This is a genomic window from Acanthopleuribacter pedis (genome assembly GCF_017377855.1).
Lineage (GTDB): Bacteria > Acidobacteriota > Holophagae > Acanthopleuribacterales > Acanthopleuribacteraceae > Acanthopleuribacter > Acanthopleuribacter pedis.
The window spans coordinates 57,672-115,342 of sequence record NZ_JAFREP010000024.1; the positions used below are offsets into that span (position 1 = coordinate 57,672).

Sequence of the window (57,671 nt, forward strand, 5' to 3'; positions counted from 1 at the left end):
CCACCCGTGCGTTGGTAATATAAAAGACATCAAAAAATCCACCGCTATCTTGGTTAACTCTTGAAAAATGTCGCCATAATGATGACCCATCCAACACCAAATAAGTCACTAATGGTGCATCATTTTTTCTTGCAAAACACCGGCTAAATCACGACTTTCCCAACAAAAACCCGTTTAACGCTTAACCACTTTCTAATCCATCCGAAAACCACGCATAACCCAACCAACCCCGCGGAAAAATCCTTTCCGCGGGTTTTTCATTGGAACGCAGAAACATGAGACGTAACAGCGCGCCCCTCGCTCGGCCCCTGTAAAAGCAAACTGTTGCTTATTACGGTGTTTCGCTTGCGTCTGTTGAGTTCGTCGCGCCCGGTGCGGCAATTCGCGCCGCGGCGGTTTCGTGCAGGCTGCCGAGGTACAGGTAACCGCCGTGTTCCTCCACCGAGGTGATGTGGGCAAAAGGTTTGCCCGACGGTGCCTGCAGGTTGTGGGTCACCCGGCCGCGCCCATCCAGACCCAGAACAAAGGCGTAATGGGCGGGTTTCGGCTGGACCGCCTCCGGTAAACGCACCACCATCTTGCGCAGGAACGGGTACGGGGCCAGGCGGTCGACCAGGGTGTTGCGCGGCGAGGCCATCGCCACCCAAAAGGTGTCGCGTCCGTTGCTGGAAACACCGTCGGGAAAACCTGGCAGATTATCGATCAATATCTCGGCTTCGCCCGCCCGCGCGCCCTGCAGCCAATAGCGTTTGATGCGGTACTTCCAGGTTTCGTTCACCAGGACGAAGGACTGGTCCGGGCTGACCGCGACGCCGTTGGCGAAGTACAGTTCCTCAAGCAGCGTTCGCACCGCACCCGTCGCCGGATCGTAGGCCAGCAATCGGCCGTTGGGGCGGTGCTCCAAGCCGTCGATTTTGTACTGGTGAAAGCGGAATTTTACCGAGGCGTCCGAGAAATAGATGGTGCCGTCGGCGCCAATGTCCAGATCGTCGGTAAAACCGAGCGGGACGCCGTCGGCCTCGATGGCCAGAACGGTTACGGCACCGGCGGGATCAACTTGGAGCAAACCCTTGTAGGCGTCGGCGACGATTAAGTTGCCGGCCGCGTCGAAATGGAGACCCAGCGGCCTGCCGCCGGTGTCGGCAAAGGTGCTGTGCCCGCCGCCGTCCGCCTCGAACCGAACGATGCGCCCATCCTCCAGGCCACCGTAGAACCGCCCCTCGGCGTCCACGGCGATGTCCTCGGGGCCGAGGCCGTCGTCCAGTTCAAAACGGGTGGCGCCCCGGAGCAACTGATTCGGGGCATAGACACCCGTCATCGCGGGTGGCGCGGGCGCTTCCCACACGGCGGGATCAAGCGGAACCGGCCAAAAGCAGAGGTACGCGAGGAGGGGCAGACACAGGGCCGCAAGCACAAGGGCAATCCGTTTCTTCATCTTGTCCCCATGAAAATAATGATGATGATGCTGCCTGTATCCTAGCAGAAGCCATCCACCTGGGTGGGCCGATCCCCAAACGCCCTTGGCAGACCGAGTCGACGAAGTTTTTTCCTTGGTTCAACATACCTGGATCAACCGGGGTACCCATCCCGGCCCCTTCACTCTGTTGGTTTTTCAGAAAAACGGGGCGCGGGACAAGGATTCACCGGCCTCAACTTGGCGTGTCTTTTAAGGGAACCTGGGTTCTGTGACCCGGTTTTCTGCCGCCATTCCCTAGCGCGCCGCGCAAGGGGTTTGCGGGTGGATGTTGATAAACAGCAGGTCTCTGACATCAACGCGGCGGTTGCCGTCGGCATCATCGGCCATTCCATCGCCCCAGGTCGCGGCCAGCGCCCAAAGATCGGCGACATCGTTACAGCCGTCACCGTTAACATCCCGAAACAAGGGGTTGGCGGTGGCGAGCACCCGCACATCGCGTTCGCGGGTGAACCGCGCGTCGGTGACCGTGACGCGGTATCGGGTGGTTTCCGTGAGCACGGGAAGGGTAATCCCCGCGCTGTGACCGGCCGGGACCCCGGTCTCAGGGTTCACCCACGCGAAGGAAAGCGCGCCGGAGGAACAGGTTGCCGCCGCGGTGAGCACCAGCGGATCGCGGCCTTGGGCCAAGTGCGCGCCGGGCGTCACCCTAACGCCTAAGGTGTCGTCGACCGGAATCCCCTCGGCAAGGCGGTTGTACCCGGTCGCCGCCTCCCACACGTCGGCGTTGCTCGTATTCCGATTGGCGAAACGCACCGCGTACTCGGGCCGCTCCGCGATGGATGCAGCGGCGTCGGGCAGCCACAGGGCGAGCCGGGCCTGATCCACCCCGAGACACGCCGGCGCAACAAAACGACCGGAAAGGTGGTGGTCCCCAGGGGTCCAGGTACGAACATCGGCCTCAAGAGGATACCGCGCGAGCACGTCGCCGCCGTCTTCGCCGAGGAGGAGCAGGTACACCGGCCGCGCCTTGGAAAGCGGTGCGTAGCCTACATTTTGGAGGTGGATCGACCAGGAAAAAGGCGCGCCGCCACGAAGGCGCTCGGGCAGTTGCGCGGAAACCCATTGGAAACGGTAACCCAGACCGCGGGAAAGTTCGGCCCAGCAGGGTTCCAACGCGCGCAGCATGTCGGGATGCCAGGAATCGCTGAGGTAGACCGCGCCGAGTCGGGGTGCCTCGGAAAGGGCAACCTCACAACGGCCGAGCGTGTTTGCAACGAGACACGGCGTTTCCAAGCAGCAGGTTTCACCACCCCACGGGGAGAGCCGTGCGTCGGTTTCCATTTCGGTCAGCCAGAATTCCCGCTGTCCCGCACCATAGGTGCCCCCGTCGGTTTCATTGGCCAACCAGCAATCGTTGTGGTGGGCAATGCGGGCCGCACTGGAGCAGTTCCCCACCGCGGCCGGCGCGGTCGCTTCCAATTCACGAATGAACCCCGGCGTGCGTACTTGGATCGGCAGACAATCCGGCAGGTGTTGCAGCAGGAGTCGCCAGACGGCGGCGCGCCCCGCCGGCGTATCGTGCCCGGAGGCCGAGCTGTGCCATTCGCCCCAGGCGCCGATCATCCCAGCCTGAAAAAAAGCGATCACATCTTTGTTGGCTTCGAATATCGGGGCGAGTTGACCGAGATGCACATCCATCCATTCGAGGGAGGCATCTTCCCCGGAAAGGGCATCATTGTATGAGATACGCACGATCCCTTTGACGCCGGCCGCGCGCATCGCGCTGAAGTTGGCGCGAATGACGGCCAGGGTTTGGCTGTCGACGGCGCTGTCGCGGCAGCATGAAAGCAAAATCCGCGCGTAGGCCAAGGTGTACCCCTGATCGCGGATGCCCTGGTACCAGGTTCCGGGCGTGGTCAGTTCACCCCATACGTACAGACCGCGTTCCGGGTTGGGGAAATCCGCGGCGGACGGCTGGTAGGTATGGGTGGTTTGCCCCTTGGCCGGGCAACCCAAGACGAGTAGCAGCAAAAACCTAAAATACGGAACGCGAACCTGCATCGTCCACCTCATCCAACGTAAGTCGATTTCATTTTACGGGCGCTCCGGCAAAAAGCCATGCGGCGGCGCGCACACTCCGGCAGCTAAAGCTGCGGTCAGACAAGAGAACCACCATGCCCTTGCCCATCCGCGCGGCAGTGAAACGCTTTTGGTGCATGAACCTGAGAAGCGCGATAACTCGCGGTGGTTTTGCTAAACCTCTGGGATGCAACGGCTCGTGACAATGCATACGGCACCCAGTGGGTGCACGTCGTGCGCGACCCCGACCCACTTTTCCCAAGTCGTTTCGCTCCAGATTTTTAGCAAAACCCCCTCGCTCTTATCGCGCCTCTTCGGTTGAATCCCTGGATAGGTACCTTATCCGAAAATCGGTTGGTCCCATGGTTACCCCTGTAAAAACAGCGCCTGAGCATCGGCCTTTGTCGCCGCCAACACCCGCCCCGGCGCGGGATCAGGAAGCGAGTCCGCTAGGCCCGCATTTCTCACAAGGAATTCTGCTGCGAATCCTTGTGAGAAATGCGGGCTGGGCACCGGTTGGCTGCGTTATCTGCAGACGGCCGCCTCCAAGCAAAAGCGACCAGAAGCCGCCTACACAACCACGCTCACACCTGAGACTTTCACCGCGGCCGGACCGAGAGGTGCCGAATCTGACCAAAACCGGGCGCAAAGCCGCCGAATCCCGGAAAGCTTGGCCCCAAATGCGGGGAAACCGCGCATAATTGGGCGATGCTTATTGGGAGGCCGTCTATGAATCAAGATCTCGAACATTTGCGATTATTAACTATTTTCCACTATGTCGCCGCTATTTTGCTCGCGGTATTTGCCTGTTTCCCGTTGATCCATCTCTTCTTAGGGATTTTCATGATCAGCGGCGGATTCAACCAGCCCGGACAAGAAGCGCCGCCCGCCGCATTCGGCGTCATCTTTATTGTCGGGGCCGCGGTGTTCATTTTTTTAGGTTGGATCGGCGCGTTCCTCATTTACCTGACGGGACGGTACCTCGGTGAACGGAAACATTACACCTTCTGTTTGGTGGTCGCCGCCCTGAGCGGCATCTGCCTGATGCCCCTCGGCACCATCCTCGCCGTGTTCACCATCGTCGTGCTGATGCGACCCAGCGTGAAGGAATTATTCGAGGCGCCGGCCTCACCCGACCAAAAGGCCGCCGCTTCAGCGATGTAGTGCGTGTCCCATGGGAAGAAACTCCGTGGAGCGTTTTTATTTTTTTTGCATTTTGGGCCTTGACCCCGTACCTATGTACGGAACCTATACTCACAAACATTGGGAGGCACCGATGGCATTGGAAACCAAAAAAGGACGCACCATCGGCGCGGCGGCCAAAGCAGCCGGGCTTGGGGTTGAAACGATTCGCTTCTACGAACGCAAGGGGCTCATCGTGCAACCGCCGAAGCACGGCGGATTTCGCACCTATTCCGACAACGACATCAAGCAGTTGCGTTTCATCCGTAAAGCCAAAACCCTTGGTTTTACCTTGGATGCGATTAAGTCGTTGCTGGCGCTTGAATCCGGTACGGAAGAATCCAACGCGGTGATTCACGCCAAATCGGAAGAAACCATCCGCGAAATCCAGCAAAAAATCGCCGAGTTGGAGCAGATGCTCGCGTCCTTACAAAAGTTTTCGACCTCATGCGCCCACGGGAAAAAGACCTCGGCCAAACACTGCGGTCTGCTCGAATGTTTTGAAAAAGATTGGGACTGTTGTTAACAGTCCCCAACCTAAGGAGTCATCATGGCATCTCAAACACAATGCAAATGTCCGAAAAATAGCTGCTGCTGTGGCGGTAAAAACTGCCGCTGCACATCCTGCTGCGCCTGTCGCGACGCCTGTACCTGCCGCGCAACCTAACACCAAACCCCGCGTTTCGCGCGTATCGATCTCGGGAGGTGCGCCGCGAAACGCGGGAACAGGTCCGTACACAACCTAGAACCCACAACGCGTACACGGCCCCCGTTACGAGGTGGGTTTTTCCCCTTCACGCTCAGCCGAAAGCACCACCTCGGGCCGCGCTTCACCTGGGCCGGCGTGGCTTGTGAGAAGCGGCGGTGCTGGCGCGGGCGCCTCTAAACGCGCCGCTTCAGCAACCGTCGTCAACGCGGCATCGTGCGAAACACCCGCGGCGATCTGCTGTTGCAGGTTTTCGATAAGCGCGGTCATATGGTCCATCTTGTCGGCCATCCGGCTGATTTTTTCGTCGAGTTGGTCCACGGACGCCTGCGCCAAGGAATGGTGAAACATCGGAAGCGCCGCTTCCCAAGTCTCGGCCCGCAACCAACCCTGACGTACATAACCCTTTTGCTCCAAATACGCTTGACGCCAACGGTTGCCGTAGGCGCCAATCAAGACATGCACCCCCACGTTCAGCACACCGGTCACCGCACCAAAGTCGGTATAAATTTGCGAGAGGATGTGGAGCACCTCCACGGCGAGCAACCCGGCACCGGCGGCGGGTAGCCGTTTCACAAAAGCCCAAATAAACCCAAAAATCGCGCCCGGCCAAGAGAACCCCTGTTTCACAACCGCCGGACCCTCGGTGGGGTGGAGATAAGTTATGTAGGTCGCGGGCTGATTGCTCAAGGTTCACCTCGTCGTCGCATCGTGAAAAAACACCGGGCCTTTCCCCCGGCCAGTCTGTTCGGCGCGGCCTTCACCTGCTTAGTCCCTGCATTCCAGGCAAACAAAGATTCAGCACCAATGTTGGAACCACGCTGAGGGTCCAGTCATCGGAAGGGTTACGTGTTGCACCAACTTATCCCTTTCTCAGCACTTCCGCCAGCCAAATTCCGCTTGAATGCCCTTCAAGACAACTTCCATGGGCATCCCTTGAACCGCGCGTTTTCGCGTTTCTTAGGTTGAAGCCGCCAAAACCATTCAAAAGAAACCCCACCCGCGCGGGTGAACCACGGGGGTGGGGTGTGTCGTTACAGGGTTAGCCGGTGGTGCCGAGACCCCCGGCGATGGCGTTGATGGTGAGCAGCAGCCCTGGCAGCATGGCTTCGCTCGCGGCGGTGTCGCCGGCCGCGCGCAGTTCACGCCAACGGCGCAGTTGCTCCCGTTGCTGGTGGTGCAACAAGTGCAAACCGGCGCGGCGCCGCGCCAGCGGCCGTTCGGTTTTTTGGCGCGTTTCCGACAAGGGTCCGCCGTAAATCGCCTCAAGTACCTTCATGGTTCGGCCGTATTCCTCCTCGATCAACGCGAAGATCCGTGTTCGCACCGTTTCGTCACGCACCAAGGCGGCGTACTTTTTCATGATCTGCAGATCGGCGGTGGCGATGCTGGTCGCTACATTACTTATTAAATAGTGCAGCGGCGGCCAGAATTGGTTTTTGGCGTTTTTGAGCAGCTCAAAACCCTCGGGATCTTTGCGGCGCAACGCGTCCAGCGCGTAACCGACACCGTACCAACCGGACAGGTAAAACCGCGATTGGTTCCAGCTAAACACCCAGGGAATGGCGCGCAGATCGCCCAAGCTCCGACTACCGGTGCGTCGCGACGGGCGCGACCCGATGTGGCTCGACTCAATCGCATCAATCGGCGTGGCCTCGCGGAAGAAGGCCACAAAACCCTCGGTCTCCAGCAAGGCGCGGTAGGCCTGGAAACTCTGTTCCGCCGCCTCGTCCAAAATGCCGCGCAGACGCACCTCAACGGCGTCCTCGCGTGGCGCCTTGAAGGCGGCCTCGGTGGTGCCCGCCGCGAGGAGTTCCAGGTTCACCGCGGCCGTCATTTGGTTGGCGTACTTTTGCGCGATGGTTTCGCCCTGCTCGGTCAACCGCAGGTCCCCGGTCAGAGAACCCGGCGGCAATGCGCGCAGGAAACGGTGGGAAGGACCGGCGCCGCGGCCGATGGTACCGCCGCGACCGTGGAAAAACCGCAAGGCAACGCCGTGGCGGGCGGCCACTTGGCTCATCGCCTCCTGGGCTTGGTACAAGGTCCAAAAGCTGGCGAGGATGCCGCCGTCTTTGTTGCTGTCGCTGTAGCCGACCATGATCTGCTGGATCGGTGTGGTTTCACCGTTCCGTTCCGCCTGGCAGGCCAAGCTGCGTTGCGTGAGCGGGAACGACAGGAATGCGTCGAGGATGTCGGCACTGCGCCGCAAATCGTCGATGGTTTCGAAGAGCGGCACCACGGGCAGACGGCACACCAAACCGGCATCGCCGGCAAACACCAGCCCGGTTTCCCGCGCCAGCAAGTAAACCGCGGCGAGGTCGGTAAAATTGCGGGTCATGCTGACAATCAACGCACCCAAACCCGCTTGGCCGTGGTGATCAATCTGATCTTTTAACACCCGGAAGCAGGCCAGAACGGCGTCGGCTTCTTTGCCCAGGCCGCTGCCGGCCAAGGTAAAGGGACGCGGGGATTGCAGTTCTTCCGTGAGGAAGGCGATCCGTTTGGCAAGGTCCCAATCCGCAAAGGCGTGGTCGACAACACCCGCGGCGGCCAGTAACTGGCCCACGGCGCGGTCGTGGAAGGCACTGTTTTGGCGCACGTCCAATACCGCCAGGTGGAAACCGAAACACTGCACCGCGCGCTGCACCGGGAAAACGTCGGCCTCGGCCAAACGCCGGGCGCCGACGGCGTCGAGGGAATCGGCGAGCAGGTCTAAATCAGCGAGCAACGCTGAAGGATCGGCGTAGTCGCCGGGCTGTTGGTGCAGTTGCGCCTCGTCATTGGCCAACATGCGAATCGGCAGCTTGGCGATCATCAGATTCACCGCCTGGCGCCAGGGTTCGCCTTTGTTGCGGGCAATCGCCGCAACCCCGCGTTCACCAAGCGCCGCGGTCGTCCGGGCCAGCCATTGGACCAGCGCGCTTGGGGTTTCCTGTAGGTAGTCGGACAAGCTGATGCGCGCGGCGAGGTTGGTGAGTTGTTCGCGCAGGCACAACAACGCCTGGGTACGCTGTTCGCTCAAGGTTTCGCGGGTAACGGCTTCGGTGACAAAGGGATGGCCGTCGCGGTCGCCGCCGACCCAGGTCCCAAAGCGGAAACGCGGCAACTGATCGGCGCGCCGCAACAGGGCCGGGTCAAAACCCAGATCGCGCCAGGTGCGGCGCAGGCGTTGGTCGGCGAGGGGGACCACCTCGGGGAATACGGTGCGCAGGTAGTGCAGAATGTTGCGGCGTTCCGAGGCCAGGTCGGGTTTTTCCAAAAAGATCTCGCCCGTGCGCCACAGGCGTTCGAGCAGGTCCTTCATTTCGCCGCGAATTTGATCGCGTTCCAGCGAGGTCCACATCCCGTTTTCTTGTTTGACAAGCAACAGGTACATCTCGCGGTGATGGCCCAAAACGGTGGCGCGTTTGGCCTCGGTCGGGTGGGCGGTGAGCACCGGTTCCACGCGGACATCGGGCAAGCGGGCGGCTATCTGTTCGGCGGTCACGCCGGCTTGACGGAGCCGCTGCAACACTTGGCGCCAGCGACCCGACTCGGGTTCGGCCTCGGCGTCGGCGGCCACGGCGCGCAGCCGTTGGATGTGGGCGTTTTCTTCAACTTGGTTAAGGAAATGGAAGGCCATCGAATAGGCTTGGGCGGTGCGTTCGGGGAGCATTTCGCCTTGTAACTCGAGGCGAAACAGGTTTTTGGCGAGGTCGGGTTCGTTGAGGGAAACCAACACTTCGCGAAAGCAATCCAGCACCATGGCCAAATCCTGTTCGATTTTCTGGTCGAGGTCAAAAGTCTGGGGAAAAGACACGATTCGCCTCCTGGCATCCAAAAATGGGGGGTGCAGGCATCTTAACAAACCTGGATGGACTTAGCGTGAGTTCAACACGAATTGGCGTGCCGCACCACAACGCCGGCACCGCGTTTGCTTGACTGTGTCGTGGATTTTTGCCACAAACCCTTGATTGATTTGCGTTTCCCACGCCCTACACCCACTTTTCAGCGAGGAACCTCCATGCGCTTCACCCCGTTTTGCCCTTGTTTGCTCCTGCTTTTCGCCACCCTGTTCGCGAGTGAACCAAGCGGGGTACCCACCAAAATTACGGTTGAAAAACGGCCGGTCGCCGACATCACCCACATCTTTGATTTCCAGAAGGTGGTCGTGCTTGAAGAACACCCGGACCACCTGCTCGCGGGCGTCGATCAGGTGATCGTCGATCCCCAAACCGGCGAATTATGGGTCGGTGATTACCGCGGCGCCGAACGCATCTTCCGTTTCTCACCCGAGGGCGCGTTCCGCGCGGTTTACGGCGGGTCGGGCGAAGGGCCCGGCGAATTCATAGCTTACGGCGACTTTTTCATCAACAAGGCGGGCGAATTGGTGGTCGTGGGTCTGCAAAAAATGGCGCGTTTCCACCGCGACGGTCGTTTGCTCTCGGAGCACCTTTACCAAACCATCGCCGACCGTCCCTCGCTAAACATTCGCCAGGGCCTTTACCACAAGGGCTTTTACTACGGATTCGGCCGCAACAGTGCCGAACCCCTGGCGATTTGGGTAATTGACGACCTGTTCAGGCTGATCAAACAATTTCATCCCACCGATGCGCGCGCCAAACACTTCAATTTCCCGCCCGTCCTGTACCTCACCGAATACAAGGATCGGCTGTTGATCGCGGACTTTTTCGACACGGCCCTGTGGGAATACGATGCGCGCGGCAATTTACTGGAAAAACACCTGTTGCTGCATTCGCAAGTCGATTTTGAGGCGCTGAAGGGCCGCGATCCCCATACCCAACGGGCCGCTTTTACATCCGCCCTCGCCCAGGTGGTGCGCTGGGATATTGCCGTTGGTTTTGCCGATGCGGTGTTCCTCATGCACATGGACGCACCCAAGCGGCGTTATGTGGCGAGCTGGTACCATCCGGCCGAAAAGCGGTTGGTGGAAATGGGGAGCCACGGTTTTTTGCGCACCCAAGCCGGCCCGGGCTCGCCGGTGGTGTTTGAGGCGCTGGTCGGCCGCCACCAAAACCAACTCATCGGGTTCCAATGGGATGAGGACAACCTGACGGTGATGAAACAGCAGTTCCCGCAAATGAACGACACTGACAAACCCCATCTCTTTTTCTTTTCACCAAAAAACATGAAGCATTAGGTAACCCACCCAGCTTCAGAACAGCCACAAAAAATGACACAATGGGTAAATTTCAGACAACAACCAAACGCGCCCATCGGTTTTTGAAGAGGTGGCCCCCATGAATTCCGCAAGCAACGTGCGTCCCAATATTCTGTTGATTCTCACCGACGAAGAACGCTACCCGCCCTCCTACGAAGACGCGGTCTTGCAAGCATTCCGGGCCGACCACCTACCCGGCCGCCAAGCCCTGTGCGAGAACGCGCTGGTTTTTAACAACCATACCATTGGTTCCAGCGCCTGTGTCCCCAGCCGCGCCACCCTTTTTACCGCCCACTACCCTTCCCTCCACGGCGCCACCCAAACGGCCGGCGTCACCAAAAACAACTTTGACCGCGAGATGTTTTGGCTGCAGCCCACCATGGGCAATGGCTTTCGCGCGGGCGGCTACCGCACCTTTTACCACGTCAAATGGGACATGTAGCGGGCGAGTATTTACAACCCGGTCACCCGCGATGTCTTTGCCCACGGTCGAGGATTCCGGCCAACGGCTCCCGGCCAACGAGGCCCTCTACCGCGCGGCCGACCGGCTCGACGCCTTCGGTTTCTCCGACTGGATCGGCCTCGATCCCAACGGTCCCACCAAGTCGGAGACGGGCCTGCTGCGCGACGCGATCACGGCGCAACAAACGGTGCAACGCCTGCACCAACGCCAGGAGGATTGCAAGGCGGGCGATACCCGCCCCTGGCCGGCGACCCGACTGCCGCGGCCGACTACGCGGCCAGGGGCGGAACGCGGCACCAGCATTACAGCGCCATCAAACAGAAATTCTACGAACAAGAAGCGGTGCGTCGCGGCGCGGGTTTCTGGCAAAACCGCGTCATGAGCAAAAGACGTCCCCGACAGGAAACCGCCGTTTGGTAGGCACACGGCCGGTGGGGAAACCCTGCTACGCCTTGAATAGATGGTTGAATCCATGGCGCGCCGGTTTCACAATAGGCTGGTACTCAATCCAAAGACACCCCGAGGCACCCCGCATGCATACCCAAGTTTGCACCTTAGGCCCCGCGCCCGCGCTTTTGGTTAGCCAGGATCGCCCGGAAACCGCCGCGGCGAAAGGGACCGTTCTGTTGTTTCACGGATTTTCAGTGGATTGCAGCGTGAACCAACGGGAATTGGAAAGCCTGGCGGCGCGGGGTTTTTTGGCGGTCGGGATCGACAACGCGGGCCACGGCCGGCGTCGCGATCCCGATTGGGAGGCCAAATTTGGGCCGGGCGGCGATTGGATGCGGCATTTCCTCCAACTGGTACGGCAAACCGCGGCGGAGGTGCCCGATATTTTGGATGCGCTCGCGGGTCGGGACCTCTTGCCCAAGGAAAAAGCGGGCGTGACCGGTATTTCCATGGGTGGGCTGATCAGCTACGCGGCGATGTTACACGATTCACGCGTCGTTTCAGCCACGCCGATGATCGCGACGCCAAAAGACGTCGCCGATCAGGCGAACCGGTTTTTTCCAGCCGCGATTTTGTCGCAAACCGCGGGCCTAGACGAAGTCGTCGACTACCGCGATGCCGCCGATTTCCACGCGGCGTTGGCACCCCATTACGCGGACCAACCGGAGCGGGAAAAGCTGATCAACTACCCCGACAGCCCCCACACCATGCGCGAAAACGACTGGCACGATGCCTGGGCCAAGGTCCTGGCCTGGCATGAACGCTTTTTGCCGTAGGCCGAATGGTTTCACGTGGCGGGCCGCGACGTCGCATAGCCGCTTGGTTTGCCCGACCAGGTCATCGGTTTCAGGTGGCTAACCTCGTGATTTCCTGGTTGCGGTAGGCCTTCAGCCTACTCTTTTTTGGAGCCTTTGACCCAGGGTTGGCACCCGCCTGCTACGCGCCGGGTCCCAACCCTGGGCTTCAATCCTGCACGGCGTTGCCGTGCCACCGGTTCACACGCCGGCGTCCCATTCTCGTTGCGCCGCTTGTTGTTGCATTTCCCCGGCCTATCCCCGCGCCAGCCAAACGCCCCTCCGCCCCCCTTCACCCTCACACAGACCCGACACCCCGATCAAAGTCAACATCTTGCACATGACTGTCCCCATCGCCGTGTTCGCGTCAGACGATGGGGTTGGATGACCGACCAGGGTATGGTAAAAATCGAGCAAAGCCCGCGGAAAAAAATCGCGGAACGAGGCAAACTTTCCGAACTTAAGCCGGTCAAGGTGCGCTAAGATGAAGCAAATCAAGCGATTAGCAAAGAAAAAACTCGCGATTTGGGAGGTAAAACAGGCTGTTTTCCAGTGGATTCGCCCCCAAAAAGGCCAAAAGATCCAACAGGTTTTTCGCCATAACCCCCAGGAAAACAAGCACTTCTAAAATTTAGGACTTAGGGACCTACATCCACTACAACAAGGATTGGAACTTGGATAAAGGCGGCGCCTTATCTCGATTTGGTGACTTAGGGACCTACATCCACTACAACAAGGATTGGAACAGTGCGCGTGAAGGTTAAACGTGTTCCTCATCTCATCTTAGGGACCTACATCCACTACAACAAGGATTGGAACCTGTCCGGTCGACCCATGGCAACGCGGTAGGCCTGCTTAGGGACCTACATCCACTACAACAAGGATTGGAACCTCATGTCGGCCACAAACTCGGGAACCGGCCAGATCCTTAGGGACCTACATCCACTACAACAAGGATTGGAACGCATTGCCGTCAACGCAACGTGGTTCATTGGGATTCTTAGTGACCTACATCCACTACAACAAGGATTGGAACCGGAAAACACTGAAAATACAGACGAAAACGAATCTCTTAGTGACCTACATCCACTACAACAAGGATTGGAACTACCGTGCTGCAAACCATGGCATCAGCCACACGTTCTTAGTGACCTACATCCACTACAACAAGGATTGGAACGCTGCCGTCGTGACGGCTGTGTCTGCCTGGGTGCGACTTAGTGACCTACATCCACTACAACAAGGATTGGAACAATGGACCACTGGCGCGTTTACGCGTACATCAGAGACTTAGGGACCTACACCCACTACAACAAGGATTGGAACTCAATCAGGAATTGGTAGATATCGTTCTCGGTGACGCTTAGTGACCTACATCCACTACAACAAGGATTGGAACGTCGATGAGGCGGGCTGAGGACATTAGCCTGTTTGGCTTAGTGACCTAATACTGTTGCAACCAATATTGAAACCAATTGTAACGCCGCTAATTCACTACAGACTCAGTATTTTGTACCACTGGCTTGGATATCGTGGCTCTTATTTTCCAGCATAAATACGAACGTGGCCTCTATTTTCAAATATTCGCTGCATAATCTTTCCACCCAGTTCCCAACGCCCAACGCCTTGTTTGAAAACAGATCTTCTTCTAAAAAATTCAACTTTTAAATACACCAAAAAAATACTTCCCTCTTTGAACCTCCGGCACATCCATCCTAAGGGCAAAAAATTGCCGAGGCGAGGCAACACCAAGGATGAAGCCCGCCGTCGGTCACACAAGCGGGGCGGTTTCCGACAAGGCGTCCTGCACCAGCCCTTGCCGCCAGGCCCAGAGCGCGGCGCCGACACGGCCCGCGACCCGAAGCTTGCGGTAAATGGACTTGAGATGGTTTTTGACGGTGTTCTCGCTGATGCTCAGGCGCGCGGCCACGTTCAGGTTTTCGTATCCCAAGGACACCCATTTCAGCACCTCGCGTTCCTTGGGGGTCAGATGGTCGCTGCGCGGTTGCAGGTGCTTGGCGTTAATGATCTCCTGCACCTCGCGGCTGAACCACCAACCCTCACTTTGAACCACGGCGCGGCATCCTCGCACCACCTGTTCCAGGGATTCAGCCTTGGATTGGAAACCGTGGGCACCCGCGTCGAGCGCCGCAAACACCAGTGGCCCACGCACATAAGAACTGTAGATCAACAGTTTGGTTGCGAGGCCGGCGGTTTTGACGGCGCGCACCACGTCGATGCCGTTGCGGTCACCCGGCATGGAAATATCCAGCACGGCCACATCCGGCTGTTGTTCTGTGATCAGACGCAAACCGGCCTCGGCGTCGGCGGCCTCACCCACCAACACCACATCCTCGTGCGCGGCCAACCTGGCGCGAATGCCCTCACGCACGACCTCGTGATCGTCAACCACGACGACTCGAATCAAAAGCGCACCTCCTTGCGGCGGAACCAGGACCCAAAACGCGGGTCAAAACGAGAAAACACGGCGCCGGGAAGCGGCACGGTCACGAACAAACGGGTACCACGACCCGGCGCGGTCTCAAGCTGGAGCCGTCCCCGCACGGCCTCGACCCGATCTTGCGCGCAAATCAGGCCGAAATGTTTTTGGCGTGCGCGTTGACTGGCGGCGGGCAAGCCTTCAAAACCCACGCCGTCGTCGGTCACTTCCAAACGGACCTCGCGCGCGTGGACGGTCAACACCACACTCAGGTTTTTGGCATGGGCATGGGCCAGAACGTTTTGTAGGGCTTTTTCGAACACCGCGTAGAGCGCGAATTTAACCGAGGACGGCAAGGTCTCGTCCGCGCCGGTACAAGAAAAAGACACGGCCACATCCGGTGCCGCTTCACCCGCGGCGGTCAAGGCGTCTTCAAGGGCCACCGACAGACTGAACAGGCGTAAGGCTGGCGGAAGCAACTGGAAACACACGTCCTGAACGGAACCACGCAATTGGGTTAACCCGTCAAGCATCCCTTGTTCGGACAGGGCGTCGCGGTGTCCCTGCTCCAAACGCGCATGCAGTTTTTTGACGATCTGTAAGGGTCCATCGTGGAGCCGTTCCTCCAGCGCCGCGCGTTCCCGTTCCAAGGACTCTTGGACCCAGGCTTGGGTTCGCCGTTGATGGGCACGGACCAGGCGCGCCGCAACCATCAAAGCCATGATCACGACCAAGAGTCCCGCCAAGCGCACGGTTGGGCGTTGCCAAAACGTGGGCGGAATCGAAAAAGCCAAGGTGGTTTCTTGCCGTGAACGGCGCCCCAAGGCATCGGTTGCCCGGACCCGAAATTGGTATTCGCCGGGCGGGAGAAAGGTGTAGCGCGCGCTGCCGACGTTGCCGGTTTGGGTCTGCCAATCGGCGTCGACGCCCTCCAGAAGGTATTCGGTTTTGACCCGGTCCGGCGCCTCGTAAGCCAAACGGGCAAAGTCAAAGGTGAGGGCCTCGACCCCGGGCTGAAGTTGAACGGGACCGCGCGGCAGGCGACGCGGCGCCCGGCCTGGCATGGTCAAACGGGTAAGGGTCACGGGTACCGGGTCGTTAACCAGGGGTAAACCCATGGGATCAAACCAATTAAGCCCGGCGACCCCGCCAAAAGTGAGCACGCCGTCGGACGCGGTGAAGGCGGCACCCAGGTTAAATTCGCTGTCTTGTAGGCCGTGGATCGGGGCAAAGTTAAGCCATGCTTCGGTTTTGGGGTCAAAGCGCGACAGGCCGCGATTGGTGCTGAGCCAAATCATACCGGACCGGTCGGATTGGACGGCGTACACGGTGTTGTCGGCCAGGTCACTGTTGGCCGTGGTGAAGCGCGTGATCGCGCCGTGCCGCGCGGATTTAACCGCAAGCCCGCCACTTTTGTAACCCAGCCAAAGATTGTTCGCGGCGTCGAGGTGCAGCGCCCAAAGGCGTTGGGTGCGACGGGTGCTGCTTGCCGGATCGACGATGGGGAAGGCCTGAAAACGCTGTTGGTTTTCGTCCCAGTGAAGCAGCCCGGCCCCGTCGGTGCCCAGCCAAACCCCGCCACGTCGATCCGGGCAAAGGGCAAAAATCCCACCGGTCGGATCGAAGACGGACGCGCCGGCATAGTCCGCCAAGGAAACCACCTGTTCGTTTTTCGGATTGATGCGAAACAAGCCGGCGCGGCGGGTGCCCGCCCAGAGGAAGCGACCATCCCACACCAGGGCCATGACATTGGCGGTGCCGGTGAGGCCGGGCAGTGGGACGCGGCGGGTGGTTTCGGTCGCGACATCCAAGCGCAAAAGGCCCGCGCTGTTGGTGCTCAGCCAAAGATCGCCGGGCGCCGGCTCGGCCAAAGCCCAAACCCGAGCTCGCGGGACGCGGCCCGCTCGACTGAGGCAACGCCAGGGACCATTCGGCGCGACGCGTTGCATCAAGCCGGTTTCGCCACCGAGCCAGAGCCGTTTTTGCCGATCCTGATGCAGGGCCCAAACACCGGGCGCGACATCCCCGCCCAGCGTTTCGCGATGGGGGCGCGCAAGGGAGAAAAGCGGCGCAACCAAGCGGCCCAACCCGCGGCCGCCGGCAAAACCAAACCACATCACCCCGGTGCGATCCGGTTGGCACTGCCAAACGACGGCGGCATCAAGCGGCGCCCCATGAACATCGGTGGTGAGGGCTTGCAGTTGGGTTCGATCAGGTGAAAGCACGTGGGGACCTTTGCCGCGGGTGCCGATCCAAAGTCGGCCGGCGCGATCTTCGGCCAGGCTGGGCACTTCCCAGTCGGACAACCAGGTACCGATGGGTTCGCCGGTGACTGGGTCAAAAGCATGGGCACCCGCGGCCGTACCCAGCCACAGGCGACCGTCCCGATCCAAAACCATAGAACGGATGTGGGTCACCTGGCCGGGTAAGGCAACGGGCTCCGGCACCCCGCCGGGCGACATCCGAAACAAACCACCGCCCCAGGTCCCCAGCCACAGGCTTTGCCCGTGAACCAAAACGGCACGTACCGGCCAATTCGGTGAATGAGGGTCACGGCGAACGACGCCCGCATCGAGGTCGACCCGGAACAAACCGTCGTCGGTGCCGTACCACAGTCGGTTTTGGGGATCGCGTGCCAAGCACCAACCCTCGCGGGTTCCCCGCGCGAAGGGCACATTGCGGAAGGTTTCGGTCACGGGATCAAAGCGGTCCACGCCAAAGCGGGTGCCGATCCAGAGCGCCCCGCTCGGGTCGGGCAGAAGGGCCGAAATCCAGTCGTCGGAAAGACCGTTGGCGGCGTCGGACCGATAGAGAAACTGTTGAAAATCTTTGCCGTTGTAACGGTTAAGCCCGTTTTCGGTGCCGGCCCAAATGAAACCAAACCGATCTTGGGTCACACAAAATACGTTGCCCTGCGAAAGGCCGACGCTCCCACCCAACAAGCGCACACGGCCATCCAGGGCCGCGACATCGACAAAAGATTGCGCACCTGAAAAACCAAGGACATTTACGGAGAACCAGAGGACAAAATGAACGCTCATAGATTCCCAATCCATTGGACCGAAGGCGCGCGAAAAAACGCGCTGCTTCGGTTTAAGAACACATATAGTGCTTTCCGTCGCGCCTTATCTTATACATCACGACAAAACTCAAAACAAGAAAATATAGAATTTCGGAAAATTTAAAAACACCCTACCTACACTATAAATCTACAACATCACGGAAATTAACAAACCCCAAACACAACGCACCACCAGGTCAGGCCAATGGTCCGCTGCAAAAATCAAAGGACCCGAGGCCCGTAACCCGTCTTGCGGCGGGCTACGGTCCTCGGGTCGGTGGGTAAAAGAATTTAGGGTTAACGTGCGACGTGGAGCAGATCAAGCACGGTGAAACCCGTCTCCCCGTCCGCGTCCCAATCGCTGAAAGGCCATCGCGCCGATGCGGCGGTGAGATCGGCGTTGCTGTTGCGGCCGTCCCCGTTGAAATCTCTGAAACGCGGGTCGTGGGGCACCAAGATCCACGTACGGAGGCGAGCGGTTTCGCGCCCGTCGCGCGCCAAAACCAAGATGATTGCGGTGGTTTCGATCGGCGCTTGTTCTAGCAGCAGGGGGTTTTGGCCGCGGCCGAACGGTCGGGTCGGCGCCTCCTCCATCACCCAATACCAAGAGTCATCCGTTTCGACGCAAGCGGTTTCGGCAGCATCAAAAAGGTTCCAACTTTCATAACGGCACTCCTCGAAAGTGAAAAATGCTGGAGAAGGAAGGAGGAGACTGATCTGGTTTTGGGTATTCCCGAAACAAATTGCCAAATCAGGCTTCGCACGGATATGACCCAATACGACCAGAAACATCTGGCCCGTTTGGGCTATTGCTACCGCCGCATGGTCCTCTGGTGGGTTGGACAATTCATTTACCGTGGCCGGGTCGGCAATCAAAATAGGCGAAGAAGGGGTCACCAGAACCAACCACCGCTCGCACTAGAAATGGTCCACAACTTTTTTCTGAGCCAACAACGACTCAAGAGCGTCAGCAGCCTGCAAAAACAAGAACAAACAAAAAATACTCAGCGGTTTACATATGCCCAAGGCCTTTTGCTAAGAAAGTGGGGCCTATGCTAGAATGAGCGCTAAATCACGTGGCATGAGGCGAAACCGTTGAGCATCGAGCTGGTTTCTTTTGGATTCGAAAATTACAAGGCGTTCCAGCAACCCTGGGAAGGTGAGATAAGACCGCTCACGCTGGTTATTGGTCATAATAATTCAGGAAAAAGCGCGCTCATTCGCTTTCCGCTCCAGCTTTTTGCCGGACTATCCGGCGAAGAAGACGCCCCACTGGTCATGGATACCCAAGGCGTGACCTTCGGTTCCAGCCTCGCCGATTTGATCTATCAAAAAAACCCTCATGGCCAAATCGGCCTTAAGGCAGGATTTCAGGTTAAAGGTTCTCAGGTAGATTATTCCTGGTCCTTACAACATTTCGCAGAATACAATCTGCTTATCATCAATCACTATAGAGCATCGATAGACGGACGTAACATCATCGAAGCAAAATGGGAAGGTAAAGACCCTTTAGAAGACATCAACAAATATGCACTCCATTACAAAAAAGGCGAGCCACTTTTAGAACAGTTCGAATTCAAGGGCCTGCAATTTTTCTTTATAGACTTTTTAGTCAAGCATCAACCATTACTAGATATTCTTTTAAGCACAACACTATTCAAAAAAGCCATCATCTATTTAGGCCCATTCAGAGAACAGCCTAAACGCTATTACCACTACCCTAGTGCATTGGTTTCACAAGTAGGAAACAGAGGCGAAAGGGCCGCGGCATTACTTGGCCATGATGTCTTGCGCAACAAAGGAGAACTCCTGGCGTCGGTGTCCGAATGGTTTAAAAATAACCTTGGTGGATGGGAACTAGATTTGGTTAAGCATGGAGATATTTTCTCCTTGGTCCTCGTAAACCCCAATGACCCTTCAAGCTCCATAAATATTGCGGACACAGGGACAGGTATTGCCCAAGTGTTGCCTCTGGTTGTCCAACGATATTTAAAAGTCGAAAAATCTCATTTTGTCGGCTTAGACATTATTGAGCAGCCCGAGCTCCATCTCCACCCTGGCGCCCATGGTGCTTTGGCTGATTTGTACATTGAAGCCGCCAACCAACAAAGCCGCCGCTTCCTCATTGAAACGCACTCCGAAAATTTCCTCCTGCGCATCCAGCGGCGCATTGCCGAGGGAACCTTCGATCACAAAAACGTCATCATTTATTGGGTCGACAAAGGCACCATTATGCCGATTCACATCGATCACCGCGGCGAGTTAGACACTTGGCCCAAAGGCGTGTTCGCGGAGGATTTTGAGGAGGCCCTTCGTATTCGAAAGGCACAACAGGGCTCAAAAGCATGAACGTCTTTTTTTCCGCCGAGGTCGTCAACGACGACACCTGCTATCGCGCACTAGACGAAATGGTATTTCATTTTGAACGGGGACGTCATGTTTGGGACGTCGCCAATTTCGAAGACCTTGATCAGAGTGGATGGTTCCAAGAAGCGGGAAGAAGCAACCCGCGGCCCTTATTCGAAAAGTTCTTGCGCGATTCGTTATTGCCCAAGGAACGTCTCGCCCATTCGATTCACATCACGGTCCAAACCACGACCACCTCAGACCACCAACTTTCTCCAGAAGATGCCCGACGAAGTCTGGCCCGACAGGTTATCGTCGCGGTAGAAAATCCCCATACAGACGGCTGCTTTTTGCGGGCCATGCTCGCGGCCTACGCGCGACAAGATCTACTCGCTGACGAAAACGAGACCTGGAAACTAGAGCGCATGGGCGGCTATGGTGAAGTCGCCAAGGTCATCGCGGAAGTTCGCGCGATGAGTCCCGGGCCCGTCAGGATGATGGTTCTCGCCGATAGTGACCGAGACTACCCCGGTCATGAATCTGCAACCATTACAAAAGTCACCCGATCTTGTACGGAGGCAGGTATTCCTTTCCACATACTGGAAAAACGAAGTATTGAAAACTACATTCCCCATCGAATATGGTTCAATAAAGGTCCACGGAAAAACCGGCATTGGATACGTCTTTTTTGGAATCTTAACCAAGAACAACGAGATCACTTTCCAATAAAGAGAGGTCTCTCTTTACACATGAAAAAGGGTAGCACCGCCTTTAAAGAAGACGCGAAGGAAGTCGAAACGCTTTATAGAGTTGTTCCCAAAACTCACCGTGAGGTACTTCGCAACGGGGCGGGGGAAGTCGCCCATCAATTCACGGAAGAAGTCATTACCGAAGATGACATTAACCTTTTATGTCCCAACCATCCAAACGAAATAAAAGAACTCATCCAAAAACTGGAATCACTAATTTGAGGCACCCCTTGTGAATGAACGCATGATCCCGATGATAAAAACCGAAAGCGTCTTTATCGAGAACATTCTCGATGAACTGGGTAGGGGTTCGCTTGTGTTTCCGCCTACCCCCCGGCCTTTTGTTTGGCAGCCCGTTGATATGCTCGCCTTATTTACAAGCATTATCAAGGGTCATCCCATCGGCACGCCCCTTCTGTGGGAAAAAACCCAGGACCACCCAGGTTCGAAGGTCATTACCAGTCGGGATGTTACAACAAGTTTTAAACCCAATTCTTCGACAGCCCATGCCTATATCCTTGACGGACAACAGCGTTTACTCACGCTATGGGGTTGCCTCGCGCACGATGATGCCCCCCTCCTTTCCGCCAATGCTGAACCCTGGTGGTGGGATGTCTTCTTTGATTTAAAAAACAAAATATTTGTTCACGCACGCAACGGCAGGGTTCCCATCACCTACTTCCCTGTTCGGGCACTCCTAAAAACCGTCGATTTTTTGGACGCCTCCAGAACCATTCAAAACGAATATGATGACCCAAAATCCTTAATCAAGGAGGCCGAATTACTTGCCCAGAGAATAAGATCCTACAGGTTGCCCATTAATCGAATGAAAGGCGGCACCCTTTCCCAAGCTGTTGAAATCTGTGCTTTACTTGATAAACCCGGCTCCTCATATGCTCCCGACCAAATCATTTCAGCGTTCAAATTCAACGGCCCAAACAACCCCAACCTTTCCCATTGGATCGATCAACGCCTTGCCGCTTTGGAAAATGAGAACTTCGGAACCATCAGTCGCATGGCGATCCTTCAAAGTATCGGTGCAATCGCTGGTGTCGTCATCCACAAAACGATGTGGACCGGCTTACCCAAAACCATCGACGATCAACTGATCAAAACGCTGGATAAGGCAGAAAAGGCGCTCTTCGCGGCGACTGATTTTCTGGTGAACACCGTGGGTGTACCCGGCGCACCATTGCTTCCCTACATGCAACAGTTCACACTGTTGTGCGCCTTCTTTGACAAGTGCGCAAAACCAAACAGCACGCAAAAAGAACGGCTTATTCATTGGTTTTGGGCCACTTCTTATTCCGGCTGGTTTGAAGACGTCAATCCAGTTTCCATGAAACATGCCATCCGGGACATGGTTCAATTTGCCCTTGGCGAATCGGAACACTTTACCTTCATGAATACCCAGGAATCCACCCGGCCTTTTCCCCACCTTTTCGACCCGCGAAGCGCCCGCGTGAAAGTATTACTTCTGAGGCAAATCGCTTGCAAACCGCTTGAGCCAAACACCGGCCAACCACTTGATTTAATCAATCTTGCCAACAACACAAACAACTGGCTTAGCTTATTTCCATTAGCAGATAATCTGGCGTTTCACACCGCGAACCGAATCCTAATCCCCAGAAAACTTGGAGAATCGCCGGTCTCATTGTTGCGGAACATACCACACCACATCCGTACCAAAGTCCTCAAGAGCCATTCTATTTCGGAGAAAGCCTATGAGCATCTTGTCGCGGGAGATGATGAGGCATTCATCGAGGCACGCGGAAAAACGCTAAAAAAGAAAGAGTTACATTTCATCATGTCGCAAGGCTTAAAAACAACTTATCCGACGCCCGGTCACAAAAAAGCACCTGCATAGGTTAAACCCGTCCGCGTTTTAGGCCTTGGATGTGGAGGCCGGTTTTGCCGGTGACGTGGTAGGTGCAGGCTAATGAATCGGACAGCGTGTCGAAGTGGCGCTGGGTGAGGTATACCACCTCGTTGAGGCTGCAATTGCCATCCTCCAGCAGGTGGTCGCCTAGCGCGGTGATGCGCGTGTGGATCATGAGACGATGACGCACCAGGCTCGGGACCGGGAGCGGGATGGGATCGCATTGGACGGTGATTTCCGCGCCGTTGTCGCACGCGGTCGGGTCGATGGCCGCGATGAAGGCGCGATCCACGTGCAGCCGCCACGGTAGGCGCTGATGACTGGGTTCCGGCGGCGTTTCGTGCTCGTGGTGGCGCAGCCACTCCAGGCTCGCCTCCAGCGTGACCGACTCCGGGATCAGCACGGCATCCGCGGCCATCTGGCCGACGAAGTTGGTCAAAATCGCAACCTGGGTTTCGCCCTCCAAGGCGCGGCGCATGGTTTCCGTGACCACCACGTCCATGCGCCGGTCGGTGGGGTGCCGGTAGGTCGCGGCGTCGGCCCGGACCAACTCGGGTTTGGCAAAACCCATGGCTTCGATGACCGCGCCGGCCATATCCAGCGCGGTTTGGTGGATGTCGATCAGGGTCAGTTGCAGTGGGATCTCGCGCAGCAACGGCAGCAAGGGTGAAATCAGGGTCGCGTAGGGCCCACAGCCCACGTACACCAAGGCCACCGGTTCCTGTGGCCGGCGCGCGTGGATCGCGTGGACGGCATCGCGCACCGCGCGCAGGTACACGGCCGTGCGTCGGAACTCCAGCAGGCAATGGGCGGCGTGTTTGAGGCTGATGGCACGGCCGCAGGCCAGCCGCGTTTCCTGCATGTATTCGGGTTGTTGCGCGTCGCGTGCGTGTAATCCGGTAATGCCCGCGTAGTGATCATGGATGGCCACACAATGCTGGAAAACATCACCCAGCATGGTCGCCGGGTCGAGGATCGCACGGGCATGCTCGCCGACCGCGGCGGCCAAAGCCGCACCGGAAAGCGCCGCACCGGAAAGCCCATCGCTTTCGCGTGGAACCGTCTTCATGGGAACACCTTGTTTTTGGGATGATCCAGATTTACCACAGCCTGCACAACCCGGCAACCATCCTTTCCACCAATCAGAAAAAGACCCGCGGCGGGACGCGCCGGGTACCACCCGACAGGAAATGCAGGGCGCGGCCCACGCCGCAACGCGCCATCCCGGCACCGCTTATGTAAACATAAGGACCGGTTTTCTTGAATTTGAATTTCCCGCCAAAAAAGTTGAAAGATGCTTTTTTTACTTATCCATTTGTGTCTTTGAAGTTTCTACCATAGGCACATTCATGGCTTATGTAAAGATTCAACAAAACACCTAAGATTCGATAACTTCCAGGGACTGGTTTTGCGTATCCTTACCTGACCGTATCGGCCACCCTTTTTTCCTTGCCCAATCATTTCTTGCCGCCCGGTGTTTCACTTATTTCACACCGATTGGTGGCCAAAATTCATATTTAGGAGTTCTTAATGATTTCAAAGGTATCGAACCTTTTAGTTTTAGTCTGTCTATCCGTAGCGACCATGAGTTCATTTGTATCTGCAGCCGGCGCAGATGTTTACGACGTCACCAACCCACCAACCGGCTACACCGCCGCCATCCCCGACGATAACGGCGACGACTTCGATGCAATCGACGCCCTCATCGACATGGTCCAGTCCAAAGGCGGTGGCACGCTTTATTTCCCCCCTGGCCGCTACCATATTTATGATCGCAACAATGAATTCTATTTCCGCATTTCCGATACACCCAACCTGACCCTGCTCGGCAGCGATTCCCAGCCGCTCCAGTCGATCATCTCCTTTGTGCATCGCACCACCGGCGATCCCAACACTTATTATGACGACAAGGGTTTTTTCATCGAGCGTTCACCCTACTTCACGATGCGCAACCTGCACCTGACCTCGGAATCCGCGGTCGTCAACGGCAAACTCTCCCAAAACATGGCCAACGGTTTGATGATCCGCCAAGGTTCGCCGCACGCCATGATCGACAACGTCGACTTCAGTTTCTTTTCCCGTCACGGTCTTTTGGTTCGTTCCGATGCGGTTGAAAAAAGCGACTACCTACGGGTAAACAACTGCCGCTTCAACGACATCCGCGCCATCGACGCCTCGCCCGACCACGAGTCGCGGGCCGCCTTCATCTCCTGCCAGGTGACCTTGGGTGATCGCGACAACTACTTGAAGGGCGTGTCCTTTACCAACTCTTATATCACCACCGCCGGTTTCGCCAACGTCAACAACAACCAAGCGTTTTACGCGGGTTTCGTTCAAGATCTGACCTTTGCCAACAACACCATCGAAGGCCCGGCGATGCAGTCCGGCGACAACTACCACGAGAACCGCTTCAGCATTTTCCCCGATGCCCGCGGCGTAGAGATCTGGGGCAACACCTTTAAATCGGTCGGTTTCTCGCTGCATTCCGCGGTCGAAGCCCACCACAACAACTTCTTTAACTGTCGCAACTTTCGCGCGGTAGGTTTTGGCAGCAAGTTCCACAGCAACACCTTCACCATCGACGGCAACGTGGGCATCCCCTACATCGTTCACCTGGACGACTTCACGCCCACCCCGGAGCAAGGCAACCCGATCCATTTCTTCAACAACCACTTTCAGGGTTCCAACATGTTGGGCATCGAAAACGCGTTCCGCAACACGGACGGTTACGGTTGGTTGATTGAGAACAACACCTTCGACGGCATCCCCTACCCGATCCTGATCCGTGAAGGCGGCGACGGTCAGCACGTGATCCAAAACAACAGGTTCTATTTCCAGCAAGGCGCGGGCGGCGGCATCACCTTCCAAATCCCCACGGCAATCAACGCGGCTTGGAATGTGTGTTACCTGACCAACAACCACTTCACCGGGTTCACCTGGGCTTTTGACGACACCTTGAGTCGTACCTTCAACATCTACGACGGCAATACCCACAACGGCCAACCGGTTTCCGGCGAATAAGCAAAGCAACACATCATGATTAAAAGACGGCGCCCCGGCAACGGCGGCGCCGTTTTTGGTTGGGGTCCTCAGGCCGGACACGCCAAGGGATGCGGTCGGCCCTCGGTCAAACGAAAACACATTTCGCGATGGACCTTGCGCAAGTCCCTCAGCATCATCACCTTCAGCAGCGGGGTGAACAAGCGGGCGAACCCGCCGAATTCAATCACGGCATGGGAACGAATCAGACAACGATCGGCGGCAACGGCCTGGATGGTCCAGCGATTGCGGGCGCTTTTGACGATCCCCGGTAGCCCGGTCACCACCTCATACTCGAACATCATGGTCTCGGGCCGAAACAAAACCAGCCGCTCGATGACCTGGCCGGGGGAAAAAGGACCAAACCCTTTTTGTGGCGCGCAGGTGCGCAGGACGCCCTCGCGCAATGGGCCGTCCAGAGACGAAGCCTTTAGGAACGAGGTCCATTCGGCGACGTCGCCAAAGGCTTCGCCCAACAAACGCCAGGCCTCGGCGGCGGGGACGACGACCGGGGTTTTTAGAATCAATTCCATACAACTCTCCTCTTCAAAAGGGCGCGACCGGGCACGGCGGGGCCCTCGGGCTCGTGGCGCCCGGCTTCAGGTTTGGGTTTGATACGGAGGCAATCCGAGCTAGTTCTAAGACTGCCTCGGCGGGGATTCGTTTTTGGCGACGGGCACTTGCAGTTCCACCACGATGCCGTTGGGATCGGCGCCCAAACCAAAATCAAAAAACAGCTCGCGGTAGGGGCCGGCCATGCAGTAATGGTTCGCTTCAATCCAGCGTGCAATTTGGCCGAAGGCGGCAATGATCGGATCGGGACCACCGCTTTGGTAAGAGGTCGCCATGGTGGGCACCGCCGCCAGGGTTTTCGGCTGCAAAACCAAGCCGTCGCCCAGCACCACCGGCGCGGCCACCGCTTTGTTCAGCACAAATCCGAGTTCCACCGCGTTGTCCTCCAGCCGAAATGCATCGCCGTGAACGATGCACAGGAAGGGACCCAGCACACCGGCGCCAACCTGGCGCGGCACCTCGGTCACGATTTCGGTGGTGAGGCGCAAGCCGTCTTCCAGGGTTGCGAGCCGGGCCGAGGTGGCGAGGAACCCCTGCTCGGGGATCGCTTTGACGACGATGTCAAGGGGTGCCTCGGCGGTTTCGTTGTGCTGCAAACGGGCTTCAATCCCGCGCAGGCGCCGTTGCGATGCCAACAGATCCTGCTCGACCTCGGCCTTGCGCATCAGCAACATGCCGCGGATTTCCTCGTTGGAAACGCCCTTCTGCACGAGTTGGGTAATCTGTTCCAAACTGAGGCCCAGATCGCGCAAGGCCAAAATGCGGTTTAGCTCGGGCAATTGGTTCACGCTGTAGAAACGATAGCCGGTGTCTTCCGCCACATGGCAGGGTTGGAACAACCCGATGTGGTCGTAATGATGCAACAGGCGTTTGGAGACCCTGGCTATTTTGGAAAAAGCACCGACGCGAAACATGATCACCCCCGTTTCCTGTTGGTTCAAAAGGTAAACGATCACGTAACGTCAGGGTCAAGGTGATTTTTTTGAAAATGTGGCTTGGCCGCGCATGGGTCACGTCGGAGAACGTCAAAGGTCCTGGAGCGACGCCCCCAATGGTCGCGTACCCGAAGCGGGGCTCGACGACCAAAAGCGCGGGCAGCCGGCATCGCGCCCTTTCAATATAGATGCCCGCGTGTTTTGCCAAACATCGGGCGGCGATGGTGGGAAACACGGCTTTGAAACCGTTTTGAAAAAGCGGGTTGATTCGGCTTGCGTCGGGTTGAGCCGCGATATACAATCGCGGTCCTTTGGGGGTCGGCATGCAAAAAGGGATCTGCGCCATTGATTTCGGAACGTCCAACACGGTGATGGCTTACGTCAACAACGGCGAGGTGGCCTTGGCGAGGTTGGAACAAAACAACAACGTGATTCCAAGCACGGTGTTTTACGGGGTGGAGGGCGAAACGGCCTTCGGCCGCGAGGCGATTGAGCTGTTTAAAGAAGGCGAAGAGGGGCGGTTCATGCGCAGCTTGAAACGCATTTTGGGGACGCGCCTGATGGGCCAGGGCACCAGCGTCAACGGCCGCCAAAAAAAATACGAGGCGATCATCGCCGACTTTTTGCGCAACACCAAAAAAGGCGTTGAGCGCACCATGGGGACCGAATTCGACAGGGTGGTGATGGGCCGACCCGTTTTTTTTCAGGACAACGACGAGGAAACCGACCAGCGCGCCCAGGACGAGCTGGAACGCATCGCCAAGTCGATTGGATTTAAAGAAGTGAGTTTCCAGTTTGAACCGATTGCGGCGTCCTTCGCCCACGAGCAGGAATTGCAGAAAGAGGCCTTGGCGTTGGTGGTCGACATCGGCGGCGGTACCTCGGATTTCACGGTGATGCGCCTGTCCAAGGAAAAGAGCAAACAAATGGACCGGCGCGGCGATGTCTTGGCCAACACGGGAACGCGCATTGGCGGCAACGATTTCGACAAAACCTTTTGTCTGAGTTCCTTTATGCAGAATTTTGGCTTTGGCCAGACTTACGGCGACAAAAATTTGCCGCTGCCGAACCTGCTGTTTTACACCATGTCGGAATGGTCCGAGATTCATACCTTGTACAACCGCCAGGTAATGGAGCAGGCCAAGGGTTTCCAGCGCGAGGTGAAGCAGAAGGAACCTTTTGGGCGGTTTGTGGAGTTGTTGGAAGAAGAGAGCGGCCACAAGGTATTGGACCACGTGGAGCAGGCCAAGATTGCGTTGTCGGATGTAGCGCAAACGGATGTCTTGTTTGATTTTTTGAGTCATCCGTTTGAGGCGGCGGTGACGCGGGAAGAGCTGAACAACCGGGTTACCGAGCACGTGGACAAAATCATCACCTGCTCGCAAAAGTGCGTGGCGACGGCGGGCATCACCCCTGCCGATTTGGACCTGATCATCCTCACCGGCGGCACGACGGAGAATCCCTACCTGCGCCGCCGCGTCATCGAAACCTATCCCAACGCGACCTTGTCGGAAAACGGCAAGCTGGCCAGCGTGGCGACGGGTTTGGGTTTCGACGCGATGCGCCGCTACGCCTAGTCGACGGCGATGCCGGCGGCACGGGCTTTTTGAGCTTTTTCCTGAAGCCAGGGCTGTTGGTCTTCCCGGAATTGGATGAGGTCGAGGGTGCGCTGATCGGTTTCGCCGTATTCGACTTTGGCTTCTTCGATGACTTCGTCCAGTTCTTTTGCCCCCTCGGGATAGTCACTTTGGACGAGGGCCATCACCCATTCGACTTTGATGTCGGCCATTTTGAGATTGTAGGTTCCCGGAATTTGTTCGAAATGACTAATCGCAATACATCCCCAGCGCGACGCTTCCTCCATTTCCCCGAGTTGCCTGGATACAGAACAAAGAAAATACGCCAAATGAGCAGCTCCGAATAGATGAGTGTGGCCCCGCCCTTCATGAATACCATAACTTAAAAGTAATAGGTTCTTTGCCGGCTCCAACTCGCCGTTACTGAGTAAAGCATCTCCAAAAAGTCCAACCTGTACAGCCTTCTTCAAAGAAACATCTTCAGATCTATACACTTTACTAATATAACTTTCTACAGTAGGCAAGAACATGTCGTAATTACCCGAACGACGAGCAGCTTCTACGCCGTAATTCATAACATCCGCCCAAAAATCATTATTTAAATTGCGTATTTCTTGCAATTCACTACCAACTTGAGTTATCACAGACAGAGACTTTAAGAAGGCGCCTCGCTCAACCAAAACGTGAACCTTTCTATAGACATAATAAACAAATTGATAATGATTCCCCCCGTAAAACTCCTCAGCAAGCCTCATCGCCAAATCAATATAGTAATCAGATCGTTGATAATCTCCCATATCATTATAAATAGAAGCCATATTCACAAAAGTCTCCAGTGAAACACTCTGCGATTCATGCTTATATTGAGATAATTTTACTGCCTCCTGAAAGAATATTAATGCTTTTTTATTTTCGATTTTATAGAAATAATATATCCCCCATGCCTCTTTCAGTTCAACCTCTAAAACAGCCACCTCCTCAGGAAATCTTTCTTTAATTTCCTCCACTCTAAGCAGGTATTGCCTTGACAAATCAAACCGCCTCCTGACCGAGTAGTGATCAGATATTTGCAAACCAAGTCTTGATAAAAGCCTTGCATTACGCGCAAATACTTTTGTTTCATTAAACAGTTCTTTTCTATACCGTACTTCGCTATCCCCATCTTCAGTAATACTTATTGCCCGACAAAGAAAATATTTCGCCTCAAAGGCTTCATAAGAGTCTTTACCATAGTAAATTTCATTTAGTGCTCTAGCTTTATCCAGATAGTAAGTCGCCTCTTCACCCTCCCCTGCATTACAAAACGCTTGCCCAACAAAAACATAAAGTTTACCTCTAATGGCTTCGCTAATGTTCATTGTTTCAATTTCTGGCGCAAACTCTTCAAGCCGATCAATTACCTTAACGTCTAGTCCTCCCCTTCCTGGCGATGCCGATATAACAAAATCTTTCAATATTTCGATCGTTGCCTTCGCGGCGTCAATTTCTTCTAACATCCGTCGTTCCGCTTGTTTTGCCTGATAAGCTCCCGCAATCAAACCCACAACAGCTACAATCAGCGCAGCCAGAACAACGATTAAACTGACGCTAAGTAGTTTATTTCTCTTTACAAAACAACCTATCTGATAGCTTAAACTAGGTGGGCTGGCCACTACAGGTTGGTTTATCAAATGCCGTTCACAATCTTCCGCAAAGGAAAGCGCGCTTTCGTAACGCCTATCAGGATCTTTCTCCATTGCCTTTATGGTGATCCAATCTATGTCGCCGCGGTAAATCTTCCCTAAGGCAGGTAGCCCTGTTCCCATTTCCTCCGAAACGGATCCACCAGCCATAAGAACAGCACGGCTGGGTAATACTGGTTGTAATTCCCGGATCGCTTTAAAGGTTTGGTCCCAACTTTGGGACTCTGACGATTTGTTTTGGAGCGGTAGTTCGCCGACCAGCATTTCGTAGAGAATGACACCCAAACTGTAGACATCGGTGCGCAGATCGACATCGTCACCATTGACCAGGGTTTGTTCCGGGCTCATGTAACCCAAGGTGCCGACCGCCATGCCGGGGATGGTTAGTTGCGTGGCGGTGACCTGGAAACTGTGCTCCACCTGGTTGTCGGCTTGCACCGCTTTGGCGATGCCGAAATCGATGATTTTGGGTTGGGGCTCCCCGTCCACCTCGGTAATTAAAATGTTGGCGGGTTTGAGATCGCGGTGGATCACCCCGCGCTGGTGGGCGAAATGGACCGCACGACAAATGGCGATAAACAGATTCAGCCGTTGTTCCACATTCAGCTTGTTGTGACGACAATACGCATCCAACGGCAAACCCTCGACCAACTCCATACAAAAATAAGGTAAACCGTCATCCGTCACCCCGGAGAAATAGACCGAGGCGATGTTGGGATGGTTTAGCCGCGCCAAGGTCTGCACTTCGCTTTCAAAGCGCCGTTGCAACCGGTCATTGGTGTGGTACACCCGAATGATTTTGATGGCGGCCAAGCGATGGAAGGGTCGCGTTTGTTCCGCCCGATAAACCGCACCCATGCCCCCTTCGCCAATTAACTCGGTCAAGGTAAAGGTCCCCACCGCCTTCCCCACAAACCGGTCCTGCAACAGTTCCGCACCATGCAAAGAGCCTGGCTCGAAAAACGAATCGGCCGCGGCCAAATCATCCGCATCAAGTAACTTACGCAGCTCGACGAACAGGTCGGGATCCTCGCGGGCCACCTCATTTAAATAAGCTTTGCGCGGCGCGCCCGACAACGCATGACACTGCTCAAACGCGTTTTCCAGTTTTTCCCAGGTGGTTCGCATCGGCCCACTCCCTCTCGTCAATCCAAGAACCTGCACCAACCAAAACGGCGCGTTTCAACTTATCGGCATCCCTTCACCGATCCCAACGTTTCAGGCGGAGAGAAGACCTTTTCGGTCGCACGGAACCGCATCGTGAACGACCGAATCACCCAATCCCAGAGAAAAACCAACCCCGGCCCATAACCCGTGATCAACGCCCTCCCCCCGACAAACTCGCGGCCAACGACAGCGACTTGATCCCCGTCACATTTTTCCTGGGTCTCCACACTTTCTTCAAATTCCGTCCATAAATTTGGAAGCAACACATGACTCGGATTGTTGTCCCCTCCAAGAAGAACGCGGCAGCCTGATTTTTCAGCCCAACCGCGTTTGTTCCCATGCAGCATCGATTCATCTGATACGCCCTGGTCCTGCAATCACCACCTTTTGACCTTCCGATCTGTCCTTTTCCGCGAACCGGCACGGCCGCCGGCACGCGGCTGTCCTTCCACCTGAACCCTGCTTTCTCGCTGGTGACATGCCACCCGGTTCGCACCCTTCAGGTAACCGCGTTCGTGCTTCCCAACACGACCGCTTCCCATCGTGCCGATTGACCCGACCCGGCGAGGACCCCTCTCCCCGATGGTCTCGGGCATGAAGCCACACCACGACGACAAACGCACCGGTTCGGGAATTCCTTCCCGGTAGACAGCGCCTTGTCTGAACCTCATTTCTGGCCAGGGTTTTTGCACCAAAGCTGAAACCCTTGGAAGAAGTGTGGGCTTGAACCCGCATCGCACATCTTGGAACCACCGTTCCAGGGTGCGGCGGCGCGGATTCGCGGAAACCTGCATTTGCCGGCCAATCCCCGTCCAGCAACGGATTCGATGCCGGCGCGCCGCGATCTCCCTTCAAAAAAGGAGCTACCATGATTGCCCCGCTCTCCGATTGTTTTGCCGAATTACAGGCACTCTGTACCGCGCTCAACCTGCAAGCACCCAGCCGCGGCGAAGACCCGGTCCAGGTGATCCTCCCCCTGCGCGACCACGGCCTGGTTTTCCTCGCCTACCAACCCGCCGCCGCGGCGGTCACGTTGACCTATCGCTTCTTCGAGGCGAAACCCTCCCCCGCCCTCTACGAGGCCTTGCTCATCGCCAACCTCAGCGCCGAACCGGTCGACACCCGGCTCGGCCTGGAACTGGCCGGCGATTGCATTTTGTTCGAGGGCAGCTATCGCCCCGGCTGTTGCGACGGCGACCTCACCCACTACACCCAAACCTTCGTCAACCAAATCCGGCGCTGGACCCACTTTCTGGCCACCCACCACGGGGACCCGACCCAACCCCTTGGTTTTGAACCGGAACCCGTACCGGAAACGGTGCTGTCCACCACCCAGCCCCACACAAGGCAGTTCGCCTAATGCCACCGAAGCAGCGCGATCCATCGCGCAGCAGCGCGATCCATCGCGCAGCCTCGGAACCACCCCGACGGAGGATTTTTATGATTGAAGACACCACCCCGACCAACGGCGACCCACTGGCGCCGCTTGTGGCCGCGTTCGCGGAACGCGCCGGCATCGAACCGCCCGAGGCGGACGCCGACCACTGCTACGGCCTGCTGTTTAACCAAACCACGGCGGTGTACCTGCGTAGCGAACCCGACCGCGATCGCATCGCGCTGTTTACCCCCTTCCCGGACATCACCGACGACGACACGGGTTCGACCTGGCGGCGACTGCTGCATTTCAACGCAACCGAAAGGGCCACCCACCTGAGGTTCGCGCTCGAACCCCGGACCAAAACACCGGTCCTGATCCTCGAGCGCCCCGCCGAAGGTTGCACCACCGACGACTTGGAAAACGCACTGGACGAACTGCTGGATGCGGTCGCGCGCACCCACCAACCCTGGTTCGACCAAACCGGCCCGACCGAAACGCTTGCCGCGGAACCGGGACCGGAGGAACCATCTCCCGCGGACGAACACCTCGCCCCGCCGTCCCCCTCCCTCCTGGCATAACCAACACCCTGATACGGCCTTTCGCCGCCAACCAACGCGGCCCAAAACACCGTTCCCGCTTAACCCGCATTTCTCAAAAAGATTCGTCGCGAGAAGCTGAAAGCCTCGTGAGGAATGCGGGTTAGGGTCAAAACCGCCGGCGCGTGGCCGGCAAAAGCACCCTTCGCCTCGTGCCGTCTCGGCCTCCTTGCCACCCATGCCAAGGGTTATGCATTTCATTTCAGAGGAGCCCCCTTATGAGTCCCACCCTTCAACAGTTCCGCCAGATCGCCAATAGCCAAAACAGCCAGGTATTGCAGAGCCGCGGCCAACAACAGCAACTCGGCGTGCTCGGCCGCTTCAAACACCACCAAGTCCAATCCCTCAACGGCGCGCTGAGCAAAAAACTCAGCAGCACGGAGCTGGAAAGCAACCAGGCGGTCAAACAACAGTTCGCCAAGGTGCTCACCAAAAATTTCGACGGCCTGTTTGTGCTCTCCGCGCTGCAGCAAATCGGCCTTCACAGCGACCGGCCGTTAACCACCAAGGACGTGGCCGACATCCTCGCCAAAGGCAAGCGCTTCCAACTGCTCAGCCCCAACCAGGTCCAGCAACACCTGTCCGGCAATACCTTTCGCGATCAAGTTCTGCACATCGAAAAAACGATTCGCGCGGACAAGGGTTATTTCAATCAACCGCTGCCGCAAAAATTGCCGCTCAACCTGCACCCGATTCCCGATCTGGTCAGGCAAAATCTGCGAAACCTTAAAACGCCGGTAACCCGCGCCTTACTCGACACCATCGTGCAGCGCGTGGTGAAAAAACACCTCAACGGCACCAGCCCCGATCTGATGGTGCGCGACCCCAACCCGCGCCCCCCCTTACGCCTGCCCACGCTCCCAAAAACCACGGTGAGCACCCCCAAACCGATGAAAACCAACGCGGGTAAAACCATCAAGGGTTTGGTGAAATTGCCCAAACTCAAATCACAAAAACAGAGCTTTGGGTGGAACTCGGTGGTCTCCACGTTCAAGTCCGGCAACTCCAAGGCTGCCTATTTCGACAAGGTCAAAATCGGTCACAAGGGCAAAGAATTTTTACCGATAACCCGGGAATGGGCGCTGAACTTTACCGCGCTGCGTTCCCAACTCGACAATCCCAACCTCACCGCACCGCAACGAAAAATGATTACCAGCCGCGCTCTTGGCTACCTCTACAAGTTCGCCGAGGTCGGTAACCCAGTCCAAATGGGCTGGCAGGCCAACCAACTTAACCCAACCGGCAGCAATTATTTCCGACAAGGGCAATCGCAGCTTTTCACCCTATTTAAAGCGGAGTTGGAAGCCGGCCTCGGTTTGCCCAAGGGCACGGGTTACCCGGTGTTTGACAGAAAAGCCCTCGACCAGGTCAAACGCAATTTCGAGTTCGCCGCCAAAGACAAGCAGGTTTTTGAGATCAATGACATAAGCGGGCCGAGCGTGTTCCAAAATATTGCCGCGGCGGCGCTGAAAACCCGGGGCAAATTCTTTTTGGACATCTCGCCGTTGATCAACAAGATTCAGGTACCCAACGGGCTCGGCAGCGAACAAGCCGCGGCGGTTGGTGGGCAAATCGAAGACATTGTCGGCCAAGTTCGCGATAAGATTCGCCTGCAAGTGGAAATCCAGGTGCGGCAGAACAACCCCAAAAACACACCGTTGCGGGAAATCGACATCCAGACCCGCGAGATCATGCGCACGATCATGGACCACACGGCACTCGGCGGCACGGTCCGGGTCGGCGACCAAGATGTGCTGATCATGCGCGGCTTTGATCGCGGCGGAAACGCCGCGGCGCAGGCGGTCGCCAAGGACATGATGTACCATAGCGGCTATTTACTCGGGCCGACCCATATTCTCGAGAGTTGGGCGACCTTAGCACCCAGTATGGAATCGATGTTGAACCGCCTGGGCCAAGACATCTCCGATCTGAACCTGCCGGATGTGGTTGATTTCCCCACGCCGGATTATCATCTACAAAGCTACGACGGCATGGATGCATTTTTTAATGATCCCCAGGTCGCCGGGTTTTTTAAAACGACGATGCACGGCGGTGCGCCCAACTACGCGCAAGCCCTGGTCCCCCTTGTTTCGCGCCAGATGGAAGCGCTGAAAAAAACCATCATCCCGCTTTTGAAGGACCCCCACCTGGGCGGTATGGCACAGTTCGTCCTCAACCGAATGGCGGGCCATATGGAAAAGGCGACCAACAGTGTGAATAACATGCCGGCTTTCCTCAACCAGATGCACCTGATCAATGAAGAACTGGCGACCTTGGTTGCGCTGATCAAACCCTACAACCCCGACCATTTTTCGGCTCTGTACGAAAAGGCGGCGGGTATCAACCCACACGGGGTCAAGGTCAAGCCGCACCATCAATTCAAAAACGGCGGCATGCATGCGTTTAACGCGGTGCTTTCCGGGGTCGAACAGCTGACGGGGCGGCGCGACCTCAACGTGGTGGCGGTCAAAGGTTCCTACTACGAGGAGTCGGATCACGTGCTTTCCGAGACGGCCCACTACAGCAAGTCAACCTTCGACAGCAGCGATCCCAAGACATCGATCCAAAACATCAGGAGCAGCCTCAAAAACGGGCAGAAGCTCGATCTGTTCCTGGGCGAATTTCACCACAACATTTCCGCCTCGGTTAAGAACCGTTACAAAGGCGAGAACCTGGTCGCCCAAGTGAAGGAACTCTACCAGCAGGGCTTGGTCTCAGACACCTTCACGGTCGCCATCGACACCACCATCGCCAAAACCGACGGACCGGAGATCAAACAGTTCTTGGAAGCCTTCGCCGACAAAATCAACAAGCGCGAACTCAATGTGGTTTTTTTCCGCAGCGGTCAAAAGTTCGACATGGGCGGCAACGACAATTACAACGCGGGTTTTATGGTGTCCTACAACCGGGACCAACAATTCCAAGGGTTTAACCAAGGTTCGGCCAATATCGGCAATCCCTCGGAGGGGAACCTCCAGGGCATGATGCACATCGAACTCACGGCCCAAAAAGAACTCAACAACTACCGCAAGGCGATCATGAGTTCCCACGCCAAATTGCTGGATCCCAACAGCAAACTGGCGTTGTCCGAACGATTGCGCGATCCGAAACAGGTCACCGGCAACGAAAGCCTGCTGATCACGCCCAACGATGATTTGGAAAACACGGTGTTCCTCGACATCCGCTCGCCAATCCTCAACAAAATCCCCAAGGCAACCGGTCAAATGGCGGTGGATCCCCACGTCGCGGTCAAGAGTCTGATTGAGACAACGGCAACGAGCCGGGGTTTATCCTTCGGCGGGCGCGCCAGTTTCGGCTTTGCCCACACCAACACGGCCGTGATCGGCGGGCAAAATTTCCGGCTCACCTTGGGCGCCTTAACCGACAAGGAGATCGCCGGCTGGGGTCAAATTTTTGAGGATTTCCGCGCGGTCGGCGACATCGCGGCCGGGCTGCTCAAAGACCCCAAGGACTTCCATAACTTCGTAAGAACGACCTCCTCGAACATGCTCAACTTCCACCGCAATTTGGCCAATGCCAAAAAGAAGTACGCCTTTGCCGGCTCCCTCGAGCAGGGCAACCTGAACGTAAAGGTCACCCAGAATATGGACCACAAGGATCTGCTGAACCTGGCGACGTTATGGAAATCGGCCGGGGTGCCTCAAGCGGCCGAGGCCTTTTTGAACGTTCTCGAAAGCGTCAACAAAGGCGATAAATTCAAGCTGGCGAGCACGATTCACAAAATGCGGCTGGAGCTTGTCACCGAATACGCGGGCAAAGGTCACATGGAACACGCGGCGCGCTTGTTGGGCCAAACCAAGATGGACCCCGCCCTGCTTTCCCAAACAGCGGTGGCGGCGTTAAAGGCACGCACCCGCCACAACGCCCCGCTATCCCTTGCTGAAAAACAAGCCTACGCCCAACTGATCAACTACGCGGGCACGGTCAAAAACGGCATGGTGGCGGCCTTTCCACACCTGGCGCGGTTGGTGGAACGCGAACTCGAACAGGACACCAAATGGGCCGCGGTCCAAATTCAAGACATGGTGGTCAACCACGCCAAACGCCAAAACGACGGGACCTCGATTCGGGCCATGGAATTGGCACTGGCGGTCGTTGCCAAAACCGGTGATCTGGAGGGCCGCAAAGCGGTCTTCGGGTTCTTGGCCTCCGAGGTGAAAAACGGCAACATGAAGAAGGTCGACGCCTTATTGCGCCAAACCCTGCTTTCGCTGAATCAACCCCGCCCCAGCTTGAAGCTCGCCCAGAGCCAATACCAAAGCTTGCTCAAGCAGCTCCCCGCGGACATGGCGGCCAACAACCCACTGTTCCACATGGTCATGGTGGACAACATCGCGGTCGCGGCCATTAAGGAGGGCAATCCCCAAGAGGCGGTCCGCGTGATCGCGAAATTGGTGCAGGAACAGAACTTAGCCGATCCCGGCCTGAAGCGTGAATTCAGCAAACGCATGGTCGCGGTGCTCGATCAGTTGGTGCAACATCACCCGAGCCAGGTGAATCCTTTGCTGCGCGCGCTGGGTAACAGCGCCCATCCGATGTTAGGCCCGAACACCGATAGCGATACGGTGAAACGCGTCATGCACCACATTGCGGGCAACTTCGCCACGGCCGGTGGTTTGTACAATCCCCTGCTCAACGCCATGGTCAACGCGGTTTCCAAAGACAACCTGGCCGACATCAACAAAGACCTCAAGGCGCTGATCGCCGCCAACCAAAACCATTTCAATCAAAACAGGAACCTGATCCTCCCCATGCAGGATAAGGTGGTCAATAAGGCGTTGGAACACAGCGATTACCGCACCTATTTGGACGGCGTGGAACAGCGCATGCGCATGGAACTCAACCAACAACCGTTGCTCGCCCATCGCGACGTGCTGAAGGCGATCCTGCCCCACGCGATGAACAACCTGGCCATGGACGCATCCTTCATCGAAAACATCATGGGCCGCACCCCCAGCGACAGCGACCCCAGCCCCCTCACCGCGGTGATGGCGGAACTGGCGTCCCAAGCGCTGAGCATCGGGCGCGACGCCGAGGCCCAAACCCTGATCAGCCTGATCATGCTGGAACCCGCCGGGGCGGTCGCCAAAACCGCCAAAACCATCACCGGTCTGTTCGAGCAGATCCGCGGCCGAGATAACGGCCCCTATAATCTGCTCACCAATCACCATTTCGGCGTGACCACCACCTTGATCCAACAGGTGGCCCAGCGCGCGTCCCAAGCCTACGGCCCCGATGATTTGGCCCGTTACCGCGACCAACTGATCAACTTGGAGAAGTTGGTGGCGATGGACCCGGGAAAAAACGGAAAAATTTTCGGCCAATTGATGCTGAACGCCTACTTCGCCATCGCGGAAAAGGCCGCCACCTTTCAGGACGGCGCCAACCTGGTGGTCGAAATGTTTGACCGCGCGGCCAAGAACCTGCCTAAAGAATTACAAGTCGATTTCGGCAGTTTGTCGGTCCGCCTGGCCAAAACCATCAGCCAAAACCAGCGCCCCGATTTGGCCCACCTCATCCAACAAAAAGCCCACCAAGTAACCAACTAAGGGTCGGCCGGGTTTTTTGACTTTTCCAGCGCTTGAGTCAAAAGCGCGGCGACGTCAGGGACCCGGTTGCACTCGTTACCGGCAAGTCAGATAATAGGCATTCAACAACAGAAATCAACCGGCCGGAACACAACCCTAGCCGCGAAGGATCAACCATCGCAATGAAATTGTACATCGCCTACGACCAGGGATCAGCCCGAGACCGAACGCATTACGCCGCATTGGAGCGGGCGCTAAAGCCGTTGGTGAGAAACCAAAGTGTTCGGATCAAGCCGCGGCCCGCTTCGATTCCCTCAAAAAACCAAGGCGGCTCATGGTTTCGTGCCTATACAGCGGCAATGGAAGACGCCGATATTATTTTGGTGCTCGTCAGCACCCACTATTTAGCCAAAGATGAACCGGCGCAAGAACTTCGTGCTTGCCGCGAAAGTGTGTTCAACCAAACAAACAAGTCCATCATTTTCATCCCCATCGCTCCCTTTTCCTTCTCGGGCACGGGTCTAAAACCCAGTGAGTTCCGTTGGCCGCAACCCGGCGTCTTTCTCACGGAGCTTGAAGAGCCGCTCCAGGAACGATTTTGGAGTGATCTGGTATCCCACCTCCGTTCTCCAGGCGCCGAAGAAAACCTTTCTCTTGATGGGGTTGGACAGCCTTACTACTTGAAATCGCTCACCCTCAAAGAATTTAAATGTTTTGAGCAGCTTCACTTAGAGTTTGACCACCCTTCACCGCTGGGCGGTCGTTGGCATTGTATCGCCGGTATCAACGGCGCGGGTAAAAGTTCCATTCTTGAGGCCGTTAGCTTGTGTTTGTTGGGCCCGGAACGCGCACAAGCGCTGGGCCCGAAACTGATCGGGCGAAAATGCCGAAATGGGCAAAAAGCTCAGATCACGGCAGAGGTTCTCGACACGAGCACGGGAAAGGCCCATCAACTGAGGGTCAACCTTCACCCCGACGGCCTGGATTTGCGCGACGCCCTCTCGGCAAACGGCATGCAACAAATCTGGGACCAGCTCGCCCTCACGCTTTTTATGGGCTTTGGCGCCACCCGCGATTTCAGCGAAAACAAGAAGCCGGAGGATCGACTCGGCGAAGAAATCCGCCGCCACCTCTCACTTTTCGACCCATTGGAACCACCCGTGGACGATGTCCAAGTCCTTAAAGGTATTGATCGAAACGATTTTCTCGCACTCCTTCAGCAGATGTTGAACCTGCTTCCAGAGGCCTTTCAGATTAAGGCCGGCATTTCGCCGTTCAACCAACTTTTGTTTGAACAACATAATCGCGAAATACCCCTATTGGAACTGCCCAGCGGCCTGCGTTCGCTGGTGATTTGGTTTACCGGATTGGTTCGCGAATGGTGTCGGGTCGCACCAAAACAAGCTGCCAACCAGGAACTCGCATCGATTCGCGGCTTGGTGCTGCTGGACGAAATCGACCTCCACCTCCACCCCAAATTACAACGCATCATCGTGCCACAACTGCGCAAACAGCTTCCCGGCGTGCAATGGATTGTCACCACCCATTCCCCCTTGGTCATCGCAAGTTTTGATCAACACGAGTTAACCTGGCTCAACCAAGAAGGACAGGTAACGCCGCTGGATCGCCAAGTGATCGGATTTACCCCGGACCAAATCATTCGGCACTTGATGGACACCAACCCAGAGAGCGAAATTTTGGCGGCCTACCATCGCTTCCAAGACAGCATCAGCAAGGGAGAAACGCCGAATGAAGCCGATGTTCTTCCACCTGAGCTGTTAACCGAGGTCATGAACCAAGCCCAATACCCCGAATTGGATGCTGCCGCCGCTCAGGAGCGTCTTGCTTGGTGGCGCAAACAAGTCAAAGCGTTCAACAAGGCGTCCACCAAGCCATGATGAAGGTACCACCACTGGACTGCCTGGTACCCAATTTGGAAACCAATGGGGCGGTTGTCAACGCCAAAGAAAACATCATTTCTTGGTACAAAGACGGCCGCGGAGGTAAACCGCCCACCCCACCGGACCACTGGAATGGAAACAATGCGCGCGGTGCTTTGATCGCACGGCAAGGCCTTTTCTGCGCCTACTGTCAAGTCGGTCTAAAACTCATCTGCCCGACAACGACGGTGGATCACTTTCGTCCCCAAAGAGCCGGTGAAGAGGATGACCATCAAGGTTACCTTTGGCTTGCATTCGATTGGTCCAACCTCTATCTGGTGTGCGACACGTGTAATAAAGCCAAAGGTACCTATTTCCCGTTGCTTGATCCCGCTCAACGCGTCGCTTTTTCCAACCGAGACGACATCGACCAAGAAGAACCGCTGCTCCTCGATCCCAGCGAACCCTTTCCCCCGGATCTTGTCACCCTAAAACTCTGCGATTCATTCCCGTTCCTGTTGCTAGAGGTGAACCCTAATCATCCCGGCGCGGCACGTGCAACCGCTACCATCAGCAAGCTTCGGTTGCATGGCATGGGACGAACCGAATGGCTGAAACACCGAAAAAAAGCAGTGGACAAGCTTTTTGAATCGCTCGAAAAAAAACGCGAGCAGGGCAACAGCGGCCCGCTGCCACCTTCTCAGCCAAATAGAACCAAGCCTGATCCCCAACGAAGACCAAGATCTCGGCATTTTTCTCGACACGCTGAACCAACAAATGACCCATCTTGAAAAAGAACGTGCCTTTTACGCGGCTACGGAGGGTCGCGACAAAGCTTATGCAACGTACCAAACCCCATTGGCGCGGCTGCGTTGGCCCTTTGCTTATTTGCAAAGACACCATCCGAAGCACGCCCTGGTTAAGCAATTTATCGAGAAATACCTCTCGGGAGACGCCAAACGGCAGATTAAGGGTTACCTCACGCGCTTGGACAACCTCAAGGTTCCCTAAAAGCGGCGACAACATAAAACCGCCTATCCCGTTCCTTTCACGGTAACTTTTGTCGGGGAAAACCCCTGCAATGGAGAGGCGGCGGCACCAAGAGTTCCTGCCGGGTCGCACGCACAAGGGACCCAAGCCGGGCCAAAGTTTTTGGGAAGCGGGTACTCGCGCCAGGTCTACGGGTACCAGCGCCGCGCCGTCGTGATCCAAGGCCGAGGTTTCTCCGCCCGGTGCCACAACTTGGGCTTGCCACTAAGCAATCGCCCAGCTCTTGGGGACCCCTGAAAAAAGGGGTGGTCTGGGTTTGGGAGCGTCTTAGGCCAAAAAGTCGGCCCAGGCGAAACCATTCAGGTTTACCAGGCGGTTCGCGAGGCATTGGCCGTTCCGATTCGAATCGCCACGCAAACCTAATGCTGCTTGCTGGTCAAGCAGGAAAAAAGAAAGGGGTCAACCGGGGAGGGTGACCTGCATGCCCAGGTGTTCGCCGACATCGTTGGTGGGATCGAATGAGAAACCCTGCTCGCTGTAAAACTGGATCACCGCGGGGTTGTCGCGGTGGACGTTGAGGCCGACATTACCGCGGAATCCGGCACGCGCCAACATGTTCAGGTAGGACTGGAAGGCCCAGCGACCAATCCCGCGACCTTGAACGGACTGGTCCACCAGGAAATGCGCGAACCAGACTAAGTTAGGGCGCCGTGGTTTGGAGGTGAACATGCCGATAGGTCGGCCGTCCAATTCAATGGCAAAAACGTCGGATGGGTTGGCGGGGTCAAAGGTTTGGGCGCGCAACACGGCCAGTGGCGGCGGCACGAAGGGTTCCTGCTCGGGTCGCACGCGCAAGCGACACAAGGTGGGCCAGTGTTGTTGGGTGACGGGGACCAGCGCCAGGCGTTCGGGCGCCACCGCGCCGCAATCGCGATCCGCGGCCGCGGCGGCTAAAGCGGTGTGGGCGACGCGAAGGCGTTCGCCGGGTTGGTTTTGCTTGATGGCGCAAGATGGCAACACCACACCGACCGCGCGGAGCCAAGAAAAAAACCGGTCAGCCTGATCGGTGGGTGTGGTGGCAAGGGGGGCCGTCATGGGTGCCTCCAAATTCGTTGTGCCACCCGGCGCGGCAGCGGCCCCGAATGGACCACGGGCAAGTCGCCCGGCCTCGTGATTTGCAACCGCGCCGGTGGCTGGGTAAAGGGAAGGTTACGGGTTAACTTTGGAGAAACCATGGCATGCGCCAAATCCCCTCAGCCGCAAGCCGAAAAAGTGACCCAGATCACACCGATTCACTGCAACGGAGGTGCGTGGAAGTGGATCCTCACGGAAGAACCATCATCGTGGCATGGGCCGTTGTTTAAGATAACTTCGGCAAGCTTATTTGCTATGATAAGCCACCTTAACCCATTGGTAACAATCTCTATCAATTCGCCTCTTTTCCCCGCCTTTAGAAACTTGGTTATCCTAAAAGGTTTTACCGCCGTGACGCGAAATCCGCCCAACAACCCCTCAACCTTTCAAGAGCTGTACCGAACTTACTACCGCGCCGTGCGCAATTTTCTCCACAGCAAGGGACATCAGCCCGACTCGGCCGAGGATTTGGCCCAGGAAACCTTCCTGCTGGCGTTCAAGAACTGGTCCCATTTCCGTCACGAAAGCAAGGCCGCCACTTGGTTGCAGGCGATTGCGGCCAGGGTCTCACTTGACAACCTGCGGCGCCGCCTTCGTCGCGACGACTTGGCGCCCATGGTTCCGCTTGAAGGCATTAAGGAAGGTACGGAACAGGCTGTTGAACATGCTCCAAACCGGCTCCTCACGGAAACGCCGTCACAAGAACAACAACTTCTGACCGATGAAATCAACAAGTCCCTTTTAGAAGCCCTTGACCAGTTACCCAGCGAAGAGCGCGACTGTTTGTATTTTCGCTATCTGCAGGGATTGAGTTATGGCGAAATCGCCTTGGTAACCGGGGTGCCCGAAAGTTCGGTTAAGGATCGCCTGCGAACCGGTCGCACCAAACTACGCAAGGTATTGCCGGCCTTCACCCATCCCAGAGCGCGCCCCATGGTGAACGCATCGAAAACCACCAGCCCTTCATCTTGACCCAAGAGTGAGAACCCATCGTGACCTATCGAGACATCCACCCCAACCAAGAAGCGGAAACCCAATCGGACCAACTGCTAGAAGCCTTTTTCCAGCAGCAGGTCGCGACGGAACAGGATCATCCCGACGCGGGCCTGCTGGCGATGTACAGCGATGGGCGGTTGGACGAAGCAAGGGCCCGGCAAGTTCAGGACCATTTGCGTACCTGCCGCGAATGCACGCGGATCGTTTTGGATTTACGCGGCGCCGCCGGTCATGACGCGGAAGCACCGCCGATTGATGATGCGACGATTGAAGCGGCGTGGCAATCCTTCGTCGCGCGGCACCCCGCGGCGGCGGAAGAAACCGGCACACGGGCGAATAAGACGGCCCGGAGGAAGAAAGGCGCCGCCGCGTGGGCACCATGGCTCACGCTCGCCGCGGCCTTACCGCTTGCATTTTTGCTAGGGCTTTGGTTCGGTCGCGCGCGGCCGGCGCCGCCACCTGCGCTGATGGCAGGCGACCAGATCCTGCAGCTTTCCGGCGAGACCTTTCGAGGCGAAGACAACGGCATTCCCCACCTTTCGCGTCAATTGGAAACCGCGGTCATCCACCTCATTCCCACCAAGCCGACCCGCTACCCTTCTTACCGCATTCGCTGGACTCGCGAGAACCAAATCCTGGGTGAAATCGCCCCGCTCCAACTACACGAGATCGGCGTTGTCACCTTGGTGGTCGCCCCCGCCCAGTTTCCCGCGGGCGACTACGAGCTGCACTTGGCCGGCTACAACGGGACGGATTTTGAACACCTCGATACCTACCAACTCAGGTTAACCAACGCGCCGCAACCCATGGGCGCACGCTAAACGCCCCGCTGGAGTCACCCGATGCACCGGCACCTACTTCCCCTTTTGTTGTTTGTGCCGGTTTTCGGGTGGCAGCATGCTTCGCTGTTCGGCGCGCCGCCGAGCTTGACCTTGGCGGACGGTGACCGGATCCGGCTGGATGTGGCGCAAAACACCCGTTGGTCCATACCCCTCAAAGCGGGCGATGGCTTGGACGCACAAGTGATTCAAGCCGGCATCGACGTGGTCGTCCGTTTCCGCGATCCCACCGGGCAGGTGCTGTTGACGGTAGACAGTCCCAACCGCGACCAAGGACCCGAACCCCTTAGCTTCATCGCGCCGGAAGACGGCGCCTACGGCTTGGAAATCCAACCCTGGAACCCCGCGCAACAAGGCACGGGCACGGTGTTGCTCGCCGTGCGGCGGCTTGGCCGGGTCGATGCGGCCCTGTCGCGACGGGCCGCGGCGGTGCGCCATTACGCACGGGCGCCGGCACACCGCGACGCGGGCGCGTTGGATGCCGCGGCGGCGGCTTACGCGGCGGCGGCGGCGGCCTGGCATCATGCAGACGACGTATACCCACGCGGTTGCGCACTCCTGGAACAGGGCTCGGCCCTGACGGCCCTCGGCGAACCGGCCGACGCCCCGCTTTTGGCGGCCCGCGCCTGCTTTGCCAACGCGGGCGATTGGGCCATGGCAAGCGATGCCGGTCTCAAGGCGGCAGCGAGCAAGGCCGCGCGGGGACGGCGAAAACAGGCCGAGATCTTCTATACGGAAGCCATGGACGCGGCGGTGCTCAGCGGTTCCAGCGCCCACCAAGCAAGGGCCGCCAACAACCACGGCTGGTTCCTTCACCAACAAGGCGAGCTGCGTCGCGCCCTGATCGCCTACGACCAAGCCCTGCACCACTGGCGCGAAACGGACCAAGCATGGGAACACGCCAACACCTTGCAAAATGCGGCGCGAACCTACCAACTGCTCGGGCGGCTGGACCATGCCGCCGACGTGCTCCAGGCGGCCGTTGACCTGTTCGCACCGCTCGCCGACCCCGACCGACAGTGCAGCCTCCACCTGGATGCGGGATGGCTGGCCTACCGGCGCAAGGACTGGGCGACGGCCCAAAAACACCTGAACCAGGCGCGGCGACTGGCCGCAATCCATTTGACGCCCAAGGCCGAGGCGGCCTGTTTGGATCGCCTGGGTTCCCTGGCACGTGAGCAGGGGCAGGCGACGACGGCCCGGAACCATTACCAACAAGCCCTGGCGCTTTACCCAAGCGATGCGAATCTGGCCCGCGCACGCACCACCATCAATCTCAGCGAGTTAGACCTCAACCAAGGCCGCGCTGAACGTGTCGTGGCGCCGTTGCGCGCGGCGGCCGCGGTGGTCGCCGGCGCGGGAGATCAACACGCCTTGCTGCACTGCCACTTTTTGCTGGGAAAAGCATTCGCGGCCACGGGACAACACCGCCACGAGGCCGAAATGGTCACGCGCGTCTCCGAACATTTGACGAAACTGGCCGACGCGACGGGCACCAATCAACAGGGCACCGCCCTGCTGGAAACCCGAACCTTTTATATTGAATACCTCCTGGACTTTTACGCCCGCGGCCACGTCCATCGCCGCGAGGACGGCGCCGCGGCCAAAGCCCTGCAACTCTGGGAAGGGTTTCGCGCGCGCAACCTGGCAACCGGGTTCGGCAACGAAGCGACAGCGTCGGTTTTGCCACCGTCCCAAGCGGCCGAACTGGCCGCGATCCGAAGCCGCTTGATCACCCAACGCGCGGCGATGACCGACGCCGAACGCGCGGCGGACGCCGAACGCCTTGAGGTCCTGCACACGCAAGTTCGCGACTTGCTCCGACAACGCGAGGCGGTGATGGAACGCCTCCCCCCAACCAACACGGCCAAACCACAAAACCTGGGGCCGGCGGATTGGCATGCGTTGGTGGATCCCGGTGTCTTGGTGTTGGTGTATTTTCACGGGCCGAGCCGGGGTTTTGTCTGGGCGCTCACCCACAACAGCCTCGATTTTTATCCGCTGCAACCGATTGACGCGGCGCTGGTCAAGGTGACCCGCCAGAGTTTGCGCGGCCCCGCATGGCAAGCGGCTTGGCCGCTCCGACGTGCCCAATTGGGTGCGCTGCTGCTGGGGCCGGTCGCCAAGCATCTGCCCGGCGTGCGTCACCTCGCGGTGCTGGGTCACGAAACCTCGGCCAGGATTCCCTTCCAAGTGCTCGCCCCGGCTGCCGGCGAACCGCCCTTGGTCGAACGGTTCGCCACGGTGCAACTCGCCTCATTGCAAACCCTGGCCCAGTACCGCAACCGCGCGGCGACCCGTGCCCCGGCGCCACGGACCTTGGCGATTGTGGGCGATCCCGTTTTTGGCGCGATGGATCCGCGCGGGACGGCAGCCAAGGCGACATCGACCTGGCAACCGGCGAACCCCGAGCTGGAGACGATCCTGCAGCATACGGGCTTAAGCCGGCTCGCCCCGCTCAAACACGCGGCGCGGGAGGTCGCGAACATCGCGGCTTTGGTTCCCAACAGCGATCATGCACGCCTCGAAGGATTTGCGGCGAACCTGACCCGTTGGCACCAATTACCGCCGCGCGATTTCCGCTTCCTCCACTTCGCCACCCACGGCTTACAGCCAGGACGGTACCCCACCTTTTCCGGCATCGTGCTGTCGTTGTACGATGCCGAAGGCCGCGCCCGGCCGGGATATTTGGATGCGGCCGTCATCAAACAATCGCCCCTCAATGCCGAGTTGGTGGTGTTGAGTAGCTGCCACAGCGGCTTCGACGGGGTCGCCTCCTCGATCACGGGACCCAGCGGTTTGTGCGGCGCCTTCTTTGAAGCGGGTGCACAACGGCTATTGGTGAGTTTATGGCCGGTCAACGACGCCGCCACGACCCGGCTCATGACCCACTTCTACGAGGAACTGCTGGTGAAAGGCAAACGTCCGGCGGCGGCGCTTCAGGCGGCGCAAATCCGAACGGCCAAAACGCCCCGCTTTTCGGCCCCCTTTTATTGGGCGGGGTTTGTGCTGCTCGGCGATTGGCGTTAACCACTGAGATGACAACACTTGCCATCAGCCGTCACCCGACCCGTTTTCGCTGTCTCATTTTTTTTTAGCCTTTTGCTCCCCAAATCAGCCACTGGTCCCGTCTAAAAAACCAGAGGCGGTTTATTCCGGCTTGTCACCAAGAACCCACGACGGAGGAGGCAAAAATGACGCAAAACAACACCCCAAGCAACGACGGCGGCGGCGGCACCGGCGGCGGTCAGGAACCCAAACCCGGTTTGGACGGCCCCCGTGGTTTTCGCGACGGCCGCGAAGGCGGCGGCACCGGCACCGGCGGCGGCCAGGAACCCAAACCCGGTTTGGACGGCCCTCGTGGTTTTCGCGACGGCGGCGACGGCGGCGGTCCCGGTACCGGCGGCGGCCAGGAACCCAAACCCGGCTTAGCTACCGAGGAGGGTTTTGCCGACGGCGGCGACGGCGGCGGTCCCGGTACCGGCGGCGGCCAGGAACCCAAACCCGGCTTAGCTACCGAGGAGGGTTTTGCCGACGGCGGCGACGGCGGCGGTCCCGGTACCGGCGGCGGCCAGGAACCCAAACCCGGCTTAGCTACCGAGGAGGGTTTTGCCGACGGCGGCGACGGCGGCGGTCCCGGTAGCGGCGGCGGCCAAGAGCCAAAATCCGGCCTAGGCACCCAGGCGGGTTTTTCCTAACCCCATCGAAGCGAACACCCCGGCAAACAGACTTCTTACCCATCATCCTTCTTAAGGCGGCCCTGATGCACAGCAGCATCTTCGACATATTAAGGGAACCCCGGACGCACCGAGAACGTCAGAAGACGGTGGTCCCCTACGCTGCTGAGGAACTCGCGGCAGTTATGGCCAAGCCGCCCCGGGATCCGGGCGCGGGGATGCAGAAGCGGCATGGCGCCGTGCTCCGCGCCGCAACGACCAACGCGCGACCGCTTGTTTTCGGCGTCGACCCCAACCAACTCGCGCAAACCGGCTGGGCGGTGGTTTTTGGCCACGACACCTGCCCGCGGGTGCGCGAGGCCTTGGCGCCGCTGCTTGCATTGCGCAAGAAACAGGTGGGCGAGGACACGAATCTTTATCGTGAAATCACCCTCAACCAGGGCGAAACGGCCGAGCAGTTCCTGACCCGGATGGGCACCGCCCCCGGTCCGGCCCAACCCAAACACCTCCCCTTCCACCTGCTCCTGGTAGCGTCACCGCAAAGCGTATCCTTTGATGTGCAAGCCGACTTGGCGGTGGGCCGCGGGGTCGGACGCTTGTGTTTCCCCTGCCACGACGACTACACCCACTATGCCCAACAGATGGTGGAAGCGGAACAACGGTTCCGTTCGGGGCCGGCGCTGGCGGCCTTTTTTGGGCCCAACCACGGCCTTGAGGCCAACACCTTGGCGACTTCCACCAAATTAGCCCGCGACTTACCCAAGGAGATCGCGGCGGCCCTGCCCGAGGATTGCCGCCGCGCGACCTGGTTTGGTGCCGAGGCGACGGTGCCCGCCTTGGCCAAATTACTCGGCTCCGAGCAACGCCCCGACCTCTTGCTGACCGCGGGACACGGCATGCAAATGCCGGTGGGTGGTCCCGCGCAAACCCGTTACCAAGGCGGTCTGATCGGTTGCGAATGGGAAGACACCCGCGCCCGGGTGCCCCGTGCCGCCTGTTTCGCGGCCGAGGACTTGGCCGCGTTGCCGTGGACGGCCCGGCCAGGCTCCGTGGCCGTGTTGCTGGCGTGTCACTCCGGCGGCACGCGGCGGTTCGACGCCTTCAATCCCCAGGCGCCGCCGGTTGCCGCACATCCCTTTGTGGCGGCGCTGCCCAACGCCATGCTCACCCGCGGCTGGTCGGCGGTGGTCGCCCATGTCGACCGCGCCTACCTGCATTCCTTCCTTTGGCGCGGCAACACCAGCACCAGCCAAACCTACGGCTCCTTCCTCGCGGCCCTTGCCGCGGGGTACCCGGTGGGCTGGGCGGCGGAACCCTTCGGCCTGCGGTACGCCGAAATCCAGGTCCATTACGACCGGCTCAAAGCCGCGGCAGCAGCGGGTTTGCCGGTGGACCGCCAAGCATTATCCGACCTCTGGTTTGCCCTGATCGACGCCCGTTATTTCCTGACCTTCGGCGATCCCGCCGCCCGTGCCCGCAATTTCGTAACCCGAACCTAGGGGGGAACCCATGCCGCAACGACGTGCCAAACGACTGATCACGGTGAATTTTGTCGCCGCCTTGGATACCGGTGTTTACGGGATCCACATGCGCGTGGGCAACGCGGAACAAAGCGGCCTGTTTCGCGTTCCCTTCGACGAAACCCAACTAACCCAAATCAGCAGTGACTATGAAGACAACCAGTTCAACCCAATTGGGGGAAAAACCCCGCCGGCGGAATGGGGGACGCGACTGTTTCACGCCTTGTTTCACGGCCGACTGAAGGAACTGTACGAAACGGCCGTCGGCCAAGGCTGTGCCATCGATCTCGATTTGGTGTTTGATCCCTTGGACGAGGAAGGCTATGACACACTGCGTCGGTGTCCTTGGGAATGGCTGGCGGATCCGGTCACCGGCAACTTTCTGTGCCTGGAAAAAACCGGGGGTTCGGTCACCCGTCGCTTGATGCTGAAACGCGGCGCACCAACCCCGCCCGGCTTCCCAACGCCGCCGCGGATCCTGGTCGTGGGCGCGAGTCCCGAGCAGTTGACCGCGCTTGATCTGAAGGGCGCGGTGAACGGCATTCAAGCCGCGCAGAACACAACCAAGGTACAGCTTGACATCCAAAAAGCCGCCAACGGCAGCTTCGAGGCCATGTTGACCGCGCTCAAGGATGCCCAGGCAGCGGACAAACCCTTTAACGTGGTGCATTTCATCGGCCACGGCGGGGTAGTAAAGGGCCAGGGTGTGCTGGTATTCGAAGGGGAAGGCAACCGGCCACATTATGTCGGCGCACAAGAATGCGCCCACGAATTGGCTTCGTTTCCCGAGTTGAGCCTGGTTTACCTGGATGCGTGTAAAACCGGCGCGCAGGAAGCAAAACCGTTAGACAGCGTTGCCTCGGCCCTGGTTCGGCGCGGGTTTCCCAATGTGCTGTGCATGAAAAACAACATCAAAGACGACCATGCGATTAGGCTGAGCGCGGCCTTTTACGCCGCTTTGGCGCAAGGCCTGCCGCTGGAGGAAGCGGTCACCGCGGCCCGTCGGGCGGTGGTCCGTATCCAGACCTTCAACTTGTGCTGGAGTGTCCCCATCCTCTTCAGCCGACGCATCGCGCCACGTTTTCAATCGGAGCGCGCGTGGCACGCCTTCCACCGGCTGTGGACCTTCACCGGTTTGGCCCTGGCCTATGTGACCTTTACCATTTACGGCAAAACCCAGGGCTGGGGCCTCGATTTACCCCTCACGGAAAAAGGGAGTTACGCCGCCGCCATTTACGGGCTGCTGCTGGGAATCCCCCTGTTTCTTTGGCATCTGTGGCTCACGATTTTTTATGCTCAAAACCATCGAAACCAACCCTGGTATGCACGGCTTCCGCCGCTGTTCGCTCTCGAATGGAATTACGCATATAAAGATGCACGCCTTTTTCAGGCGGTCTCGTTTTTGGTCGTGCTGGTGCTTCCCGCCCTCGGCCAAATCCACTTCGTTAACAAAATGAAAAACGGCAGCACCTTCATCCACAAATTGGATGATCGGAAATTAACCCAACCCAGCCCCATCGGCGTGCGCGCGCAACATTTTGTCTGGCGTCCGGCGAGCTACGTTTTCAATCCAGATAATTACTTCGTCTTCGGGGCAAGCAGTTTTGGCGAAAAGGACCAGGTTCAATTTTTCCCTTTTTACCAACCCGTGGCGATTGTGCTCCTTGAAGTGCTGGTGTTTTGGTTTTACCTGCGCATGTTGCGCGCGGTGTTTTTCACACCGAGAAAAAACCAAACAGCGCGCGGAAGCTAACCCCCATTGCTCACTGGGAATTCGGCTACGAAGCAGAACCCCCCGCCCTGTTCCCCATGCAGTCTAAGAAAACGGAAACAAGGAGAAACACACCATGAAACCCAGCCTAGGTGTTTTGACAGCAAGCTTGCTACTCCTCCCCGCGGCGGCCCAGACCGCGCCACCTGCCCAGAGCACGATTGGGGTGCGGCTCACGCTCCCGTTGGCAACACTCCAGGCCGCCCTCAACGAAATCACCGCCGAACCCGAAACCGGTTCCGGCAGTCATCGCGTCAAAAAGCGGCTAGGACCTATTAAAGCCTCGGCCACCGTCCGTTACACCTATCGGGCCGAACGAACGGCACCACCCACGGTGGCACAACTCAGCGACACGCAGCTCCGCGTGAGCATGCCGATCAACATCACCGGTACCGTCGGCTTGAAGGGCGACGCTGCCAAAGTCATCGGGTTACATCGGAAAAATATCGACGGCCACTTAGACGCCCATGCCGATATCAGCGTTGATTTGGAACCCAACCTCTGCCCCAGGGTCAGCGTCCATATTCACCACAGGTGGAACCGCGGTCCGAACTTCGAATTAATCGACGGTGTCACCCTTTCCGTGGAAGGGGTGACGCGTAACCTGATCGAAAAACAGAAGCGCAAGTTGGAGCAGAAAATCAGCGGCTTGCTCACCTGCGCGCTGATCCGCGAGAACGTGCAAAAGCTATGGCGCCACCACGCCGTACCGCTCAAAACCCAGGGCGAAACCTTCGCCTACGTCCACATCATCCCGCGCAACCTTCATTTCAGCGGCGTGGTGATTCAACCCGATCATCTCGGTATTACCGCCGCGTTGGTCAGCGAAACCCGGGTCGGTCCCAAACCGGCGGCATTGCCGGTACGCCCTTTGCCGCGTTTGGAAAAGCAAGCCTACCAGGCGGGCCGCCTCGCCTTAAAGGTCCCGTTTGAGATTTCCGAGGCGGCACTCAACCTGGCCGCGGCCGATTTGCGCGGTAAAACCGTCACCCAGCCGGTCGACCACCTGCTCTATCAAGGCGATGCCGAAATCAAGCTGCGCGACGCCAAACTCGAACTGGGCCGCCAACAGCTCACCGCCACCCTTCCCTTTGCCGCCACCTTACCGGGCGTCCTGGAACTGGACGGTACCGCGGTGATCACCGGAACCCCGCAACTCAACCCGGTTGACCAAAGGCTTTACCTCGCCAACACCGCCGTGGATCTCCAACTCGGTACCGACGGGGCAAGTTGGCTCAACCTGTTCGCACCGCTTCTGGAGGCGGTGATCACCCCCATGATCACCGAATACCTCAACCAGGATTTGAAACCCAACTTGACCAAAATCGAAAGCGCGATCAACAACCTCGCCGCCGAAAATACCTTAGGCCTGCGCATCAAACCGCTCAACCCCGTGTTGCGGTTAACCGCGCTCGAGCTGCAACCCAAAACCCTGCACCTCACCGCGACGGCAACCGCCGAATTGGATGCCGAACTGACCACCCTTGAACTAACCCCCCGCAAATAACCCAAAACCCAGCGTCCCATCGGCCCCGTGAACACGGGGCGACACCACCCCCGCAAGGACGGCTTCGCGCCGCCCCGCCCGAGGTGCGTCCGCATACAGGAATCGCTCATGGAACTGACAACCTTCTTAAAAGAAAAGACTTCCCCCTCGTTGCTCGACGCCTTCGAGGCCGCCGCGGCCCGGGCCGGCAAAGAAACACGCGCCGTGCATCTCGCGCACCTGTTGGATCAATTGCTAGCAGACAGCGAGGTGGTGCGCCGCCTGCCCGAAAACACCGCCGCCCAAGCCCATGCCTTGCTGGCCCGCCAGATCGCGGCCTTGCCCGCGGGCACCTCGGGTTTCGCCTTCGACATCCAGCGTTTGATTCAGCCCTCGCTGGCCTGGTGCGCCACCTTCGGCGCGGACCGGGTTTCCCCGATCATGCTGCTGATCACCTTGCTCAAAAACGAAACCCTGTTCAGCGGCGACGCGGCCCAAAGCGTTCAGGGTTTACGGCAGTTGGGTCTGACCGTGGACCACTTTTTACCCCGCGCGGCGGAGACGGTTCACCAAAACGACTTTACCTACGAGCCGCTGGGTTTCGGGCAGGACTTAACCCTGATGGCCCGCCGCGGTTATTGGCCGCACAATCCCTTGTTCGGCATGGCGCGCGAGCTGCGTCAGTTGGTGGCGAGTCTGTGCGGCGGCGAGGAAAGCACGATTCTGGTCGGCGAACCCGGCGTAGGCAAGTCGACGCTGGTTTACGGCCTGGCCTGGCATTTGGCAGCGGGAACCCGGCCGTTCATTCCATCGGTATTGGATCAAGTCACCCTGGTGGCGATTGCCCACCACGACCTGATGGCGGGTACCGAAAACCGCGGCGCCTTGGAAAAACGCATTGGCGATCTGCTGCAGTTTTTGGAGAAAAACCCGCGCGTGATTCCGTTTTTCGATGAAATCCACGTCTTGCTCAACGGCGAGGATCCCGGAATGACGGCCGTAACCAACAGCCTCAAACCCCAAATGGCGGCAGGCCGCTTTCGCTGTATCGGCTCGTCCACGGGTAAGGAGTACACCCGCGCCATCGCGGGTGATCCGGCGCTGAATTCGCGGTTCGCCAAAATCATCGTCCCCGAACCGGATCGCGAGGAGACGATCCGCATCCTGACCGCGGCCGATCCGGCAGGATCGCGGCGCGCGCGCGAGGCGGGCATCACCCTGGACCCGGCGGCCCTTGCCGAGGCGGTGGACCTGACCACGACCTACCAACGCAATGAACGTTTGCCGCGCAAAGCCTTCCAACTGGTGAAGCACACGCTGGCGGACCGCATTTTCCAATTGCTGGCGGGCGAAACGGAGGACACAACCCTTGGCGCCGCCGACATCCGCGCGGCCTTCGAGCAACGCAGCGGCATTCCCTTGGATCAAGGGGTGGGCGCGGGTTTGGCCAAACGGCTGAAACAACGCATCCACGGCCAGGATCATGCCGTGGATTGCGTCGCCGATTGGTTGCTGCTGCAGGAGTTTGGGTGGTTGCCGCGCAACCGGCCCCGCGGCCGCTTTCTGTTTCTGGGTCCCCCGGGTGTCGGCAAAACGGAGCTGGCCAAAAGCCTGGCGGAAGCGGTGATGCACGCGCGTGGCGCGGTCATCGTCAAGAACATGGCGGAATACCAGGGCGAAGGCGCCCACACGCGGTTTATGGGCGCCAGTCCCGGGTACGTGGGTTACGGCGCGACCAACACCGTCTACACCCAAATCCGCATGCGCCCCTACGCGGTGGTGGTTTTGGACGAATTCGAGAAGGCCCACCCCAGTTTGGCGTATCCGCTAATCAGCCTTTTGGACGGGCTCGGCGAGGACGGCCAGGGCAACCCCACCGATTTTTCGCAGTGTTTGATCATTCTCACCAGCAACGCGTTACAGGACGACGCCGACCAAGACGCCGACAGCCTGCGCCGCAAGTTGGTGGCGATGGGCGGCATTTGGCAGGCCCCGCTGGTTGATCGCCTGGATCGCCTGGTGCATTTCCAACCCCTGAGCCGCCCGTCCCGCCGCGCCATCGTGGCCGACATGGTCGCGCGCAAACAGGCGCAGGCACGAACCCCGGTGCCGGAACAGTTTCACCAACCGCAAACCTTAGACGCGCTGGTCGACGCCGCGGAGGATCCCAATCATCCCGGCTCGGCGCGCGGCCTGGAGCGAAGCTTACTCGACGCCATGCAGGCCCACGTCAAAACCTTGACCCACCAAAAGGAGGAACAACCGTGACCCTTCGCGATTTTTTTAATACCTACAACATCAACGAGGACGCCCTGGTCCGCATGAAACGGCGCTTGTTTGTGGTTGGTCGTTTCAACCAGAAACGCGCCAAAGGCGGCGGGCCCATCACCTACCTGCTCACCAATCGCAACCTCGAAAACGACAGGCTTAAAGACCATTTTGACGCGGCACACATTGGCGCTATCTCATACAGCACTTTTGAGGAAATGCTGGAACCGGCGATTGAGGAACTCATCACCGAACGCCTCGATCAGCCCTTTGTCGAAATGGTGGTGCCGGATTCGGATCACCCGCGGAACCGCCAGCGCATCGACCCGAACAATTACTTCTACCAACGCGCCATCGCCAACAACGAACAGGGCGAATTGAAGCCTGATTGCAAACCCAGCACCGACCAAGACGACATTCTCGGGAGCAAACAAACCAACGCGGGCGCATCGATTTTCGAGCAAATCCGCGCCTACCTGGCGACCTTCGCCCATTTCCAGGTTCACAACCACAAGCTGGTAGCCGCGCTGGTAGAGGTTTTGGTGCAGTGTGCCGGCAAAAGAGGCTGGCCGGGATTTGAAAAAGGCGGCCCTTTACCGGCCAACCTGCACCGCGAAATGCTCAATTTCCTCTACAGCGAGGATCAGACCAAACCCTTTGACGGCACACGGCTCAATCTGACCGGTACCAGGTTAAAGGGCTATGAACACAAACTGGCCGATGCAATCGGTGCCCTGCGAGAAGCCCTAGGCAACCAAAAAGTTACCAACTATTCCGAACCCATGATCAACAGCACCGCGCTAAGCCTGTGGTTACGCAAGCATTTGGAAAAACAAACCGACGAGACAGGCTTTGATTTGCACCAGACCTTCGCCCAATCGCGCAAGGCGTTTAACGGGTTGCGCCAAATTCTGCGTAGCAAGGTATTGCTCGCCATGGTGCTGAACTGGCTGCTGGCGCACTACAAGTCAGACACCCACATGCCGGAACTGGCCCATCTCAGGGATTATGCAAGAACCCAAGCGGTGGAAGACGCGATCAAAACGGGTAAATACGGGCTGGCCAAGCCGCTGCCGCGCGCTTCACCGGAACAACGCAAGGCCTATCGCGAAAACCTGGAACGCCATTTCAAAAACATCATCCTTGCAGTGGGTGGCGACACCGAGGCAGAGGCGCAACTGCCCGAGGAAATGAAGGCCTTGGTTACCCAATACCAAAACGACGACGATGCGCTTGACGCGTTAAAAACCATTGCCGGCCTGGATAAAAAAGACGCCGACACACAAAACGCCTTTTTCTCTGTTGCCAAAAACCTCATGATCGACACCTTGTGCCCCGCATTGTTTTTAGAACCCAACCTGAAAAAAGCGGAACTCATCAATCTGTTTAATGGCGAACTTGTCGCGGTTTACCTTAACGCCATTCTGTTAACCCAAAACAACGAACGACTTTTGTTAAAAATCGCCGATAAACACGCAAAAAGTTTGTCGAAAATGGTCAACAAAGGTAGCATCACCAATCCCGAGGAACACCAAAAAGCAGTGTTGCAGGATTTAATCAATCATTTCTTTTTAAATAAAGAATTGGTGAAACAAGTTAAAGACGGTTTAACCGTCATCGGTAACGCCGTGCAACTGATGGATGCCATGCCGGAAGAAACCGCGGCACCAGGGGCAACCGGCAAACCCGGCGCCGGCGATATTTCGACCACCTTCTCTTACGACCTTTCCGATGACAACCTCTTGGAAACCACCCCGACCGAGTCCGCACGGGTAAAGGAAGCGGTCAAGGTCATGGTGAAACAATCGGCGGCCATGCAGCAAAAAGCGGAAGAATCCGCGCAAGAAGGCGAAACAAAGAACGAACCCGCGGCGGCGCAGACCGCGG

General features: G+C 57.8%; 39 protein-coding genes and 1 CRISPR repeat array (1 of these 40 only partly in view). Of the genes, 27 read left to right on the plus strand and 12 right to left on the minus strand.

Going from position 1 to position 57,671, the window contains the following annotated elements; translation table 11 throughout:
• Nucleotides 1-331 precede the first annotated feature (331 nt).
• Together J3U88_RS23165 and J3U88_RS23170 are read right to left on the minus strand one after the other, a co-directional pair.
• Nucleotides 332-1,435 (minus strand): SMP-30/gluconolactonase/LRE family protein, encoded by a 1,104-nt coding sequence (locus J3U88_RS23165; RefSeq protein ID WP_207861372.1) that lies wholly within the window; start codon nt 1,433-1,435, stop codon nt 332-334.
• 276 nt (nt 1,436-1,711) lie between these two features.
• The gene (locus tag J3U88_RS23170) at nt 1,712-3,478 is read right to left on the minus strand and encodes a DUF4874 domain-containing protein (protein WP_207861373.1); all 1,767 of its coding nucleotides are present in this window, start codon (nt 3,476-3,478) and stop codon (nt 1,712-1,714) included.
• 747 nt (nt 3,479-4,225) lie between these two features.
• On the opposite strand from J3U88_RS23170, the gene J3U88_RS23175 reads away from it, so the two are divergent.
• Together J3U88_RS23175 and J3U88_RS23180 are read left to right on the plus strand one after the other, a co-directional pair.
• The gene (locus J3U88_RS23175; RefSeq protein ID WP_207861374.1) at nt 4,226-4,660 is read left to right on the plus strand and encodes a hypothetical protein; all 435 of its coding nucleotides are present in this window, start codon (nt 4,226-4,228) and stop codon (nt 4,658-4,660) included.
• Between the two features lie 112 nt (nt 4,661-4,772).
• Nucleotides 4,773-5,204, plus strand: a complete 432-nt coding sequence (locus J3U88_RS23180; RefSeq protein ID WP_207861375.1) for a MerR family transcriptional regulator — start codon at nt 4,773-4,775, stop codon at nt 5,202-5,204.
• Between the two features lie 246 nt (nt 5,205-5,450).
• On the opposite strand, the gene J3U88_RS23185 is transcribed toward J3U88_RS23180, so the two are convergent.
• The gene (locus J3U88_RS23185; protein ID WP_207861376.1) at nt 5,451-6,074 is read right to left on the minus strand and encodes a DUF2628 domain-containing protein; all 624 of its coding nucleotides are present in this window, start codon (nt 6,072-6,074) and stop codon (nt 5,451-5,453) included.
• Nucleotides 6,075-6,426: 352 nt separating this feature from the next.
• On the minus strand, nt 6,427-9,183 hold the full coding sequence (locus tag J3U88_RS23190; protein ID WP_207861377.1) for a phosphoenolpyruvate carboxylase: 2,757 nt from the start codon (nt 9,181-9,183) through the stop codon (nt 6,427-6,429).
• A gap of 204 nt (nt 9,184-9,387) precedes the next feature.
• Here J3U88_RS23190 and J3U88_RS23195 point away from each other — a divergent pair, with 204 nt between their 5' ends.
• The 4 genes from J3U88_RS23195 (at nt 9,388) to J3U88_RS23210 (ending at nt 12,234) form a co-directional block, all read left to right on the plus strand.
• Nucleotides 9,388-10,524, plus strand: coding sequence for a 6-bladed beta-propeller (locus tag J3U88_RS23195; protein ID WP_207861378.1), 1,137 nt, complete (start codon nt 9,388-9,390; stop codon nt 10,522-10,524).
• 100 nt (nt 10,525-10,624) lie between these two features.
• A complete protein-coding gene (locus J3U88_RS23200) occupies nt 10,625-10,987 on the plus strand; it encodes a sulfatase-like hydrolase/transferase (RefSeq protein WP_207861379.1) in 363 nt (120 codons plus the stop codon).
• Between the two features lie 31 nt (nt 10,988-11,018).
• Nucleotides 11,019-11,390, plus strand: a complete 372-nt coding sequence (locus J3U88_RS23205) for a hypothetical protein (protein WP_207861380.1) — start codon at nt 11,019-11,021, stop codon at nt 11,388-11,390.
• Between the two features lie 151 nt (nt 11,391-11,541).
• Nucleotides 11,542-12,234, plus strand: a complete 693-nt coding sequence (locus tag J3U88_RS23210) for an alpha/beta hydrolase family protein (RefSeq protein WP_207861381.1) — start codon at nt 11,542-11,544, stop codon at nt 12,232-12,234.
• Between the two features lie 655 nt (nt 12,235-12,889).
• Nucleotides 12,890-13,651: a CRISPR direct-repeat array (repeat unit 37 nt; unit sequence CTTAGGGACCTACATCCACTACAACAAGGATTGGAAC).
• Between the two features lie 372 nt (nt 13,652-14,023).
• Here the strand turns inward: J3U88_RS23210 and J3U88_RS23215 are convergent.
• The 3 genes from J3U88_RS23215 to J3U88_RS23225 all read right to left on the minus strand — a co-directional run bounded on the left by J3U88_RS23215 (nt 14,024) and on the right by J3U88_RS23225 (nt 18,650).
• Nucleotides 14,024-14,680 (minus strand): response regulator, encoded by a 657-nt coding sequence (locus J3U88_RS23215; protein WP_207861382.1) that lies wholly within the window; start codon nt 14,678-14,680, stop codon nt 14,024-14,026.
• A complete protein-coding gene (locus tag J3U88_RS23220) occupies nt 14,677-17,733 on the minus strand; it encodes a sensor histidine kinase (protein WP_207861383.1) in 3,057 nt (1,018 codons plus the stop codon). The genes J3U88_RS23215 and J3U88_RS23220 overlap by 4 nt, the downstream gene beginning before the upstream one ends.
• Before the next feature lie 317 nt (nt 17,734-18,050).
• Nucleotides 18,051-18,650, minus strand: a complete 600-nt coding sequence (locus J3U88_RS23225; RefSeq protein WP_207861384.1) for a hypothetical protein — start codon at nt 18,648-18,650, stop codon at nt 18,051-18,053.
• Between the two features lie 198 nt (nt 18,651-18,848).
• Between J3U88_RS23225 and J3U88_RS23230 the strand changes: the two genes are divergently transcribed.
• The 3 genes from J3U88_RS23230 to J3U88_RS23240 are packed head-to-tail and all read left to right on the plus strand — an operon-like array spanning nt 18,849 to nt 22,715.
• Nucleotides 18,849-20,102: an AAA family ATPase gene (locus tag J3U88_RS23230; protein WP_207861385.1), complete on the plus strand. Its 1,254-nt coding sequence runs from the start codon at nt 18,849-18,851 to the stop codon at nt 20,100-20,102.
• Entirely contained in the window at nt 20,099-21,070 is a 972-nt protein-coding gene (locus tag J3U88_RS23235; protein WP_207861386.1) for a hypothetical protein, read from the plus strand. Before J3U88_RS23230 ends, J3U88_RS23235 begins: the two co-directional genes overlap by 4 nt.
• A 10-nt stretch (nt 21,071-21,080) precedes the next feature.
• Nucleotides 21,081-22,715: a GmrSD restriction endonuclease domain-containing protein gene (locus J3U88_RS23240; protein ID WP_207861387.1), complete on the plus strand. Its 1,635-nt coding sequence runs from the start codon at nt 21,081-21,083 to the stop codon at nt 22,713-22,715.
• A gap of 1 nt (nt 22,716) precedes the next feature.
• Here the strand turns inward: J3U88_RS23240 and J3U88_RS23245 are convergent, their stop codons facing one another.
• Entirely contained in the window at nt 22,717-23,796 is a 1,080-nt protein-coding gene (locus tag J3U88_RS23245; protein WP_207861388.1) for an SAM-dependent methyltransferase, read from the minus strand.
• Here J3U88_RS23245 and J3U88_RS23250 point away from each other — a divergent pair.
• Both J3U88_RS23250 and J3U88_RS23255 read left to right on the plus strand, forming a co-directional pair.
• The gene (locus J3U88_RS23250; protein WP_207861389.1) at nt 23,795-24,109 is read left to right on the plus strand and encodes a hypothetical protein; all 315 of its coding nucleotides are present in this window, start codon (nt 23,795-23,797) and stop codon (nt 24,107-24,109) included. The two genes, J3U88_RS23245 and J3U88_RS23250, sit on opposite strands and share 2 nt — an antisense overlap.
• Before the next feature lie 202 nt (nt 24,110-24,311).
• The gene (locus J3U88_RS23255; RefSeq protein ID WP_207861390.1) at nt 24,312-25,748 is read left to right on the plus strand and encodes a hypothetical protein; all 1,437 of its coding nucleotides are present in this window, start codon (nt 24,312-24,314) and stop codon (nt 25,746-25,748) included.
• A 68-nt stretch (nt 25,749-25,816) separates the two neighbouring features.
• Here the strand turns inward: J3U88_RS23255 and J3U88_RS23260 are convergent, their stop codons facing one another.
• Together J3U88_RS23260 and J3U88_RS23265 are read right to left on the minus strand one after the other, a co-directional pair.
• The gene (locus J3U88_RS23260) at nt 25,817-26,299 is read right to left on the minus strand and encodes an SRPBCC family protein (protein ID WP_207861391.1); all 483 of its coding nucleotides are present in this window, start codon (nt 26,297-26,299) and stop codon (nt 25,817-25,819) included.
• 105 nt (nt 26,300-26,404) lie between these two features.
• Nucleotides 26,405-27,253: a MerR family transcriptional regulator gene (locus J3U88_RS23265; RefSeq protein WP_243436113.1), complete on the minus strand. Its 849-nt coding sequence runs from the start codon at nt 27,251-27,253 to the stop codon at nt 26,405-26,407.
• 344 nt (nt 27,254-27,597) lie between these two features.
• Here J3U88_RS23265 and J3U88_RS23270 point away from each other — a divergent pair, with 344 nt between their 5' ends.
• Nucleotides 27,598-28,851: an Hsp70 family protein gene (locus tag J3U88_RS23270; protein WP_207861393.1), complete on the plus strand. Its 1,254-nt coding sequence runs from the start codon at nt 27,598-27,600 to the stop codon at nt 28,849-28,851.
• On the opposite strand, the gene J3U88_RS23275 is transcribed toward J3U88_RS23270, so the two are convergent.
• Nucleotides 28,848-31,661 (minus strand): serine/threonine protein kinase, encoded by a 2,814-nt coding sequence (locus tag J3U88_RS23275; RefSeq protein ID WP_207861394.1) that lies wholly within the window; start codon nt 31,659-31,661, stop codon nt 28,848-28,850. The genes J3U88_RS23270 and J3U88_RS23275 overlap by 4 nt on opposite strands.
• Nucleotides 31,662-32,568: 907 nt before the next feature.
• Between J3U88_RS23275 and J3U88_RS23280 the strand changes: the two genes are divergently transcribed.
• The 6 genes from J3U88_RS23280 (at nt 32,569) to J3U88_RS23305 (ending at nt 42,114) form a co-directional block, all read left to right on the plus strand.
• Nucleotides 32,569-33,060, plus strand: a complete 492-nt coding sequence (locus J3U88_RS23280) for a hypothetical protein (RefSeq protein ID WP_207861395.1) — start codon at nt 32,569-32,571, stop codon at nt 33,058-33,060.
• An 80-nt stretch (nt 33,061-33,140) separates the two neighbouring features.
• Nucleotides 33,141-33,656, plus strand: a complete 516-nt coding sequence (locus tag J3U88_RS23285; protein ID WP_207861396.1) for a type III secretion system chaperone — start codon at nt 33,141-33,143, stop codon at nt 33,654-33,656.
• A 236-nt stretch (nt 33,657-33,892) separates the two neighbouring features.
• A complete protein-coding gene (locus tag J3U88_RS23290) occupies nt 33,893-39,244 on the plus strand; it encodes a hypothetical protein (protein ID WP_207861397.1) in 5,352 nt (1,783 codons plus the stop codon).
• A gap of 161 nt (nt 39,245-39,405) precedes the next feature.
• The gene (locus J3U88_RS23295) at nt 39,406-41,121 is read left to right on the plus strand and encodes an AAA family ATPase (protein ID WP_207861398.1); all 1,716 of its coding nucleotides are present in this window, start codon (nt 39,406-39,408) and stop codon (nt 41,119-41,121) included.
• Between the two features lie 35 nt (nt 41,122-41,156).
• A complete protein-coding gene (locus J3U88_RS23300) occupies nt 41,157-41,894 on the plus strand; it encodes an HNH endonuclease (protein ID WP_207861399.1) in 738 nt (245 codons plus the stop codon).
• The gene (locus J3U88_RS23305) at nt 41,881-42,114 is read left to right on the plus strand and encodes a hypothetical protein (protein WP_207861400.1); all 234 of its coding nucleotides are present in this window, start codon (nt 41,881-41,883) and stop codon (nt 42,112-42,114) included. The genes J3U88_RS23300 and J3U88_RS23305 overlap by 14 nt, the downstream gene beginning before the upstream one ends.
• Nucleotides 42,115-42,552: 438 nt before the next feature.
• Here J3U88_RS23305 and J3U88_RS23310 read toward each other — a convergent pair whose 3' ends face one another.
• On the minus strand, nt 42,553-43,188 hold the full coding sequence (locus tag J3U88_RS23310) for a GNAT family N-acetyltransferase (RefSeq protein WP_207861401.1): 636 nt from the start codon (nt 43,186-43,188) through the stop codon (nt 42,553-42,555).
• 390 nt (nt 43,189-43,578) lie between these two features.
• Between J3U88_RS23310 and J3U88_RS23315 the strand changes: the two genes are divergently transcribed.
• The 9 genes from J3U88_RS23315 to J3U88_RS23355 form a co-directional block, all read left to right on the plus strand.
• A complete protein-coding gene (locus tag J3U88_RS23315; protein ID WP_207861402.1) occupies nt 43,579-44,199 on the plus strand; it encodes a sigma-70 family RNA polymerase sigma factor in 621 nt (206 codons plus the stop codon).
• A gap of 20 nt (nt 44,200-44,219) precedes the next feature.
• Complete coding sequence (locus tag J3U88_RS23320) at nt 44,220-45,044, plus strand: zf-HC2 domain-containing protein (protein ID WP_207861403.1); 825 nt, start codon at nt 44,220-44,222, stop codon at nt 45,042-45,044.
• Nucleotides 45,045-45,065: 21 nt separating this feature from the next.
• On the plus strand, nt 45,066-48,092 hold the full coding sequence (locus J3U88_RS23325) for a CHAT domain-containing protein (RefSeq protein WP_207861404.1): 3,027 nt from the start codon (nt 45,066-45,068) through the stop codon (nt 48,090-48,092).
• A 164-nt stretch (nt 48,093-48,256) separates the two neighbouring features.
• A complete protein-coding gene (locus J3U88_RS34750; protein ID WP_207861405.1) occupies nt 48,257-48,760 on the plus strand; it encodes a hypothetical protein in 504 nt (167 codons plus the stop codon).
• 164 nt (nt 48,761-48,924) lie between these two features.
• Complete coding sequence (locus J3U88_RS23335) at nt 48,925-50,238, plus strand: hypothetical protein (protein ID WP_207861406.1); 1,314 nt, start codon at nt 48,925-48,927, stop codon at nt 50,236-50,238.
• A gap of 10 nt (nt 50,239-50,248) precedes the next feature.
• Complete coding sequence (locus J3U88_RS23340; RefSeq protein WP_207861407.1) at nt 50,249-52,012, plus strand: CHAT domain-containing protein; 1,764 nt, start codon at nt 50,249-50,251, stop codon at nt 52,010-52,012.
• Between the two features lie 94 nt (nt 52,013-52,106).
• Complete coding sequence (locus tag J3U88_RS23345; protein ID WP_207861408.1) at nt 52,107-53,537, plus strand: DUF4403 family protein; 1,431 nt, start codon at nt 52,107-52,109, stop codon at nt 53,535-53,537.
• A 108-nt stretch (nt 53,538-53,645) separates the two neighbouring features.
• Nucleotides 53,646-55,784 (plus strand): AAA family ATPase, encoded by a 2,139-nt coding sequence (locus tag J3U88_RS23350; RefSeq protein ID WP_207861409.1) that lies wholly within the window; start codon nt 53,646-53,648, stop codon nt 55,782-55,784.
• On the plus strand, nt 55,781-57,671 hold the 5' portion of the coding sequence (locus J3U88_RS23355) for a hypothetical protein (protein ID WP_207861410.1). It continues 1,592 nt past the right edge of the window; only the first 1,891 of its 3,483 coding nucleotides appear in the window; the start codon lies at nt 55,781-55,783; its stop codon lies off the right edge, out of view. The genes J3U88_RS23350 and J3U88_RS23355 overlap by 4 nt, the downstream gene beginning before the upstream one ends.

Coding starts and splice junctions, on each gene's coding strand:
- J3U88_RS23165 (WP_207861372.1), bottom strand. CDS start 1,435: ATGAAGAAACGGATTGCCCTTGTGCTTGCGGCCCTGTGTCTGCCCCTC.
- J3U88_RS23170 (WP_207861373.1), bottom strand. CDS start 3,478: ATGCAGGTTCGCGTTCCGTATTTTAGGTTTTTGCTGCTACTCGTCTTG.
- J3U88_RS23175 (WP_207861374.1), top strand. CDS start 4,226: ATGAATCAAGATCTCGAACATTTGCGATTATTAACTATTTTCCACTAT.
- J3U88_RS23180 (WP_207861375.1), top strand. CDS start 4,773: ATGGCATTGGAAACCAAAAAAGGACGCACCATCGGCGCGGCGGCCAAA.
- J3U88_RS23195 (WP_207861378.1), top strand. CDS start 9,388: ATGCGCTTCACCCCGTTTTGCCCTTGTTTGCTCCTGCTTTTCGCCACC.
- J3U88_RS23200 (WP_207861379.1), top strand. CDS start 10,625: ATGAATTCCGCAAGCAACGTGCGTCCCAATATTCTGTTGATTCTCACC.
- J3U88_RS23205 (WP_207861380.1), top strand. CDS start 11,019: ATGTCTTTGCCCACGGTCGAGGATTCCGGCCAACGGCTCCCGGCCAAC.
- J3U88_RS23210 (WP_207861381.1), top strand. CDS start 11,542: ATGCATACCCAAGTTTGCACCTTAGGCCCCGCGCCCGCGCTTTTGGTT.
- J3U88_RS23220 (WP_207861383.1), bottom strand. CDS start 17,733: ATGAGCGTTCATTTTGTCCTCTGGTTCTCCGTAAATGTCCTTGGTTTT.
- J3U88_RS23235 (WP_207861386.1), top strand. CDS start 20,099: ATGAACGTCTTTTTTTCCGCCGAGGTCGTCAACGACGACACCTGCTAT.
- J3U88_RS23250 (WP_207861389.1), top strand. CDS start 23,795: ATGGGAACACCTTGTTTTTGGGATGATCCAGATTTACCACAGCCTGCA.
- J3U88_RS23245 (WP_207861388.1), bottom strand. CDS start 23,796: ATGAAGACGGTTCCACGCGAAAGCGATGGGCTTTCCGGTGCGGCGCTT.
- J3U88_RS23255 (WP_207861390.1), top strand. CDS start 24,312: ATGAGTTCATTTGTATCTGCAGCCGGCGCAGATGTTTACGACGTCACC.
- J3U88_RS23260 (WP_207861391.1), bottom strand. CDS start 26,299: ATGGAATTGATTCTAAAAACCCCGGTCGTCGTCCCCGCCGCCGAGGCC.
- J3U88_RS23265 (WP_243436113.1), bottom strand. CDS start 27,253: ATGTTTCGCGTCGGTGCTTTTTCCAAAATAGCCAGGGTCTCCAAACGC.
- J3U88_RS23270 (WP_207861393.1), top strand. CDS start 27,598: ATGCAAAAAGGGATCTGCGCCATTGATTTCGGAACGTCCAACACGGTG.
- J3U88_RS23275 (WP_207861394.1), bottom strand. CDS start 31,661: ATGCGAACCACCTGGGAAAAACTGGAAAACGCGTTTGAGCAGTGTCAT.
- J3U88_RS23280 (WP_207861395.1), top strand. CDS start 32,569: ATGATTGCCCCGCTCTCCGATTGTTTTGCCGAATTACAGGCACTCTGT.
- J3U88_RS23285 (WP_207861396.1), top strand. CDS start 33,141: ATGATTGAAGACACCACCCCGACCAACGGCGACCCACTGGCGCCGCTT.
- J3U88_RS23290 (WP_207861397.1), top strand. CDS start 33,893: ATGAGTCCCACCCTTCAACAGTTCCGCCAGATCGCCAATAGCCAAAAC.
- J3U88_RS23295 (WP_207861398.1), top strand. CDS start 39,406: ATGAAATTGTACATCGCCTACGACCAGGGATCAGCCCGAGACCGAACG.
- J3U88_RS23305 (WP_207861400.1), top strand. CDS start 41,881: ATGACCCATCTTGAAAAAGAACGTGCCTTTTACGCGGCTACGGAGGGT.
- J3U88_RS23310 (WP_207861401.1), bottom strand. CDS start 43,188: ATGACGGCCCCCCTTGCCACCACACCCACCGATCAGGCTGACCGGTTT.
- J3U88_RS23325 (WP_207861404.1), top strand. CDS start 45,066: ATGCACCGGCACCTACTTCCCCTTTTGTTGTTTGTGCCGGTTTTCGGG.
- J3U88_RS34750 (WP_207861405.1), top strand. CDS start 48,257: ATGACGCAAAACAACACCCCAAGCAACGACGGCGGCGGCGGCACCGGC.
- J3U88_RS23335 (WP_207861406.1), top strand. CDS start 48,925: ATGGCCAAGCCGCCCCGGGATCCGGGCGCGGGGATGCAGAAGCGGCAT.
- J3U88_RS23340 (WP_207861407.1), top strand. CDS start 50,249: ATGCCGCAACGACGTGCCAAACGACTGATCACGGTGAATTTTGTCGCC.
- J3U88_RS23345 (WP_207861408.1), top strand. CDS start 52,107: ATGAAACCCAGCCTAGGTGTTTTGACAGCAAGCTTGCTACTCCTCCCC.
- J3U88_RS23350 (WP_207861409.1), top strand. CDS start 53,646: ATGGAACTGACAACCTTCTTAAAAGAAAAGACTTCCCCCTCGTTGCTC.